50 protein-coding genes and 1 pseudogene (1 of these 51 only partly in view) are annotated in these 57,671 nt (G+C 41.0%); 20 read left to right on the top strand and 31 right to left on the bottom strand.

Annotated features, from left to right (window positions below; translation table 11 throughout):
• Nucleotides 1-40: 40 nt before the first annotated feature.
• Nucleotides 41-646 carry an IMPACT family protein gene (locus P2W73_RS18415; RefSeq protein WP_276503559.1) on the bottom strand — a complete coding sequence of 202 codons (606 nt, stop codon included), beginning with the start codon at nt 644-646 and terminating at the stop codon, nt 41-43.
• Complete coding sequence (gene ribD / locus P2W73_RS18420) at nt 643-1,722, bottom strand: bifunctional diaminohydroxyphosphoribosylaminopyrimidine deaminase/5-amino-6-(5-phosphoribosylamino)uracil reductase RibD (RefSeq protein WP_276503560.1); 1,080 nt, start codon at nt 1,720-1,722, stop codon at nt 643-645. Before ribD ends, P2W73_RS18415 begins: the two co-directional genes overlap by 4 nt.
• Nucleotides 1,723-1,806: 84 nt before the next feature.
• Between ribD and prmC the strand changes: the two genes are divergently transcribed.
• Nucleotides 1,807-2,661, top strand: a complete 855-nt coding sequence (gene prmC / locus P2W73_RS18425) for a peptide chain release factor N(5)-glutamine methyltransferase (RefSeq protein WP_276503561.1) — start codon at nt 1,807-1,809, stop codon at nt 2,659-2,661.
• On the opposite strand, the gene P2W73_RS18430 is transcribed toward prmC, so the two are convergent.
• The 7 genes from P2W73_RS18430 to P2W73_RS18460 all read right to left on the bottom strand — a co-directional run bounded on the left by P2W73_RS18430 (nt 2,654) and on the right by P2W73_RS18460 (nt 8,627).
• Entirely contained in the window at nt 2,654-3,064 is a 411-nt protein-coding gene (locus P2W73_RS18430; protein WP_276503562.1) for a hypothetical protein, read from the bottom strand. The genes prmC and P2W73_RS18430 overlap by 8 nt on opposite strands.
• A gap of 83 nt (nt 3,065-3,147) precedes the next feature.
• Nucleotides 3,148-3,546, bottom strand: coding sequence for an ExbD/TolR family protein (locus P2W73_RS18435; protein WP_276503563.1), 399 nt, complete (start codon nt 3,544-3,546; stop codon nt 3,148-3,150).
• A 14-nt stretch (nt 3,547-3,560) separates the two neighbouring features.
• Complete coding sequence (locus tag P2W73_RS18440; protein ID WP_276503564.1) at nt 3,561-4,256, bottom strand: MotA/TolQ/ExbB proton channel family protein; 696 nt, start codon at nt 4,254-4,256, stop codon at nt 3,561-3,563.
• A gap of 259 nt (nt 4,257-4,515) precedes the next feature.
• Complete coding sequence (locus tag P2W73_RS18445; RefSeq protein ID WP_276503565.1) at nt 4,516-5,457, bottom strand: SPFH domain-containing protein; 942 nt, start codon at nt 5,455-5,457, stop codon at nt 4,516-4,518.
• A gap of 51 nt (nt 5,458-5,508) precedes the next feature.
• Nucleotides 5,509-6,651, bottom strand: a complete 1,143-nt coding sequence (locus P2W73_RS18450) for an OmpA family protein (protein ID WP_276503566.1) — start codon at nt 6,649-6,651, stop codon at nt 5,509-5,511.
• A 108-nt stretch (nt 6,652-6,759) separates the two neighbouring features.
• Entirely contained in the window at nt 6,760-8,007 is a 1,248-nt protein-coding gene (gene pepT / locus P2W73_RS18455; RefSeq protein WP_276503567.1) for a peptidase T, read from the bottom strand.
• 164 nt (nt 8,008-8,171) lie between these two features.
• Nucleotides 8,172-8,627 (bottom strand): FKBP-type peptidyl-prolyl cis-trans isomerase, encoded by a 456-nt coding sequence (locus P2W73_RS18460; protein ID WP_276503568.1) that lies wholly within the window; start codon nt 8,625-8,627, stop codon nt 8,172-8,174.
• Between the two features lie 158 nt (nt 8,628-8,785).
• Between P2W73_RS18460 and P2W73_RS18465 the strand changes: the two genes are divergently transcribed.
• From P2W73_RS18465 to P2W73_RS18475, 3 genes are all read left to right on the top strand, one after another.
• On the top strand, nt 8,786-10,087 hold the full coding sequence (locus P2W73_RS18465) for an exo-beta-N-acetylmuramidase NamZ family protein (protein WP_276503570.1): 1,302 nt from the start codon (nt 8,786-8,788) through the stop codon (nt 10,085-10,087).
• A 203-nt stretch (nt 10,088-10,290) separates the two neighbouring features.
• Nucleotides 10,291-10,872 (top strand): protoglobin domain-containing protein, encoded by a 582-nt coding sequence (locus tag P2W73_RS18470; RefSeq protein WP_276503571.1) that lies wholly within the window; start codon nt 10,291-10,293, stop codon nt 10,870-10,872.
• 298 nt (nt 10,873-11,170) lie between these two features.
• The gene (locus P2W73_RS18475) at nt 11,171-11,785 is read left to right on the top strand and encodes a MarR family winged helix-turn-helix transcriptional regulator (protein WP_276503572.1); all 615 of its coding nucleotides are present in this window, start codon (nt 11,171-11,173) and stop codon (nt 11,783-11,785) included.
• 27 nt (nt 11,786-11,812) lie between these two features.
• Here P2W73_RS18475 and P2W73_RS18480 read toward each other — a convergent pair whose 3' ends face one another.
• Both P2W73_RS18480 and P2W73_RS18485 read right to left on the bottom strand, forming a co-directional pair.
• A complete protein-coding gene (locus tag P2W73_RS18480) occupies nt 11,813-12,427 on the bottom strand; it encodes a response regulator (protein ID WP_276503573.1) in 615 nt (204 codons plus the stop codon).
• Nucleotides 12,427-14,379 carry a sensor histidine kinase gene (locus P2W73_RS18485; RefSeq protein ID WP_276503574.1) on the bottom strand — a complete coding sequence of 651 codons (1,953 nt, stop codon included), beginning with the start codon at nt 14,377-14,379 and terminating at the stop codon, nt 12,427-12,429. Before P2W73_RS18485 ends, P2W73_RS18480 begins: the two co-directional genes overlap by 1 nt.
• Before the next feature lie 176 nt (nt 14,380-14,555).
• Between P2W73_RS18485 and P2W73_RS18490 the strand changes: the two genes are divergently transcribed.
• From P2W73_RS18490 to P2W73_RS18545, 12 genes are all read left to right on the top strand, one after another.
• Nucleotides 14,556-15,527, top strand: a complete 972-nt coding sequence (locus tag P2W73_RS18490; protein WP_276503575.1) for a hypothetical protein — start codon at nt 14,556-14,558, stop codon at nt 15,525-15,527.
• Nucleotides 15,528-15,607: 80 nt separating this feature from the next.
• Nucleotides 15,608-16,276: a hypothetical protein gene (locus P2W73_RS18495; protein ID WP_276503576.1), complete on the top strand. Its 669-nt coding sequence runs from the start codon at nt 15,608-15,610 to the stop codon at nt 16,274-16,276.
• Nucleotides 16,277-16,285: 9 nt separating this feature from the next.
• Nucleotides 16,286-16,777 (top strand): hypothetical protein, encoded by a 492-nt coding sequence (locus P2W73_RS18500; RefSeq protein WP_276503577.1) that lies wholly within the window; start codon nt 16,286-16,288, stop codon nt 16,775-16,777.
• A complete protein-coding gene (locus P2W73_RS18505) occupies nt 16,774-18,933 on the top strand; it encodes a tetratricopeptide repeat protein (RefSeq protein ID WP_276503578.1) in 2,160 nt (719 codons plus the stop codon). The genes P2W73_RS18500 and P2W73_RS18505 overlap by 4 nt, the downstream gene beginning before the upstream one ends.
• A 69-nt stretch (nt 18,934-19,002) precedes the next feature.
• Nucleotides 19,003-19,986 carry a hypothetical protein gene (locus tag P2W73_RS18510; RefSeq protein WP_276503579.1) on the top strand — a complete coding sequence of 328 codons (984 nt, stop codon included), beginning with the start codon at nt 19,003-19,005 and terminating at the stop codon, nt 19,984-19,986.
• 27 nt (nt 19,987-20,013) lie between these two features.
• Nucleotides 20,014-21,882, top strand: coding sequence for a hypothetical protein (locus tag P2W73_RS18515; protein WP_276503580.1), 1,869 nt, complete (start codon nt 20,014-20,016; stop codon nt 21,880-21,882).
• Between the two features lie 88 nt (nt 21,883-21,970).
• Nucleotides 21,971-23,356: a hypothetical protein gene (locus tag P2W73_RS18520; RefSeq protein ID WP_276503581.1), complete on the top strand. Its 1,386-nt coding sequence runs from the start codon at nt 21,971-21,973 to the stop codon at nt 23,354-23,356.
• Between the two features lie 69 nt (nt 23,357-23,425).
• Nucleotides 23,426-23,941: a type VI secretion system tube protein Hcp gene (locus tag P2W73_RS18525; protein WP_276503582.1), complete on the top strand. Its 516-nt coding sequence runs from the start codon at nt 23,426-23,428 to the stop codon at nt 23,939-23,941.
• Between the two features lie 91 nt (nt 23,942-24,032).
• Nucleotides 24,033-24,851: a M48 family metallopeptidase gene (locus tag P2W73_RS18530; protein WP_276503583.1), complete on the top strand. Its 819-nt coding sequence runs from the start codon at nt 24,033-24,035 to the stop codon at nt 24,849-24,851.
• 22 nt (nt 24,852-24,873) lie between these two features.
• The gene (locus P2W73_RS18535; RefSeq protein ID WP_276503584.1) at nt 24,874-25,365 is read left to right on the top strand and encodes a hypothetical protein; all 492 of its coding nucleotides are present in this window, start codon (nt 24,874-24,876) and stop codon (nt 25,363-25,365) included.
• Between the two features lie 69 nt (nt 25,366-25,434).
• The gene (locus tag P2W73_RS18540; protein ID WP_276503585.1) at nt 25,435-28,014 is read left to right on the top strand and encodes a circularly permuted type 2 ATP-grasp protein; all 2,580 of its coding nucleotides are present in this window, start codon (nt 25,435-25,437) and stop codon (nt 28,012-28,014) included.
• A gap of 16 nt (nt 28,015-28,030) precedes the next feature.
• Nucleotides 28,031-28,909 (top strand): transglutaminase family protein, encoded by an 879-nt coding sequence (locus tag P2W73_RS18545; RefSeq protein ID WP_276503586.1) that lies wholly within the window; start codon nt 28,031-28,033, stop codon nt 28,907-28,909.
• Nucleotides 28,910-29,059: 150 nt separating this feature from the next.
• Here P2W73_RS18545 and P2W73_RS18550 read toward each other — a convergent pair whose 3' ends face one another.
• The 4 genes and pseudogenes from P2W73_RS18550 to P2W73_RS26540 form a co-directional block, all read right to left on the bottom strand.
• Nucleotides 29,060-29,677: a hypothetical protein gene (locus P2W73_RS18550; RefSeq protein ID WP_276503587.1), complete on the bottom strand. Its 618-nt coding sequence runs from the start codon at nt 29,675-29,677 to the stop codon at nt 29,060-29,062.
• A 60-nt stretch (nt 29,678-29,737) separates the two neighbouring features.
• A complete protein-coding gene (locus P2W73_RS18555; protein ID WP_276503588.1) occupies nt 29,738-30,829 on the bottom strand; it encodes a zinc-binding metallopeptidase family protein in 1,092 nt (363 codons plus the stop codon).
• 218 nt (nt 30,830-31,047) lie between these two features.
• A complete protein-coding gene (locus P2W73_RS18560; protein ID WP_276503589.1) occupies nt 31,048-31,377 on the bottom strand; it encodes an RNase H family protein in 330 nt (109 codons plus the stop codon).
• 84 nt (nt 31,378-31,461) lie between these two features.
• Nucleotides 31,462-31,599: pseudogene (locus P2W73_RS26540) on the bottom strand (ribonuclease H1 domain-containing protein); the annotation flags it as partial.
• Nucleotides 31,600-31,692: 93 nt separating this feature from the next.
• Between P2W73_RS26540 and P2W73_RS18565 the strand changes: the two are divergent.
• From P2W73_RS18565 to P2W73_RS18575, 3 genes are all read left to right on the top strand, one after another.
• Nucleotides 31,693-32,496, top strand: a complete 804-nt coding sequence (locus P2W73_RS18565; protein ID WP_276503590.1) for a type II toxin-antitoxin system antitoxin SocA domain-containing protein — start codon at nt 31,693-31,695, stop codon at nt 32,494-32,496.
• Nucleotides 32,493-32,837, top strand: a complete 345-nt coding sequence (locus P2W73_RS18570; protein WP_276503591.1) for a hypothetical protein — start codon at nt 32,493-32,495, stop codon at nt 32,835-32,837. The genes P2W73_RS18565 and P2W73_RS18570 overlap by 4 nt, the downstream gene beginning before the upstream one ends.
• 208 nt (nt 32,838-33,045) lie before the next feature.
• Nucleotides 33,046-34,794: an SWIM zinc finger family protein gene (locus P2W73_RS18575; RefSeq protein WP_276503592.1), complete on the top strand. Its 1,749-nt coding sequence runs from the start codon at nt 33,046-33,048 to the stop codon at nt 34,792-34,794.
• Nucleotides 34,795-34,948: 154 nt separating this feature from the next.
• On the opposite strand, the gene P2W73_RS18580 is transcribed toward P2W73_RS18575, so the two are convergent.
• Nucleotides 34,949-38,404, bottom strand: a complete 3,456-nt coding sequence (locus P2W73_RS18580; RefSeq protein WP_276503593.1) for a transglutaminase family protein — start codon at nt 38,402-38,404, stop codon at nt 34,949-34,951.
• Between the two features lie 275 nt (nt 38,405-38,679).
• Between P2W73_RS18580 and fmt the strand changes: the two genes are divergently transcribed.
• Nucleotides 38,680-39,726 (top strand): methionyl-tRNA formyltransferase, encoded by a 1,047-nt coding sequence (gene fmt, locus P2W73_RS18585; protein WP_276503594.1) that lies wholly within the window; start codon nt 38,680-38,682, stop codon nt 39,724-39,726.
• Between the two features lie 27 nt (nt 39,727-39,753).
• On the opposite strand, the gene P2W73_RS18590 is transcribed toward fmt, so the two are convergent.
• The 15 genes from P2W73_RS18590 to P2W73_RS18660 all read right to left on the bottom strand — a co-directional run.
• Nucleotides 39,754-40,803 (bottom strand): LysM peptidoglycan-binding domain-containing protein, encoded by a 1,050-nt coding sequence (locus P2W73_RS18590; RefSeq protein ID WP_276503595.1) that lies wholly within the window; start codon nt 40,801-40,803, stop codon nt 39,754-39,756.
• A gap of 72 nt (nt 40,804-40,875) precedes the next feature.
• A complete protein-coding gene (locus P2W73_RS18595; RefSeq protein WP_276503596.1) occupies nt 40,876-42,246 on the bottom strand; it encodes an RsmF rRNA methyltransferase first C-terminal domain-containing protein in 1,371 nt (456 codons plus the stop codon).
• Between the two features lie 473 nt (nt 42,247-42,719).
• Entirely contained in the window at nt 42,720-44,189 is a 1,470-nt protein-coding gene (locus tag P2W73_RS18600; protein WP_276503597.1) for an NAD(P)(+) transhydrogenase (Re/Si-specific) subunit beta, read from the bottom strand.
• A 147-nt stretch (nt 44,190-44,336) separates the two neighbouring features.
• A complete protein-coding gene (locus P2W73_RS18605) occupies nt 44,337-44,639 on the bottom strand; it encodes an NAD(P) transhydrogenase subunit alpha part 2 (RefSeq protein ID WP_276503598.1) in 303 nt (100 codons plus the stop codon).
• A 344-nt stretch (nt 44,640-44,983) separates the two neighbouring features.
• Nucleotides 44,984-46,102 carry a Re/Si-specific NAD(P)(+) transhydrogenase subunit alpha gene (locus P2W73_RS18610; protein WP_276503599.1) on the bottom strand — a complete coding sequence of 373 codons (1,119 nt, stop codon included), beginning with the start codon at nt 46,100-46,102 and terminating at the stop codon, nt 44,984-44,986.
• A 438-nt stretch (nt 46,103-46,540) separates the two neighbouring features.
• Nucleotides 46,541-47,263 (bottom strand): O-methyltransferase, encoded by a 723-nt coding sequence (locus P2W73_RS18615; RefSeq protein ID WP_276503600.1) that lies wholly within the window; start codon nt 47,261-47,263, stop codon nt 46,541-46,543.
• 129 nt (nt 47,264-47,392) lie between these two features.
• Entirely contained in the window at nt 47,393-47,881 is a 489-nt protein-coding gene (locus P2W73_RS18620; protein ID WP_276503601.1) for a dihydrofolate reductase, read from the bottom strand.
• A 69-nt stretch (nt 47,882-47,950) separates the two neighbouring features.
• Nucleotides 47,951-48,406 (bottom strand): PIN domain-containing protein, encoded by a 456-nt coding sequence (locus tag P2W73_RS18625; protein WP_276503602.1) that lies wholly within the window; start codon nt 48,404-48,406, stop codon nt 47,951-47,953.
• Nucleotides 48,399-48,626 (bottom strand): UPF0175 family protein, encoded by a 228-nt coding sequence (locus tag P2W73_RS18630; protein WP_276503603.1) that lies wholly within the window; start codon nt 48,624-48,626, stop codon nt 48,399-48,401. Before P2W73_RS18630 ends, P2W73_RS18625 begins: the two co-directional genes overlap by 8 nt.
• An 81-nt stretch (nt 48,627-48,707) precedes the next feature.
• Nucleotides 48,708-49,529 carry a thymidylate synthase gene (locus P2W73_RS18635; protein WP_276503604.1) on the bottom strand — a complete coding sequence of 274 codons (822 nt, stop codon included), beginning with the start codon at nt 49,527-49,529 and terminating at the stop codon, nt 48,708-48,710.
• A gap of 147 nt (nt 49,530-49,676) precedes the next feature.
• Nucleotides 49,677-50,888 (bottom strand): coiled-coil domain-containing protein, encoded by a 1,212-nt coding sequence (locus P2W73_RS18640; protein ID WP_276503605.1) that lies wholly within the window; start codon nt 50,886-50,888, stop codon nt 49,677-49,679.
• Between the two features lie 269 nt (nt 50,889-51,157).
• Nucleotides 51,158-52,348 (bottom strand): family 16 glycosylhydrolase, encoded by a 1,191-nt coding sequence (locus P2W73_RS18645; protein WP_276503606.1) that lies wholly within the window; start codon nt 52,346-52,348, stop codon nt 51,158-51,160.
• Nucleotides 52,349-52,433: 85 nt separating this feature from the next.
• A complete protein-coding gene (locus P2W73_RS18650) occupies nt 52,434-53,327 on the bottom strand; it encodes a PKD domain-containing protein (RefSeq protein WP_276503607.1) in 894 nt (297 codons plus the stop codon).
• Between the two features lie 40 nt (nt 53,328-53,367).
• Nucleotides 53,368-54,882, bottom strand: a complete 1,515-nt coding sequence (locus P2W73_RS18655; protein WP_276503608.1) for a RagB/SusD family nutrient uptake outer membrane protein — start codon at nt 54,880-54,882, stop codon at nt 53,368-53,370.
• 18 nt (nt 54,883-54,900) lie between these two features.
• Nucleotides 54,901-57,671, bottom strand: the 3' portion of a protein-coding gene (locus P2W73_RS18660) for a TonB-dependent receptor (RefSeq protein WP_276503609.1). 634 nt of this gene lie beyond the right edge of the window; the window shows 2,771 of its 3,405 coding nt (coding positions 635-3,405); its start codon lies beyond the right edge, outside the window; the stop codon is at nt 54,901-54,903.

Here is a 57,671-nt window from a genome sequence, read left to right on the forward strand (position 1 = left end):
GCGTTAATTGGTAAGAGGAAACCGTTAAAAAACTCAGCGGCTAATTTAATTTTTCTACTTCAACATTGCGAAGATCATTGAGCTTATATAACACCTCATCCAACCTGTTTTTAGGAATACCGATTTGCAAAGAACAAAATAAATTCATCTCCTGTCTGGTGACATGGCAATCAAATTGCTTAGCGATCATCATCACCTCATTCATCTGTGTATAGTCAAATTGCAGGCGGTATTGAATCAACACCGGTTTCTGCACCAATGGCGTTACCTGCAAAGCCAGCGCCGCTGCACTCTTATAGGCGTTGATCAATCCGGGCACACCCAGTAATGTTCCGCCGAAATACCGGGCGACAATGATCAAAACATTAGTCATTTGTTTGCTGTCTATCTGGCCAAGTATAGGCCTGCCGGCAGAGCCTGAAGGTTCTCCATCATCGCTGACCCGATGAGTAGCGCCATCCAATCCTATCCGATAAGCGAAACAGTGATGAGTAGCTTTGGGATGTCCTTTTTTTACAAGAGTTAACTTTTCCTTGAAGTCATTGATATCGGCAACCGGGAACGCAAAGCTAATAAACTTACTACCCCGGTCCTTAAATTCAGCTGTTGAAGGTTGTTCAATCGTGTTGTAATAATCAGGAATCAATTTTGTATTCGTTTAAATATGTTGATAGTGTCTCCCTGCAGGTTGAAGGTTTTTTCCAGTATAGCATTTGATAAACAGGGAGCCTGCAACCCTTTTTCATCATGTTCAACCGTCTGCGTTGCACTTTGAATAATCCTGGCTTCATCCCACAATTCCTCCTGTATAAAGGATTGTAATAATCTTGCACCACCTTCCACCAAAACACTTTGGATTTTCAATTGGTACAATGCTTGCATCATTTGACTGACTACACTCCCGTCGCCGTTTAACCGGCAATAGAGAAGACTGCCTGTTTCCTCCTGTTTGATTGAATTAAAGATTATCGTCCGTGGGTTGCCATTAAATATATTAAGAGAAGAAGGCAATCGCAGGTTGATATCCAGTACAAGCCTCAAAGGTGATGGGCCGGTAAAAAGCCGATTCGTCAAAGTCGGGTTATCCAGTAAAGCCGTATTAGTGCCGACCATAATAGCATTTTCCTGGCTTCGCCATTTGTGAACAAGCCGGTTACTGCAGTCATTGCTTATGAGCAATCTTTTATCTGTGCCGGAAGAAATTTTGCCAGCAGCCGTCTGCGCCCATTTTAATATAATGTAGGGTTGCTGTTGCTGGTGAAAAGTAAAAAATCGCTTGTTAAGCTCCGTTGACTGTTTTTCCAGGATTCCCGTTTCAACCTGGATGCCTGCTGCAATTAGCTTTTCTATTCCCTTACCATCCACTTCTTTAAAAGGATCCCTGCAGCCTATTATTACCCTCGGAATATGATGCTTTATAATAAGGTCGGCGCAAGGCGGCGTCTTGCCAAAATGGGCGCAGGGTTCAAGTGAGACATATAGTGTTGATTTCGGGAAAAGATCCTCATAACCATTTTCAATAGCCTGGCGAATACAATTCACTTCCGCATGAGCTTCACCATATCGCTGGTGCCAGCCCTCACCAATGACCTTATCCTCATATACAAGCACCGCCCCTACCATAGGGTTGGGAGCCACATAGCCGGTTCCCAGTTTCGCCAGTTGCAGGCATCGGGTCATATATATATCGTGAGCTGTCAATACATCTAAATTAGCCTGCAAATATAGCCGTTTCCCCGTCCTGCTTATCACTGCTCATTCACCGCTTAATTGTAAGTTTGCCGCTCCCGCAGAACGGGACAAGTTATGACTATCCAGGAAGCAAGCCGTGATCTAAAAGCAAAACTCCAATCCATCTATGAAAATGGAGAGGCTGAAACTATCAGCGAATGGATAATTGAATCATTGACCGGGATCAAATGCAGCGACCGCATTTTTCAGAAAGACAAAATGCTCAATGCTGAGCAGGAACAACAATTGAAGCAATGGGCCGAACGGCTTTTACAATATGAACCGGTCCAGTATGTGATGAATGAATCGTGGTTTTGCGGTTTGAAATTGTATGTTGATAAAAATGTGCTGATCCCGAGGCCCGAAACCGAAGAGTTAGTGGAATGGATTATTTCGGACTGCAAATTTCCTGTCAACGCCCTGTCCATTCTCGATATAGGAACTGGCAGCGGTTGCATACCTATCGCCTTAAAAAAAAGACTACCAAAAGCGCAGGTTTGGAGTTGCGATATCAGTGAAGGGGCCTTAGAAGTGGCTAAAAAAAACGCTTCAACGCTCGGCATCGATGTAAACTTTCTTCGGCTCGACTTTTTGAATGAAGAAAAAAGGAACACACTTTACAAATTTGATATCATCGTCAGCAATCCGCCTTATATCCCTGTCAAAGACAAACTAACTATGCATCGCAATGTGCTCGACTTTGAGCCGGGCACGGCACTTTTTGTTCCCGACAACGACGCCCTGGTCTTTTACAAGGCCCTGGCTGATTTTGGAAAAACGCATTTAAACAAAAAAGGTTTTATCTATGCCGAAATTCATGAAAGTATTGGAAAGCTGACGAAGGAACTGTTCGAAAGCAACGGTTACACTCCCACAATTAAAAAAGACATGCAGGGCAAAGAAAGAATGATCAGGTGTTCTGTTAATTGATGCGAACGTATTCAGTTTTGAATACAGCACCATTAGATGTGGCTGAAATGACCAGTTTATCGCTGTTGACTGTTTCTACCCGGCGAAGTTCATTGCGGCTGATATTACCATAATTGTCTGCCTCAAACTGTAATAACAGCTCTCCTGATGAATTATCAAATGAATAGGTGCCGGCACCACCGGGAACATCTGTATAAAAACTAAATTCAGCATTTGGATTAAATGTCACAATCTCGTTGAAGCGGGTCACCGTTTCCCAACCAAAACCTCCGGCAGCCGGATCACTGAAAATGGCGGTATTCTTCCATTTTCCAACTATAGCGGGGCTTGCTGATTCTTTTTTACAGGAAGTTGTGGCAAGTGTAAGTAAGATCAAACAAGTATACAGGATTTTGCTTTTCACACCTTCGGATTTTGGAAAGGCAAAATACTAAATTGATCTATAAAACAGATTAGGACTTTCCCCCGTAAGAATACGTAAAGCTTTTATCTCACATTAGCTACCACCTTAGCCCCGGCTTTTTTAGCTGATTGCATCAGGCGGAACACTTCACCGTAATAAGAGATAGTATCTGCATTGATAACAACAGAAGGCGTATCCACCTGCAATCTTACCCGGTCCACTTCCCTTTTGATAAAGCTGTCAAGCAATGCCGGCGGTACTTCTTTATGCCCTATATAAAATTTTTGATCCTTGTCAATTGAAACAACAATATTCTGTTTGGCTTTCGTATCCTTTGTTCCGCGGGGATTATTCACTTTCACGACGTTCGGATTTGCCATCGTAGAAATGATCAAAAAGAACATCAGTAATATGAAGATGATGTCATTCAGCGAGTCTGTAAATACCTCCGATTCCTGCGTTAAACTCTTTCTAAGATTCATTTTTGCGTGTTTAATTACTTGGTAGGTTCCTGTAACACATCCAAAAAGTCTGCAGCCGAAGCTTCCATCTTATTAGCGGTTCTGCTGATCTGCGCATGCAGGTAATTATAACAAAGGAAGGCAATCAACCCGATCACCAACCCTGTGATAGAAGTGATCAATTTTGTATAGATACCCTGTGAAATAACAGCCAAATTGATGTCACCTCCAGCCTGGTTGATCTGCGAAAACAACTGCATCAATCCCATCAGCGTACCTACGAAACCAAAAATGGGAGCCGCTCTCGATACCACGGTCAACATACCCATATTTTTCTCCAGCTTATACATTTCCAGCTGACCCACATTATCCATGCTGCTTTCAATAGCGTCAATTGGTTTACCAATCCGCTGAATGCCTTTTTCAATAATACGTGCAACAGCGTTGTTGGTATTTTTTGCAAAACTTCTTGCTGCTGTCATATTCCCGCTAACAATATGATCACGGATAATATTCATGAAATTGTTGTCGATCTTTGAAGCATTGCGGATGGCGATATAGCGCTCAGCAAAAACATACACAGTCAATAACAGCATCACCCCCAGCGGAATCATGATCCAGCCACCCATATAAATCAGGTCAAAAAAACTGATTGTTTTACCTGCCGCAGTTGTAGCAGTTTGCTGAACGGCCTGGGTTAGGGTATCGACGATCTGTAAAAGGTCAAACATAGATATTCTCTTTTAAGTGGGTAAAAGTAACTAAGGATGAATAAATACAATTTCAAATATTATCAACAACCCTGAATAACATCATTGCTTTCTGTCATTCAACACGAATGAACGAAAAAAAAGATGCTACGTTGTACCCAAGCCTAAAGTTTTGGAGTTCTTTAACAAGAGAGAAGTTTAAAATGTTCCAAAAGTTTAAAAGGTTTAAGAAGTTGATACCAACCTCTTAAACCTTTTAAACCTGTTAAACTTCTTAAACTCACCGGGCTGTTCCTGCCTGTTTCACCATCAATGCCTGTATTTGCTTCATGGTGGCTTCCATTCCCTCGGCACTTCCATCAAGAAATATCACATTTCCTTTTCCATATTCTGCAAAATTTTTAATCGCTTCGGTCCACATACTGAAAAGAATGACATTGGTGTCAAGATTGGCTTGCTTCATTTGTTCGGCTGCTTCAGACATGCCTTTTGCTACTTCCTGGCGGAACAACGCTACGCCCTGTCCCCGCAACTGAGCCGCGGTTCTTTCTGCTTCGGCGGAAATTTTTATAGAATTTCCCTCAGCTTCAGCCGCTTTTGTTTTTGTGATTAACAGAGCCTGGCCTTCATTTTCGGCAGCCGCTTTTAAATTGTTTGAAGCAACTACTTTACTCATAGAATCAAGGATCACTTTATCAAATGTAATATCATTGATCTGCAGATCCAGCAGATGATAACCCCAGTCCTCCAGCGTGTGATCGATCTCCACTTTTACATACTCGACAATTTCGCGACGAAGTCCTAATACTTCCGCTTGTTTTTTGGTAGCCACAAACGAACGAATATTTCCTTCAATCGTCCTGATCAAAGCCTGCATCAGATCTCTATCACTGATAAATTTAAAGGCTACCTTTTTTATCGTTTCTTCATTAGCATTTTGAACCGCAAATAACATCATCACTTTAAAATACACATTCGCCTGATCCTGTGTGACTGCCTGGAATTCCAACTCCACCGAACGATTTTGAATAGATAGTTTCTTATAGATCTGTTCTACGATGGGGATCTTAAACCGGAGTCCCGGCCCGGCGATCCTCCTGTATTTTCCAAACATCGTTACTACGGCAATAGTACCCTGGTTTACCGTATACAATCCACTGAAAAAAATAATTACTAAAAGAATGACCCACCAATATGTGGCAAGAAAGTTTGCGATATCCATTTATTAAAATTTTAATATTCGTAAAGATAGCGTAAAGAGAAGTACTAAAATTTACTCCCGGAGATAGAGAAATATCTCTACCCTTCTGTTGCGTTGGCGTCCGGCCGGAGTAGTATTGTCAGCTACCGGCCTTGATTCTCCCCATGCACGGGCAAAAACCCGGTTGGGCTTTACAAAAGTTCGTGAAGCAAAATAATTGAGTACTGTCTGAACCCTTGCGGAAGAAAGCCGGTTATTTAATTCCTCCGTGCCCCTGTTATCAGTATGACCCTCCACGACGACTGAATCTACTTTTTTCCCAACAGCGTTTAAACAAAAATTATCCAGCAGTTCATAGCTTTCTCTTTCCAGTTCAGCTTTACCTGTTGCAAACAAAACCTCCTGCAGGATCAGTGTATCAACTGTTAGAATTTTATTGGGCTCAAGCACAACAGGCATAGGACTTCTTGCTTTCCCGCTTCGTATTTTTCTTCGCAAAAAATCATGTCGCTCATCCTGGTCATAAATAGCTTCCATAGAAGAAAGCCAGTCGTCACATAATTTTTCATTTTGGTTTAATGGTAGTAGTGAAACAAGGTCGACAAATGCAAAAAACCGGTTCTCCATCGGAATACCCGTTTGACCGGTAATATCCCGCCTGGAAAAATTACCAATTGTAATGAACGCTTCATCGCCATTGGCAGTATAATCATAAAGCACATGCTGCCAACTGCTATCAGCTTTAAAACGTTTGACAGCTTCAATAAGATAGAATGAAGGCTTCACCTGTTGCAGCGGCCTTCTGTCCAGTAAAAAATCAGAAGAAGTAAAATAAACGCCAATACTGTCAAGAATGGCGTGGGACGATTTGATATAGAATTCCAGCCTGTATTTATTGCCTTTTCTTAAACCACATAACATTTGACTGCGGATAAATGTACGTTTATAAGGTTTCTTTGCATTACCCGCTTCGATAGACATACAATGAGAACCTTCGTAGGCGCGGTCTATATCTTTGAAGTAATTATTAAAAACGTCATCATTGACTAGCCATGCTTCCGGCGCACAGTTTACATGATACTCAGAGCAAATATTTTCTTCTTCAAAGCCTCCGTTCAATAAAAGATTTTGTGAAAACGAAAAAAAGGAACAAAAAATAGCCAGCGCACAAAAGAAGCAATACCGGGACAGTAAAGAAACAAAATCAAGTTTCATTGTATCGTTTGTATCACAGGGTGGCATCATCAATACTTGCCATGGCTAATGCGACCCGTAATGCAAAGTTCTTCAATTTTCACATGCGCAGATTTAACTAATGTAAGATTAACTTTTTTCTTCCCAAATCTGCACCAGGTGTACCATTGTTTCCACTGCCTTGTTCATATCCTGTACACTAATGAACTCTAGTTTTGAATGAATAGCCTGCTCACCTGCGAATAGATTAGGACAGGGCAATCCCATAAACGACAAGCGGCTTCCGTCCGTGCCACCGCGGATGCTTTCCATTTTTACCTGCAAACCAGCTCTTGCTATTGCTTCCCTGGCGTAGTCAACCACATGGGTGTTTACATCCAGCACTTCCTTCATGTTGCGGTATTGTTCTGTTACGATATATTCAAAGCTCGCTTTGGGATGAACCCTTACAGCTTCCTCTACGAGAGTTCGTAGAAAATCTTCCTTCTTTTTTAAGCCAGGTGTTTCAAAATCACGGATTATAAATTCGATGCTGCATTTTTCCGCAATTCCTTCTACCCGCACGGGATGAATAAATCCTCTTTTTCCCTCCGTACTCTCGGGTGAGAGCCGGTCCTTGGGTAACGCATCCAAAATCCTACCGGCAATCTTCATGGCGTTGACCATTTTACCTTTGGCGTAACCAGGATGGGCAATTACTCCATGAATGATAACCTGCACACCATCTGCACTGAAAGTTTCATCTTCAAGGCTACCGGCTTCACCACCATCCAGTGTATAACCAAAGTCAGCTCCCAACTTTTTTAAGTCAACATGAGTGACACCTTTGCCAACTTCCTCATCAGGTGTAAATAAAATTTTTATTTCACCGTGCTTGACATTATCGTTCTTCATGAGATAATTGGCCATGTCCATGATTTCTGCGACACCAGCCTTATCATCGCTTCCTAATAACGTGTTTCCCGATGCAGTGATGATATCATTGCCAATCTGGGTTTGCAGGTAAGGATATTCCGACAAACGGAGTACCTGTGATTGATCATCGGGCAATACAATATCTTCTCCCCTATAGTTTTTATGTACAAGGGGCTTGACATTAGTGCCGCTGCAATCCGGTGCCGTATCAACATGGGCACAAAAACAAATAACGGGAACCTTCTTAGCTGTATTGGATGGAATGGTTGCGTAGACATAACCCCACTCATCCAAATGAGCATCCGCAATGCCTATCTGCTTCAATTCGTCCACTAAGATTTTGCTTAGATTCCTTTGCCTTTCTGTGCTTGGAAAAGAACTTGATTGCGGATCACTTTGTGTATCCACCTGCACATATCTCAAAAACCTTTCTGCCGCGGTAAATTGGTAGCTTTCAAACATACTCTTTCTTTAGGGGCATCGAAATTACATGAAAAAAGGGCAATAGTCAATTGGCAATCGGCAATTAGCAATAAATAACAGGCAAACAAATAGCTTTAAAAACAGAATAGTCCATAGTAAATACTATGAACTATTAAATTGCTTATTGCAAATTGCCAATTAAATTACGGCATAATGATCAGCGGACTGCCCCCAACGATCTCTACTAATTCAAGATCGAAGATCAGGTCTTGTCCTGCGAGGGGATGATTTGCATCCAACAGCACCACTTCTTCTTTTATCTCTGTCACGATCACCTGGTGTTGATTGCCCTGGCCATCGCTCATAGCCAGTGCCATTCCTTCTTCTATCTCCATATCTTTTGGGAAGCGTTCTTTCGGCATTTCTATAATCATACCGGGATCTTTTGGTCCATAGGCTTCCAAAAAAGGTATATTGATCGTCTTTTTTTCGCCAACTATCATACCTGTTACACCATCATCAAATCCTTTTATCACCATACCACTTCCCACTTCAAATTCCAAAGGCGCACGACCTTCCGATTTATCAAAGGTCTCACCACTTGTCAACCGACCATGATAGTGTACTTTCACCTTATCACCACTTTTAACTTTTTGCATTGTTTGCTATTTAATTTAAAATTAATTGTCTCATTATCCCTGATAAAGAGGGCTGCAAGATAGCCATTTTGCCACATGCAACCGTTTAAATATTTCAGGCGTTCTGTATAGGCAATCTTGAGTATATTGACGCCCATTGAACGAATCAAACCTGGTGTATGAAAAATGTTTTTCCTGTCCTGTTGTTTGCATTAGTCATTTCATCCTGCCATGCCCAAAAACCTGGACAAACCGGATCGGATAATAAATTAACTCCGGCCACCAATGCTCAACGTATCATTCCGGGAGCTGAACGTATCAATGTATACCTGCCGCTCATAAAAGGAAGAAAGGTTGGCATCTTCGCCAATCAAACATCTACCGTTGGCAACACTCATCTCGTAGATACATTAAAGAAACTGGGTATTGATATCAAAGTAATTTTTGGCCCGGAGCATGGATTTCGGGGCACGGCTGATGCGGGGGAAAAAGTTGGCAACTATGTTGACCAAAAAACAGGCATCCCGGTAGTATCCTTATACGGATCAAAAAGAAGACCCGCTGTTGAAGATGTAAAAGATGTGGATATACTGATCTTCGATATACAGGATGTGGGGGTTCGCTTTTACACTTATATATCTTCACTCGAAGAGTTCATGGAAGCAGCTTTTGAAATGGGTAAACCGTTGATGATACTGGACCGGCCCAACCCCAATGGACATTATGTTGACGGCCCGGTACTGGATAAAAAATATAAATCTTTTATAGGCATGCAGTCCGTTCCTGTTGTGTATGGTATGACCATAGCAGAATATGCCATGATGATTGCCGGAGAAAAATGGTTGAGTGAAAAAGCCAATAGCCGCTATGATTATTATAAAAACTATGCACAAAATTCAGTAGATACGCCGTTTCATTTTCAAATTATAAAAAACGCCAACTACAATCACAAAAGCAAATATGTATTACCTGTAAAACCATCTCCCAATCTGCCAAATATCCAATCTGTTTATCTCTACCCTTCCACCTGTTTTTTTGAAGGCACGGTGTTGAGTGAAGGCAGAGGCACTAATAAGCAATTCCAGGTTTTTGGTCATCCATCGCTACCGAAAAATTTGTATTCATTTACACCCAATCCTAACGAGGGAGCTAAAAGTTCGAAGCTCTATGGACAGGTTTGTTATGGCTGGGATCTCAGTGGCTCACCCGAACAGGTTTTGGCTAAGGTGGATAATAAAGTTCAATTAAAATGGCTGATGGAAGCCTATCGATTATTTCCTAAAAAAGATAGCTTTTTCATTTTGCCCGGGTCCGGCAATATGGAAGAATCATTCTTCAATAAACTAGCGGGAAATAACGAGCTGTGGCAGCAATTAAGAGATGGCAAAACGGAAGACGAAATCAGGAAAAGCTGGGAGCCTGCACTTACTCAATTTAAAACTATCCGCAAAAAGTATCTTCTTTATCCTGACTTTGAATGATTTTCACAGCTCCGACAAATATCTATACAACGACATAGCGACGTAAAATATTCCGATTGATTAACCTTGTGTCTTAGCTTCCCGGGGTGAAAATATTGATTCCAGATTTTCCTGGATTTCCAAACGATGTTTATAAATTTTTTTTTAATAGTAAGGAATCCTAACTATATTTATTCTATTGTCTCACCTTAAATAGTTATAGTATGGAAACCACTGCTATCAAAGGCTACACGTATGGAGCCGTAACATCATCACCTGTTACATTGCAGGACCTGGACCTGCTGAAGCAAACTGTTTTATTTACGGAAGAAGATGAAAAATACCTGCGCATGGCAGGTAATGTTTTAAAAGACCAGACAGATGCCGTGCTGGATCTCTGGTATGGGTTTGTAGGTGGCCATCCTCACCTGCTCCAGTATTTCAGTAAAAATGGACAACCCAACACTGATTACCTGGACGCGGTCCGTCACCGTTTTGGCCAGTGGATCATGGATCTCTGCAACCGCAAATACGACCAGGGGTGGCTGGATTACCAGCACGAAATAGGGTTACGACATCATTCACTTAAAAAAAATAAAACCGATAATGTAGATACCGCTCCTATTATTCATTTCAGATACCTGGTAGCGTTTATATTTCCCATCACAGCTACTATTAAATCATTTCTCGCCAACAAGGGTCATGGCCCAGACGAAGTAGAAAAGATGCATGCAGCATGGTTTAAAGCAGTAGTGCTGACTGTGACATTGTGGTGTCATCCTTATATACGCCAGGGCGAATTTTAAAATACCGACCAAACCTCAGCAGAAAAATGATCAATGACCCACTCAACCTTATTGCCTTATTTGACTAACGCCTTATGGCATGAACAACTTTTAGCTTCCAATTTTTGTACAATAAGGTAATAAGGCTGAATTGATTTAATTAATTTCCGCAAAGGTTTGTCTAAAACAAACCGAGTAGCGTTTAGGTCATTCCAGGGTTTATAAATTTTGAAGCGATATAAAATAGAATTAGCAATACCTGACGGAACGTCTAATTACTTCGTCTTTCTTATTTTTATTTTATCAGATTGATCATTAAATGAAACAAAAAAATGTTTTTGACAGAAGAATACAAACCAGTGAAGTAGAAAGTAAAATTATTGTAGCATTGGAACGCATCGCCGAAGCCTTCCGGGTATTGCTATGGAATGAAACGAAACAATATGGACTCAGCCCTATCCAGGTACAGTTACTTATTTTTATAATGACCCACCCTTCCCAACAATGCAAAGTAGGTTACCTGGCACAGGAATTCAATATGACCAAAGCTACCATCAGTGATGCCATCAAAGTATTAGAGAAAAAAGGTTTGCTGGAGAGAAAAACCGAATCAAATGACAATCGCAGCTATATTTTCCAGTTGAACAGCAAGGGAAAAAAAATCACCGAAAAAATTTCTTTATTCGCCAATCCCCTCCGCCACCCATTACAGGAATTTACCAATGAAGAAAAAGAAAACCTTCTATCCGGTCTTTTGCACCTGATTTATAACCTGCACCAGGAAAAAATAATTGCGTTGCAGCGGATGTGCTTTACCTGTCGCCATTATAGCGCTGGCAAAAGGAAAGACCAACACTACTGTAAACTATTGCAAATGCCGCTTCAAAAAAGTGAGTTGAGGATTGATTGCCCTGAACATGAATATGCAGGCTGATAAAAAGGTTGGCAACTCTTTGGCCAGTCAAATCAATTGCATCTGTGTAGCAATCCTAACCAATGAGGCGGTATTCTTTGCTTCCAGTTTTGCTAATAGATTTTTTCGGTGCGTATCTACAGTAGTGACGCTGATAAATAATTTTTGAGCGATCTCAATATTCGTCATTCCTTCGGCAATGAGCCCTAATACTTCTTTTTCCCGACGGGTTAAAACAATGGTCGCTGCATCTTCTTTTCGCAAAGTATGGGAAGCTTCTTCACTTAAATAAGTTTTACCTTTTATAACAGTACCAATGGCCTCCGTTATTTCTTCCTGTGTAGCATTTTTTAAAACATAACCGGAAGCGCCATTGTCCATCATTTTCTGAATAAAACTTTGCTGATTAAAAGTGCTAAGCCCGATGATAAAAACTGAAGGATATTTCTCTTTCACTTCTTTGCACAGATCAATACCGCTTTTATCCGGCAGATTAATATCCATCAGAATAACATCGGGCTGTTGCTGTTTTAGAAAAGCCATGCAGGAAGCGGCATTCATGGCATGACCAGTCCATTCGATACCTTTTTCATTCTGTAACAATGAACGGATGCCTTCTATCACCATATAGTGATCATCAACTATAAATACACTGGCAGCCATTATGCTTTTAATTCAATTAATACAGAAGTTCCTTTGCCCGGTTCCGATTGCACATCCAATTTTCCTTTCAGATATTCGATACGGCTTTGAATGTTGCTCCATCCAATTCCTCTACCACCCTTTAAAATTACCGGGTCAAATCCTTTTCCATCGTCTTCAACGGTTATAGAAATGTTTCCATCGGTTTTAGTCACCTGTACTATAGCTGTTTTTGCAGATGCATGCTTCATTGTATTATTGATCAGCTCCTGCACTATCCGGTAAATGGTGATCGCCGTTGTTTGTTCAATAACCGCATTTTCCATTCCAATCGACTGGTAAGTTACCCTTAATGCACCTGATTGATTGATATCATTACAAAAATCCTTTAATGCTGTATCCAGTCCAAATTTAACCAGCGCTTCCGGCATCATATTGTGTGCCACACGCCGCATTTCCTTGATGGAACTGTCCAGCATATCCATGCTGCGTTCAAAAGCCTGATGATTATCAGGCGTCATGATAAGGTTTCCTTTCATAGTCTGAAATGAATATTTAATGCCCGACAACATACCTCCCAGTCCATCATGAAGGTCTTTTGCCAGGCGGGTTCGTTCCTGCTCCTCTCCTTTTAATACAGCTTCTGTTGCTGATAATTGTTTTTCTTTTTCCAATTCATTAATGCGTTGTTGCTGGATCTTTTGCTTTTGTTTGTAGTTGCGATAAGAGAGTAAAGAAATGAGGAGCAAAATAACGGCGGAGCCAATGAACACATAATTCAATATTCTTCGCTCCTGCAATTGTGACTTTTGCAATACTATTTGTTTATCCTTTTTGGCTGACTCATATTTCTGTTCCAGTTCTTTCCCATATTTCCTCGACTCCATACTGAGCACAGAATCATTAACTTCTTTATATTTCTGAAAATATTCATAAGCTTTTTTATACCGGCCGGTAACCGCATACACATCCGACAGGTATTTGTAACCTTCATCAAGCATTCCATAATAGTTAACCGCTTTGGCTTCTTCTATGCCCGCCAATAAATATTTTTCAGCTTCACTGTATTTTTTCTGGATAATAGCGATTGCTCCCATTTGCAATTGTGCCTCCGCCTTGCCATAACTATAATTGTAACTTTTTGAGACATCATAACTCTTCCTGAAAAAATAAAATGCTGAATCCGGCTGATTTAATTTTTTGAAAACCTGTGCAGCAACCAGGTAGTAGGAAAGCAGAATGTCAATATTATCTGCATTCTCCGCTTCATTAAAATATATTGTAGAGCTGTCAAGGAATTTTTTGGCTGAGGGATTCTCTTCTTTCACACTGTATGCATTGGCTAAAATAAAATAAGCCATAAAAAGATTTTGCCTCACACCCTGTTCTTTTGCTGCCGATACTGCTTTATGAGCATATTCAATTTGTTTAAGATTTTCTCCCATGTCGCCAAAAAGTGTAGATAGATTGGCATACTTATTAATCAGGCCATTTGACTCCTTAAGTTCTTCCATCAGGGAAATACTTTTTAAATAATATTCTACAGCCTGTTTAAATTCGTTTTGAGCCTTTAATATGCCGGCCTTGTCATTAAAGGCATTCGCTTCCCACAATTTTGATTTTGGATGATCTGATTTTTCATAATTCGCAATAGCATGATCCAGGCTAACGGTTGCCTGCTCGTAGTTGGCTGCAGTACTGAATAAGACAGATTGATTTTGATAGGCACGGCCCAACTGGTAGTACAATTTCTTTTCACTTGCAAATTTTATGGCGTCGCGGTATGCCTGGTATGCTTTGGCGGTGTCAACCGCTTCATAGTCTATGGCTAAACGCATCATGCTCATGGCCCTGTTGCTGTCAGGCATCTGTTGCTTTAATTCATTCCTGATACTATCAACCAGGTGTTGCTGGGCCTGCAAAAAGCCTGCGGGCAATAAAAACAAAATATAAACTTGTATTATCCTTCTCATAAAGTAATGTACCTTTTTGCCCGCCATATTACAAATAAACTATTAAGCATTGTAGTTATGCCTCCTCTTTTTCCATGATTTTTTGACTTTCCGAAAATATCCCGTTTTTACAGGATTGATAGTTTTTGATGGTTGTCGTTTGTTTGTGTAGATTCTAAATCATCAAAACCGTTTACATGAAACAGCTAATTCTTTTTCTTCTTTTCCTGGCAGGTTACGTTTTACAAGTATCAGCACAGGATAAAACCGATCTCAATCAGGTAACAAAAGAGCAGATCAGTAAACTAAATGAAATAGTAAAACCTGTTAAAGAAACGATTGACAAACTTTTGGATGAAGACCAAACAGGCACTTACGAACAGTACAAGAAAGAAGTTGACCTGTTGAGAAAAGTAAAAAATACAGAAGGGAGAGCTGGCCTTACCCAAAAAATACTGTCAGGATACCAGGAGTTTTTTGATAAGATATGGGAGAAGGCCGATGTAGATGAAAAAGATTATCAAATCAAGATCAGGTCTATATTTTCTCCAGGTATGGCGGAGCTTATACATTTTGATCCTTACCTGGGATTTACTATAATTACCAGTACAAATCCAGAGCCCAGCCCGCCGCCGCCTGCACCCGACCCCCGTGCGGATATTTGCATTAATGATGTATGTGCCAAAGCATCCGGCGAAGTAAGTGGCAACTCTTATTTAGTCAGTGGTGGTGGCGGCAGCTATGGAAATTGTTTTGTAAGAGCAAACGCCTGGGGCGCAGTTGCATCCTTTAGCGAAATCAGCAGCGGTTTAAAAAACAATATCGCTATTCCCGGTGCAATACCGCTGGATAATCGCCGGCTGGCAGTCACATTTGATTATGATGTAAAACTGCAAGCCACAGCATTTGCAGTGCTTGGTGCAAGTATGGCGAGTGCATCGGTTAGTGAATATTCGTCTCGGGAATATATGATGGTTTTTTCACCCATCCTTTTCGCCAATTCCAAGCAACTTCAAAAAACCGTTCATAGTAGTTATATCGTAGAAAAAAATCAGGTCAGTTCCAGTAAGATTTCAGCCGGATCAACGGTTTTTAATGCAGTTATCAGCGGAAGCTGGGGCAATGCAGAAGCAAGCAATATCCGGTGGACTGTTTGTGAAACGAAATAATTCCTGTTTTTACAGGATGGACAAGCATTGTTTGGATGGTCATCTTTACATCATCATTAATACTCTTTTAACACATCACCATGAAAAAATTATTACTTCTTTCGACATTGATAGTCTTTACAATTACGGCAGCACAAGCACAAATAAGAACTAAGGTTGAGAAGAACAGGCTACAAGCTCCGTCAAAGATTGTTGAGCCTGTGTCAACTGAACCCAAGGCAGTTCCGCCACCACCACCTCCCGCAACAACTAATAAAACCTCCGGTACCGCCAATACAAGTACGCCGGTATATATCCTATCGTCAGCAAGAGTAAGTATCAGAACAGGAAGTGATAATAAGGAATTTCCATCTGCTGTTTGGGTAGCATTGGCGGCCAAAAGCGCACCAGCAGAATGGAGAACCTATGTTCAGCAAAACCTGGGCAATGAAATGAGAATAAACTCAGAAACAGAGTTTGGCCTGGGGCTGGAGGCACAACCGATCTCATTGGAAACATTCCAGAAATCGGGATTGGTGTTAAGGATACAATATAGCCCTAATATAATCTTTGATGCATGGAAAATAGAATCCGTTAGTTTGACCCTGGAATTCAAGGACCAAAATGGAAACCAGCATCCATCACTTGGTAGAAAAACAATCGTATTCAGTAATGCATATGGTTTTCTGAATAATGATTTCCGGTATATGAAATGTTTTGCAGATGAATCTTTTTCGCCTCTTACTGCTGTTATCTCAAAAGAATATTAAAATAGTAAAGTGAAAAAGCTTTTTTTAATACCGCTTGCCATGTTTGCGACAATAAATGTTTTTGCGCAAACCGACAGCTTTGATGTATTCACTTATCAGCCGCCTGAATTTTTTGCCAAAAGCGTATTATCATCAGAAGTACATTTTAATATGACGAATAAAGATGGCAGCTTTTGTACGATTATCCTGTACAAAAGCCGGCCCGCCAAAAAAGATGTAATGCAAGATGTAACCACCCAGTGGAATGAACAGGTGGTAAAGCGATTAAGTAAAGCAGATAAAAAACCAAGCAGGGTTTACACACAGCAAATGTGGGATGGCTGGGCTTCTACGATTGCCATTGGTAATTTTTATCAAAACAAAAAGAAATGCGTGGTGATGCTGTCTTCCTTCAGAAAGAACCAAACATCGGTCTGCGCAGTATTTATGTTCAGCGATAAAATATTTAAAGGACCGGTAGAAAGTTTCTCCAAAAACCTTCACTTAATAAATCAACAATGAAAAAACAACTACTGTTTACTTTCTTCTTACTCATATTGGCATGTATAACTTTTGCACAGCCCAAACAAAAGCCGGCTGCAAGGCAGGATAAAACCCCTACTCAAAAAGAAATGGCGGACATGATGAAAGAAATGCAGGCTGCAATGGACGAAATGAGCCCGGAAGATAAAAAGATGATGGATAGTATGGGTATTAAAAAGCCTGACACAAAAAGCATTCAAAAAAGTATGTCGGGCATCACCGATGCACAACTCCAAAAAGCTTTTGAAGATGAGAACAGGATCGTTCCTATGCGGGATGCAGCAAGAATTGCAGCCATACCCAAAGGAGTAAATGCCAGCCGCATGGGAGCCTATATCGCTTCTATACAAAGCAAAGCGGAAGCCCTGGTAAAACCGGAATTAAAAAAAATGGGCGACAAAATTTACAGCTACATCAAATCAATTAGCAAGAATAGCACAGAAGCAGGTAATATGGCCACAGGTTTATGGATAGCCGGCAAACCCGAATTAGCATTCTACACTTTGGGTAAAATTTGTATTAACGATGCGGTTAATACTGATAACCTCAGCAATTATGCTTCCATGCTTTCCATGCTCGACGTTCAGAACCTGGCCATTCCTATTCTTAATAACCTCAATGTAAAATTTCCGAAAAACAGTACGCTGCTCAACAACCTGGGGCAGGCATGGTTCGGCCTGGGAGAAATAAATAAGGCTGAAAAATATTTAGACAGCGCAATTCGGATATACGCTTACCATCCGCAGGCTAATTATACAAAATCATTTATTGAAGAAAGTAAAGGCAATATCCCAAAAGCAATTGAAGCTGCTAAAAAAAGTATCCGCAAAGCATACAGTACGGAAAAAGAAAACAAGTTGAAAAAACTAGGGTATACCTTGAAACCTGATGACATTGACTGGGACCTTCCAATGCCGCAAGACGCATTGGGTTTAGGAAAATTCAATTGGCCTGAATATCCTTTGGATGTTGAACAAAATAAATTGTTGGAAAAAGAATGGAAAGATTTTAAAAATGAATGCCAGCAGAAAATTAATGAACTGAAAATAAAGCAAACAAGATTAGAGCAGGAATATTTAACCCAATCCACTTTACGTACACAGCATATTCTTCAGGCAGGTCCAAAAGGCCAATATGTACAAATGATGCCTGTTTACGCAGCTAAAGCCATAAAGAAATTGGGCCCTGGTGTAAATGATGTAAATGGAAATGTGTCGTTTGTATTTGCAAAAGAATTAGGAGCGGTGACAAAAGCATTGCTTGCTGTTGGCGGATATGAAAAGATACTCAATGAAAAGCAACTATTATTGGATAAAAAATATGAAGACCAGGTTGGTGAAGGCAAACCCAACCCCTTTGAAGCAATATGTAAAGATGAAAATGCTATCCGTACTGAATTTTTATTAGCGGCCAATGGAGAATTACAAAGCACCTACAGAAGCTATTTTAATTATGTACGCCGCAGAACCAGCGATCTATTGTATTATTACCAATACACAATGTGGCCCGAACAGTTTGAACTGGCCAAAGTGAATGCACAAATTGCCTGGCTCACACAAATAAAAGACCAGCGGGTATTTTTTAAAGATAAAAGCAGTTGGTGCACATCAGTACCGAAAACAAAAAAACCGGGCACATTACAAAAATTTGATGACGTGGCCTGCCAGTATAACTCTACCATGGATTTAAAAATAATTAAGTTTACGAACAACTGCAGCCGCATGACCAGTGAGTTTGATTTTATGTTTCTAAACTATGTTAGAAAAGATGATTTTGAACGGGCAGAAGGCGATACCTATATCAGCAGCACTTTCAAAATAAGTGCCGAAGCAGGGAAGGATTTGAAGGCAGGCCCATTAAAAGTGGAAGCAAAAGTTGGTGCCGGGGTTGAACTTGAATTTGGACGTGGAGGCCTGGAGGATGTGACACTCATTGGTGAAGCTAAGGTGGGGGCAGGTACGGGCATATTCGATGAGGACGAAAAGTCAGGCTCACCCGGAATTGGTATAGCGGGGAAAGATGCTTTCCCAACAACTGTGGAAGCTGGTGTCGAAGGCCGCATCAGCATCATTACCGGAAAGGGATCTGTGTCGGGAACCGGTGTATTGAAGGACATTAAAATGGCAGAATGGTAAAAGCTATTTTTCAATACAGTATAAGTGCCTTGGGCAAATTTTCAGGACGGAAAATCTAAACTATAAAAAATGAAATACTCTCTTATAATTGCAGCAATATTTATTTCCTTACAAACTTTTTCGCAGGATTGCACCAAAGAATTGCTGAAGCAAAAACCCGGCACATGGAAAGCAGGACCAAAAGGTTCTATTGCGAATGTGAGTGCTGCCGATTTAGCAAAAGAAAAAGCAGCAGTAGGTGCCATTCACAAAATGGTTTCTGCAAATTTTAAACCAACCGGATGCCAGATCTCTTACAGCACTGTGTATGGAAAGTATTTGAATGCGGGCCAAAACTGGGTTGCAGATCCCTATCATTATTCAATGTATGTTCTAAGATATATATGCGACCAACAGAGTACAGATAAATCAAAATATTACGTTGATGTTTCTACTCCAACAACAGTTACTATAACAGCCAATGTAATTTTTTCATTAAATAATCTGTATGCGGCGACTATTCCTGCGGATGATTCCAGGGGTTATTTAAAGCTGAAACAACGCCCGGAAAGAAAAGAGGGCTATTATTTTATGGGTGAAGAAGTGGTGGGTGATAGTCACCTGGAAAATAAAATAAAAGAATACCGATGGCTGATCACCTATAATGACACACTACCTTTTTTGTACGTAAGCCGTAAAGAATATTTATTGATACAGAAAAAAAGACTGGAACAAACTATAAAAGATGAAGGTGCACATGACTTTAATAATAAATGCATGAGCAACATTAATGAAGAACTAAAGAAACCGGAAGCCGAATTAATAAAGCCTGCTATTTGTCCATGGAACGATGAACAACGGTTTACAGGTTTTGTAGAAGAAGGCACCCGCGGTTCCTTTATTGCTGTAAAACCTAATCCTGCATACTATCGAAAAAAATTGCCGAAGTCATCTCCGCAGTTTTTTTCCGTTGTATATAAAATAGCACACGGCGATCCTGTCTTTGAAGAGAATATTGCAGCAATAAAAAAAGCTGTTGATTTTGCGGCACTGAAAAATATGTTGGGTAAATAAGATCCGGAATGAATTAATTATTATAAAATGAAAAAACTAATTCTTCTTATAAGTGTAGCCATTGCTACCTGTGCACAGGCACAGCCAATATACGTTGATCGGATTGGCTTCAAACTTGAAAGCATTGCCCATTTGGACATTAGCTGGATGAAAATAGCGACATATACAAAGGGACCAATGGCAAAACAGCTTGGTCACCGGAGTTATAGCGCCAAACAAATTGGCTATAGCCAGCAGTTCGTTACCTGGATGCAGCAATCCTATACGCCCAAAGGATGCCTTGGCGATGCTGGCTACTATCAAAATGCCATGCCCAAACACAGCAGTACCAACAGCAGCTATGGAAACATCATTAACACACATTTAGATGCACTGCCACACTTGTATGGCGCCTTCGCTAAAGTGTATATGTTTTTAAAAAAAGATGCCAATGGAAAATTTGTTCCCCAAAACAACTATGCCGATTACTGGCACATTGAAGCCAATCAACTGCAATATATCAGCGTACCTGTCTCTTTTATTTCTACACCGGAGCAGTATTATTTTACAATGCCGCATTATCACAAAGATGCAAAGAGAGATTTTGCAGACGATAAAGCAGCCAGCCAGTTATCAGGTTTCGACTCCCACAAAAACTTACAAGCCTATCCTCATTTTTATATTCCGCCAAAAATTATTGGCGACGATGCACAGTATGTGGTAGTGATGACAAAGGACAACAAATTGCCATTTGAAGAAATAACCATTGGCGAGTTTTTTTCACAGGCAGAAAAACAATTGCTCTTTTGGCAAAAAGCAGAAAACAGGTCAGCAGACTTAATGGCCAAAGCACAGAAAAACCTTGCCCGTTTAAAAGAAAAATATAAAAACAGGTGGAATGATGTAGCGGAATTAAGATCTCCTTATGGGCAAATTGGTTTTTATGACTTTGTAAATGCAAGTGAGGACCACAGCGATATGTTTGAGCAGGGTGAAGAAAGCACAACCTTTCCCATTTTGAAAATAAATAAAAAAACATTGGACTTATGCAAGACCGATCAACCGCAATGGCTGGTAATAAGGTGGGACAATGGAATGCCCAATCACGAATACTCCATTCACAGGCATGAATCCATTCTTAACAATTTCAATTTCGACTATGTGTATCAATATTTTTTTGGTACTAATAAAGTGATCGAACCCTACAAACCACTTCGTTTGCCCGGCTACAAAGAATCCATTACAATAGAAAAAGCATCCGACAAAACAATAAAAGCAGGAGCTGATAAAAACGTTATTTTCTTTGAAGATTTTTCTACGAGCTCCATTGGTAAGCCTGCCAACAACTGGGATGGCTCTTTGGTTAAAGGAAGAAAAGCAACTGTTACACAATTAGACGGCAACAATGATAAATGGCTTGAAATTCACGGGAATGAAAAAGTGCGTCCCAAAAATATTCAAATTCCATTGCCTCAAAATTTCACCCTGAGTTATGAGCTGGTGGCATCACAAAATTTTACATGGGGTGCCAAAGGTTTAACAATGCAACTATCAAAAGAAACATCACCCGGCAATGCAGAATCCTATCTAAAACTTAAGCTACGGCCTGGATTTGATGGCCGTGATGGAGAGGCAGAACTTGAAACAAAATTTCCTTTTCCCCCAGGTTATTCAAACGGCACCAAATGGTATAAGGCCAATGGGTTTTCCAATAATAAAAAAGCAAACCTCATTACTGTTACTATTAAAAAAATAGATGAAAAGCTCCAGGTGTTTATTGATAAAAATAAGATAGCGGAATACGAAAAAGCAATACCTGCAGCTCACTTGTTTAATGCCCTGTCGTTTGATTGTAGCGGTAATTCTGGAGAGAATGATAAATTTTATATCAGCAATGTTAAAATAACGAAGGATTGATTCGTAACAGAGAGGGAAAGAAAATCCCTCTTTTACAGGAGATAAAACTGTTGAAAACAGAAATATTTTTGATTCAGAAAAACTAGTTATGAAAAAAATAATTTCCCTTTGTGCCTTTTGTATATCCGCAGCAATATGCGTTGCGCAAAAAGAAACCTTCGGCATTACGACATTCACTCCACCCAAGGGATGGAAGAAAGAAGTCTCTGAAAGTGCCTTACAGTTTACAAAAGAAGACACGATAAAAGGGGTTTACTGCCTGATAACATTGTATAAGGCAGTGCCGGGCACAACAAACGCCAAAGAAAACTTTGATTTGGCATGGGCTACTGTAGTAAAAGAAATGGTAACCGTTTCTGTGGCACCCGAAATGCAGCCGGCTGCGACCGAAAACGGATGGGAAATGCAAAGCGGATATGCCCCATTTGAAAAGGAAGGGGAAAAAGGAATTGCCGTATTAGTGACAGCGTCTGATTATGACAAAATGGTAAACCTGTTAATACTGACCAATACGGATGCCTATGAAAAAGATATGACATCATTTATAGAATCAATTAGCTTAAAAAAACAAACTCAAACAACCAACAAACCATCACCTGCTTCTGAAAAAACTGTACAGGCAATATCTGCGGCAAAAAAAGATGGTTTCGCTTTTACTACAACCAATTTTGATGATGGCTGGACAAGTACTGTGCAGGAAGATTGGGTGGAAGTAGTAAAGAATAATAGCAAAGTTCTTATCCATTATCCAAAAGAAGGCACCATATTTCCTGCCGATCCGGAACCCCTTACTAATGCAGCATGGAATATTTTAGTAGCTCCACGATACAGCAATCTCAGAAATTATATGACCACTTATATAAGTACGTATAACAGGCCTTACCTGGGCATGGGCACTGCTACTGATAATGCTACTGGCAAAGATGTTTTTATTGTTCTGTACCGGCAGGGAGAAACCGGCTGGCTTGAATTTATTAGTCCTGATAAAAATAGTTTTATACAGCAATACAAATTTGATCCTGAAATCATCCGCTGGGATAGTGAAACTGATCTGCTAAAGCCTCTGGAAAAAATGGTTAACTATAACAAATTTGCTGTAGCTGCCTCCGATTTTACCGGCGCCTGGACAAGTGACTTCACCGGTGTGCAGCAACTTTATAATGTTTACACCGGCAACTATGCAGGAATGAATGTTCATCAATCAAGCCAGGAGTTTGTGTTTGGTGCAGGCAATTCGTATAACTGGAGGTTACTGGTGGTAAGTGGCATGGTAGGCAATACGAAATACCAGGAGGTAAAATCTTCCGGAAAATTTTCTGTTCCTAATAACTGGCAGATACATTTTTCAAAAATAGAAAGCGGAGCAAAAACTTATCATGCACATTGGTCATGTATCAAAGGCGCCAGGCTGTTGAAGCTGCTCGATGCAAAATCTCCCGGTAGCGGAATTTATGACGTGTATGGGAAAAAATAGTGGCCATTTGCAATGATGAAATGCCTTACCTAAAACACTTACTAATTATTCAAACTAAAATTAATTTTCATGCGTACACTAATTTTTATCCTACTGCTATTCCCTATAGCCACATTTTCTCAAAAACAGGATATATTTATTAAGCTTACTGATGCCAGGGCACAACAGATCAAAGGCGATGCTCTTGTCAAAGGCTTTGAAAGATGGTTGCAGGCAGCTACCATCAGTTCGTCTGGAAAAAATAATTCACAACTCAATTTTACCATGAATATCAGCGGAGCTTCTGCTGATTTAAAAAGAGCTTTAAGCAATGGCGAACTATTGCTTAACGGGCAGGTAACAGTTACCACCTCAGACGCTTCGTCTGGCCGGCCAGTCACCGCATATACCATCAAAATGGAAAATATCAGCGTATTAGCTTGTTCAGAAACGATGGGATGTAACAATCAAATGACTACAAGTGTTACACTAAAAGCCATCCGTATTGGCTGGACCTATTACCAAACCGACAAAACAGGATTAGCAGCCGTTTCACGTAAATACGGATGGGATGAAGATACGCAAGCGGAATGGTCAGCTTTCTGATTATTGTATCATAACACCAAAATCCCTTTTTCATGGGATTGTTATCCATTCAATCAGTATATACATTACAGCCAACTAAAAAACAGGTACCATGGAGGCAATAAAAAGAAATACCATGACTTCACTGTTGATGCTGCTGCTTATTGTTACTGCGTGCAAAACAGTTCCCGTTACCGGCCGAAAGCAACTCAACCTTGTTCCAAATTCTATGATACAGGCTATAGCCTTTACAGAATATGACTCGATGGTAAAAGCCAGCGCTACCCTATCGCAATATGATGAAAGAGCACAGCTGGTAACAAAAGTCGGAACGAGAATTCAACGGGCAGTAGAAACATACATGGAGCAGAATAACATAAGCAAGGATATAAAAAATTTCAAATGGGAATATAATACAATCAACGAAAACATTGTCAACGCCTGGTGTATGCCTGGCGGTAAAGTTGCAGTTTATACAGGTTTGTTGCCCGTTACACAAACCGAAAACGCCCTGGCCGTCGTGATGGGTCATGAAATCGCTCATGCCATCGCCAGGCACGGCAATGAACGAATGAGCGAAGGTTTATTGATTAATCTTGGTGGGTTGGTATTGGAAGAAGCATTGAAAGAAAAGAAGCAGGAAACACAATTGCTCTTTCTTGCTTTATACTCAATTGGCTCTAATCTTACACTCGCTTTACCTAACAGTCGCATGCAGGAAAGCGAAGCAGACAAACTGGGTTTGATATTTATGAGTATGGCGGGTTACGATCCTGAAGAAGCAATTCCTTTTTGGCAAAGAATGTCGCAGGTAAACCAGGGAACAAAACTGCCGGAGTTTTTGTCTACCCATCCATCCAATGAAACAAGGATTAAAAAATTATCGGCTTTGATACCTGAAATAAAAACAAAATATTATAAAGTGAATTAATTTAAATGTCAAACTATCCATTATGAGAAGATTTCATTTCTTTATTCCTGTATTCATTTCGTTGATTATTGTCTCCTGCCAATTCAGCAAAGGCGTAAAAAAAGATCTGAGCACGGGGCTGTCGGCGAGTTACAATGGGTTTGCATTGGACGACATTTACTTAGCCGATGAAAACAAAAGCCGCTTAAGCAGTAACAAAATTCAAATGGGAACAAAAGTGCTCATAGTGGCCACAGGTGTAGATTATTTTGAAGAAAAAGATGGTAAAGTATTTCCGGGCTGCACGATCATACTTACCGATAAAAACAAAAAAGAATTACTCAACCTTCCCGATGCCTTTGAAGATATGAAAGAAGGGACACCCGCAGCCGAAGCTAAAACATTGCAGGCAAGCCTTAATACCGGTGAGCCAATGCTAGTCGGGGAAACTTATCATTTGAGAGTCCGCTTCTTTGATAAAAATAAAAAAGAAAATGAGATTGTATCCAATGTGGATCTGGTAGTGAATGAATAACCTTCCCCAAAGCACCTGGCTTCCTGATTTATTTTGTATTTTTATCGCACCCAACTGGTACAACACCGTATGAGCGATCAATCAACTGTCCATTCACTGCTTCAACAATATATTCCGGCCCTTAGCTCTTACAACGAATTATTTTCCGATGATAATAATATAAGACCTGACTGGCAAACTTTTTTCTCTTCTCTTCATGAGCTTGGATATAAAGAATTACAAAACCGCAATATTGATATTCTCCGGCTGCTGAAAGAAAACGGCGTTGCTTATAATATTTATAATGATCCTTCGGGACAAAGCCGTCCCTGGGAACTGGATCCCATTCCACAATTAATAACAGCCAATGAATGGGAAACGATCAATGCCGGACTAATACAACGTGCGGAATTATTTAACCTGTTGCTGAAAGATATTTACGGTCCGCAAACGCTTATTAAAAATGGCATCATACCACAGGAACTTATTTACCTGCATCCCGGTTTTCTCCGTTCCTGTGTAAATATCAAATTACCGGGAACCCAGCACTTAGTTTTATATGCAGCGGATATGGCTCGTGGCATTGATGGACGCCTATGGATTATCAGCGATCGTACACAAGCCCCATCTGGTTCCGGCTATGCATTGGAAAACAGGTTTGCTATGTCGAGCGTTCTACCTGAATTATTTTCCAACTTACAGGTAAAAAGATTATCCCCTTATTTTGATTCACTGCAGCAAGCGCTGACAAATATTGCTCCCCGAAATAACGATAATCCGAGAGTTGTCGTTCTAACACCAGGTCCGGATAATGAAACTTATTTTGAACATTCGTATCTCGCCGCTTATCTCGGTCTTACATTGGTACAGGGTAATGACCTGATGGTAAAAGATAATTATGTATGGCTCAAAACCATTGATGGTTTGGAAAAAGTAGATGTAATATTAAGAAGGCTTGACGACGTTTATTGCGATCCGCTGGAATTAAAAAGCGATTCTCTTTTAGGTATTCCCGGCCTGGTTCAGGTAGTAAGAAAAGGAAATATAGCTATTGCCAACCCACTTGGCAGCAGCATTGTGGAGAGTGCGGGGCTTGTTCCTTTTTTGCCCGCCGTCGCCCAACATTTTTTTGGAACTGAATTGATCATGCCTTCCATCGCTACCTGGTGGTGTGGTCAGCCCAAAGAATTGAATTATGTAATCGACAATTTAAAGACGCTTGTAGTAAGAAAGATCTTCAGAAATGTGGCCGGTACCCGTTCCGCAATTGATGGAGCATCCCTGCCGGCAGCACAGGCAGATGAATTGATACTGGAAATAAAAGCGAATCCTCATCTGTATGTCGGGCAGGAGAAAATTAGTTTTTCATCAACACCTTCCTGGCTTGATGGAACGATCGTAGCCGGTCATTCGCTTTTCAGGAGTTTCCTGGTCAGTCATAACAACAGTTATGTTGCTATGCCCGGCGGTTTGACCCGTACAAAAAGCGGAGAAAATAGCTTTGTTATTTCCAATCAACTGGGTGGCATCAGTAAAGATACATGGGTGCTGTCAGCAGATGAGGAACAGGAGCAACCGGTAAGCCTGCAATTAAATACCGATGCGCTTCAGCATAAATTAATTAAAAGATCACTACCGAGCCATACAGCCGAGAATCTTTTTTGGGTAGGCCGCTATACCGAAAGGGTCATTTACAATGCCCGGTTGCAGCGTACAGTTATGCAACGGATGCTGCAAAGCAACAAACCGTTTAATGGTGACAATGAAAGCACGGAAACTGTTTTGTTACAAACACTAACCCAATGTACCTATACATTTCCCGGGTTCTTTGAAGACAGTGATCCGCAAAAAAGAAAAGAGATCTATGCAAAACCCTGGACAGAGCTGACAGATGTTTTATACAATGAAAAAAGAAATGGCAGCCTTAGCCATAATCTTTCTCTTTTAAAAACTGCTGTTTATAGTGTTCGTAATTTCTGGGCTTTAGATACCTGGCGGGTATTGCGGCAAATGGAAGAGGAATGGAACAAAGCAAAAGCAGATACTCATGCGGATCATCTTCGGATGATCAGTACGATTGACTCATTAAATACCTCGATGTTTGCGTTTTTAGGAATGAACAGGGAAAGTGTACGCAGGGAACAGGGATGGAATATCATGGACCTGGGCAGAAAACTCGAGCAAACACTTTATATCATTAGTTTATTAAGAAGTGTATTTCAAAAGAAACAGAAGGAACAGGTGGAACATGAATTGCTGGAATCTGTAATGATTGCCAGCCAGAGCTTAATCACTTACCGCTATACTTACAGGGATCATCTGCAACTGCCCCTTGCCCTTGAATTATTGATGCTGGATACCAATTATCCAAAATCATTAGCTTACTTAGTGAAAAAGATAAAACGTTATATTTCACTTTTACCCAAAGAAGGAAAAGAAATACAATTAAGCGATAAGCAACGCAATATCCAGGAGGCAGATTCCTTATTAAAACTGGCGGACACAGTAGCATTAACAAAGTACGATCCTGACAGCAAAGAATATGTTGCATTGACTCTATTTTTAGATAAATTATATTCGTTGATTGCCGATACTTCCATGCTTATTTCCAAAACTTATTTTAAACACAGTCAGACACAAAAGCAATTGTTTACAGCTAACCTTATCTGATCATTTATTATGCGCCATGCTATATTCTGTTGAACATACCACTAAATACCAGTATCACGAACAGGTGAGCCTTTGCCATAATATTGCCGCATTAGCGCCACGCAATACGGATAAACAAACCTGTAAAGCATTTAACATCATTATTTCCCCATTACCGGAAATACTGGAAGAACATATAGATTTTTTCGGTAACAAACTTTATTATTTCGTTATTGAACAGGAGCATGAAGAATTAACCGTCACCGTAAGATCACAGATTGAAATAATAACTTCCCCTGATATAAAGTCCTCCCGCTCCGATCAAAGCTGGGAAATGGTAAGAGATATGCTGCTCGTTTCTACAGGAGAATTTATGGAGGAAAAACAATTCACCCATCCTACTGAAATAACAGCCACTGCTCCTGAAATAAAAAACTATGCTGAACAATCTTTCACAACGGGTAAATCATTGTTTGAAGCGGTATATGATTTAATAAAACGCATTTATACGGACTTTAAGTTTACGCCTGGTTTTACTACTGTCTCTACTCCGCTGTCTGTTGTGATGAAAGAGAGGAAAGGTGTTTGCCAGGATTTTGCACACCTCGCTATTTCCTGTATCCATTCTATGGGCCTGCCTGCAAGATATGTAAGTGGTTATTTAGAAACGTTGGCGCCTGCTGGGAAAGAAAAGCTTACCGGTGTAGATGCATCACATGCATGGGTCTCCGTATTCATTCCCGGCATGGGCTGGGTGGATTTTGATCCTACCAATAATCAATTAGCTACAGAACAATATATCACTATCGGCTGGGGCCGGGATTATTTTGATATCATTCCGTTGAAAGGGGTGATCATGAGCAGCAGCTCACATGAGTTGACGGTATCGGTAGATGTGAAAAGAATAGAGGAATAATTTACCCGGCAGCATTACTACTATCAACTTTCGTTGCGTCGCACTCTTCGACGTTCTGTTCGCTTCTCAGCATATTATCAAGGGCAAAAGGATAAAAAAGTGAACCTACAATACAGCAGAAAAAATCAATTCTAGTGATACATTTTCGTGTCAATATGTAATTTCCCGGCCTTTTATAGCACCTGTGTTTGAAAATTGTTCAGAACATATTTTGTCTGTCAAAAACTCAAATTGAGTTTTAATAATTACATCTTTAAAAATCATATCTGTTTTTTCATTAACCGTATCAATATGAAGATTGCCGTATTGACAAATAGTGCCAATTATATTTTGCCCGGTATCTGTAAAATAAAAATAAGGTAAAGCGGCATTGCAACGTGATAACCAGGAAAGGTGTTTTATGAAAATGGGTAAAATTGCTTTATCAACCTGTAAAGCTCCATTGAACCTCTTTCCAACTTTATTATCTGTCAAAAATTGTAATGCGTCCTTGGCGGGTTTAAAGTCATTGTTTTGAGATAACCAGGCAACATTAGTGTCACCAAGAAATATTAAAGTATCGAAACCTAATGCATTTGCTATAACAGTTAGTTCACTTCCTAATAATTTAATATGTCCTTTTAGGAATTTTGAAGGAATCGTCAAGACATAACTATAATAGACTTCAGGATAAGAATAATCCAGATCTTCTTTGATTTCATCATACCATCTTAAAGGAAACTTAGGATATTTATCTAAACAGTCTTGACGTTTAATTTTATTGAGCATAGTTGAAAATCCATGAATTTACTTGCCATAAAACTACTTGATTACAACAGTTCATCCAAATCAGACAGGCTTCAATTCTCCTCTTATCGTTTCATGTATAAAATTCAATTTCTGCTTTACCGCTTCATTGATTACAAAAGGATATGAATCTTTCATTCCCATGCTCCGGTTAAGGCTGTTCATTACAAAAGAAAGAGGTATCCATCGCTCTATGATGTCGTCAAAAAATTTTGTTGTATAAGGATCAATATTCAACCTGGCACTCATTTCATTATCCGGATCGGCTGATCTTGGGTTCAGCGTCATGCCAAAAGAATAAGCGGTTTCCATTGTATCAACAATATGCATATAATGCGCCCAGGTTTCCGCCCAGTCTTCCCAGGGATGCGTGTTGGCATAAGCGCTGATAAATTTCTCTCTCCATGTATCCGGAGTCGTTTCGTTGTAATGTTGTTTCAATGCTTCGGCGTAGTCTGTTCTTTCATCACCAAAAAGTTTGCGGAATCCTTGTGACCTGTTTGTATCTTTTATTAATTGTTCCCAGTAATAATGCCCGATCTCGTGGCGAAAATGCCCCAATACAGTTCGATACACTTCATCCATCTGGTTGCGGGCCATTTCGCGGATAGCATCATCCGCTTCATCTATATTGAGTGTGATCAGTCCACGATCATGCCCGGTCAATAGGCGTTTGCTTTCTTTTTTATTTTCATCAGCTTTAAAATCAAAGGCGATGCCTTTGTCATCATCCTGGAATTTGCTGATCACGGGTAATTTGAACCGGAGCAATGAATAAATAAGCCGGTGTTTAGCCACCTCAATATGCGCCCATTTTTCCAGGTGATCAGGTTGTGAAAGATCAGGAATAGTGCGGTTGAGGTTACAGGCTATACAATACTCCCCTTCACTCTTATGCGACAGCAACCAGTTGCAAACACTGTATTGTTTATTACTACAATATTTGTAACGCGGTGTAGTGAGAGTAATTTTTTCTTTATTATCAAAAAAGGTATAACTGTTATCTTCTGCCGGCCGCAACGCTACCATATCCATTCTTTGGGGATCAAAACCCAACGAAGCATTACACTGTACACAAAAAGTATTTTCGAAATAAACCGGTTGGCCGCAATGATCGCATTTAAAAAGTTTCATTTGGAAGAGGCTTGATTGAAATTGTTTCTTCTTGTAATGTAGGGTAATAAATCAAGAAGCATGCCTGTTAAGAAATGGCATTGTGGAATAATGTGAACTACGAACACGAACATTTTTGAAAAAACATCTTATCTTTTCCGGTCGAAATCCGCCGGGTTTTCACCCCATGCTTTTGTCTCCCATTTTAGTAATTGATTTGGGTATTCATTTTCCTTTAATCATTTTAATGCACGGGCAATCATGTCAAAGAGGGGTTTGTTTTTTTCACTTTTCTCATGATTAGTTCTTTCCTCTTTATCTTTTACCCATCCAATTGCATTTCTGCTATCCGAATAAATAGGTATAGTCAATCCCTTTTGTTTGCAATAGCCCAAAGCATGAACAATTGCCAGGAACTCTACTATATTAATTGTGCCATCCTCAAAAGGCCCTTTCCTGAAGATTATATCTCCTGTTTTCATGTAGACTCCCTGATATTCAACTATACCTGTCGTAGTATTCCAGGCTCCGTCAACAGCAATACTGTCTTCAATCGGGTCGCCAATCAATTTAAGCTGATCTTCTGTTAGCTCCGGCTCAAAAAAATCTTTCCCTATAAATTCCTTACTACCGCTGTTGAAAGCCTGTTCAGCCAGCTGTCTTGTTTTAAAAGATTTATAGACGGCTCCATGATACCCGTGAATCTGTGCACTGCAATCCTACCAATTCTCAAATATTCCGGTTTGGCGGCCCTTCCACACTACGTAGTATTTGTGTTTTACTTTTGTCATAACCTAAAATTTTAGCAATGTTCAAAAATAAAACATTTTTTTGTTTTAAATAAGAACATTCTTTAGTTTTGGATAAAATTTTCAAAAACCGTCATGGCTACTACTCTTTCTCAAAAAGAAATTGGCAAACGCATCATGGAACTCCGGAAGGCAAAAGGACTATCGCAGGATGATCTGGCAAAGAATATCGGCATATCCAGGTCTTCCCTTGTCCAAGTAGAGCTTGGCAATCGATATGTAGATGTACTGGAGCTTTATAAGCTTTCACTTTTGCTGGAGTTTTCTTTAGATGAATTTTTGTCAAAAGATTTTGGTCAATCAAAAAAAGAAGAACTGGTGAATGAAAAGAAAGCAAAAGAAAAAAAAGAAGAAAGAATAGCCGTGCCGGAAATGAGTGTACCTAAATTTAAAAACATACTGCTCTACATTCTGGAAAAATGTGCAGGCAAGCCGAATGTAGGTGAAACAGTTTTGTACAAACTCCTGTATTTTGCTGATTTTAATTATTACGAAATGTACGAAGAGCATCTTTCAGGTTCCCGTTACAGAAAACTCCCTTACGGACCTGTACCTAAAAGATTTGAAAGCATCGTGAATTCAATGATCGAAAAGGAAGAGTTAAAGAAGATCAAGACAGAGTATTATAATAAAATACAGACCCGCTATATTCCTTTGATCAAACCTGACCTGACCAAACTAAAAGCGAGTGAAAAAGAAGTGATTGACAGGGTAATTGAACAAATGAGCGACTGGAGCGCAGCTACTATTAGTAATTATTCTCACAATGATATGCCATGGAAAGCTTCAAAGGAAGGTGACGAGATTAGTTATGAGCTGGCTTTTTACCGCCGCCCACCGTACGCAGTAAGAACTTATAACGAAGATGAAGAATCATGAAGTTTGAAGAATTGCCGGAATATCAAAAAGACCTGAAGCAACTGCTGAAGAAATATTGTACACTGAAACAGGATGTGGAATATTTGCAAAAAACATTAGAAGTAGAGCCGGATGCAGAGCCCCCTTTCAGTTACAGAATAGAAGGATTAGGAATTACAACTTGTGTAGTAAAAGTGAAAAAGATCGCATGCCGGGCTTTGAAGGGACGAGGGGTGAATTCCGGTCTTCGATTGATCTATGCCTGGTTTAAAACGGAAGAACGGATAGTAATGATAGAATTGTATCATAAGAACGACAAGGAGAATGAGGATAAAAACCGTATTCATAAACATTTTAAATAATTTCAATTATATCAGGAGATAAAAAACTTCTGCTTGTTATTTGACGGATATCACTATCATGTTGTTCTATACAAAATGAATAAGAACTTGCTGAGTTCAGCACCATTTGCGGCGTAACATCAGCAAACGTAAATATCGCACAAAGCCAGATCGCTATAATATCGTATTTTTTTTACCTTTCATCCGGGATTCATATCAAAACATAACAATGCTCACAATACTCAATTTCGAGAGTCATATAAACAGCGTCATCCTGCAACGGGGACAACAATATTACAGTAAGGGATATGTGGCATACATAGAAGAAACCGGAGATAATATCTGGTCGGCAGAAGTGGAAGGCTCCGAAACGTACGCCGTAGAGGTAACGTTGAAAAAAGATAATGAGATAATCAGCTATAACTGCGACTGCCCTTACGACAGCAGCACCTGCAAACATGTGATAGCCGTATTCTTCGCCTTACGGGACGAAATGAAGAAAACAGAAAACAAAACCAATAAAATCACGAAGAAGGATGTGTTTGACAACCTGCTGCAATCTGTTAGCACAAAAGAGTACCAGGATTTCATACGTTCTTATGCTGCTAAGAATAAAAACTTTAAAACAGACTTTGAATTGTTCTTTGCCGGTAAGGACAACAGGATTGATGTAGAAAAAAAATATACTGAACTGGTTCAAAAACTGATACGGAAATATTCTGACCGTGGTTATATTGATTACAGGGCTTCCTTCGGGCTGTCGAATGAAGCAAATAGTCTTTTGGAAACAGGTTTGGTTTATGTCGGCAAAAATAATTTCAGGAATGCCTTTGCTTTGGCAAAAGCGGTTTTAAGGCCCATGATGGATGTAGTTGAGAGTTGCGATGATTCGAACGGGAACATTGGCGGGAGCATCGAAAACGCCATCCATCTCCTGGAAACTATTACCATCTCCACTACAGCTGCCATTGATATAAAAGAACAATTGTATCGCTTTCTTCAAACGGAACTAAACGATAAGGTTTATTTCGATTACGGCGATTTTGGGTACAACTTGTTTTCTGTATTCCAGAGCCTTGCAGTGCAATTGAACAAACCTGAAAAATTCTTAGATTTTATTACTGCACAAATAGCCAAACTTACAGGCCAGTATGACGGATACAGGAAGGAATATTTCCAAAAAAGAAAGATCGAGTTTTTGCAACAAACCGGAAAAGTTGCTGAAGCCGAAAAACTGGTACAGCAAAACATGGATATAGTGGAAGTGCGATTGGACGAAGTGAACAAGGCTATTAAAAGAAAAGATTTTGTCACTGCGAAAAAGCTAATTGCAGGCGGCATCAAAGTAGCCGAAAGCAAAGACCATCCGGGAACGGTAGCCCAATGGCATAAGGAGTTGTTACGCATTGCACTGCTGGAAAAAGATATTCCTACCGTGCGGCATTATACTAAGCATTTTGCTTTTGACCGGTGGTTTTCGACTGAATATTACAATCAATGGAAAGCAACCTTTACTGCTGCGGAATGGCGGGAAGAAATTGAAAAACATATTGAGAAAACTATATACCAGGTTACAAAAGAATGGAACAGCAGCAAAAATAAATTCTGGAAGCCCGCCCATCCGCCTTTGCTGACAAGCCTTGCCCCGATATACATACAGGAAAAATATTGGGACCGGTTGCTTCCATTGGTGCAGCAGGCCAACAACCTGAACACAACACTGGAGTACCATTCACATCTCGTAAAAAGCTATCCAGATGAACTCCTGGCCATCTACCTTCCGGCTTTGGAAGAGTTTGGCCTGAAATCCAACAGTCGCAGTGAATATGCAGACCTCGTTAATAAGATGAAGAAAATCATTAAAGACATTCCTCATGGGAAAGAAAAGATATTGGATACTGCAAAACGGTTGAAAGAGAAATTCTCCTCAAGGCCCCGACGCCCCGCTATGATAGAAGAACTTAATAAAATACTGTAGTGATTTTGGTCTACCATCCTTCCAAATCAGTCAGACTAACCAAAGTTGTAGTGTTAAGCAGTGGACAGAACCCTGAACGGAGCGTCAAGGGACGATCATCCGTGTTAATGTCACTGGTATCAAAAATGTTTTTATTATTTCTATTAACTCAACTTCACTTCTTCAACCTCAGATCCAGCGTACACGGAAATTCATTATTTATTTCCGGTGGTGGCGCATCATAGATAAACGGTGCACGGTTATTTTCTACATAGTGTTCCGTCACAGAAAACCAGGAACGGACAAACTGCGGGCCCTGGCTATGCTCCGTTTTTCCAAAACGGCTGACACGTCTTGATTCGGCTTCAAAACTATTGACAGGGAATGTATCATAACTTCTGCCGCCGGGATGCGATACATAATAAGTGCATCCTCCGATGGAACGGCTGTTCCAGGTATCAACTATATCAAATGTAAGAGGCGTATCCACGCCGATAGTAGGATGCAATGCACTTGGTGGCTGCCATGCACGATAACGAATGCCGCATACATACTCGCCTTTGACAGGCGCAGCGGTTAACGGTACACGATAGCCATTGCATAATAAAATATAACGACTGTCATTGATGCCCTTCAGTTTTACCTGCACCCTTTCCAATGATGAATCAACAAACCTGGCAGTACCCGAACTGGACATTTCTTCACCCAATACATGCCAGGGCTCGATGCCCATGCGCAGTTCCATATCTATATCCTGGATACGCACCGATCCATAATGCGGGAAACGAAATTCAAAAAATGGTTTGAACCAGTTGATGTCAAAGGCATATCCGGCATTGTTGAGATATTCCACTACGTCGGCTATATCCGCTTCGGCATAATGCGGTAATAAAAATTTATCATACAAAGCTGTCCCCCATCTTACCAGTTTATGTTTGTATGGTTTTTTCCAGAAGGCGGCAATCAATGCACGGATCAGCAGCATCTGCAATAAACTCATCCGCTTATGCGGTGGCATATCAAAAGCCCTGAATTCTAAAATACCCAAACGCCCCGATGAAGAATCGGGAGAGTATAATTTATCAATACAAAATTCGGAACGGTGCGTATTACCGGTGATATCAGTCAACAGGTGACGGAATATCCTGTCCGTTACCCAAAAAGGAATAAACCCTTTTTCGGGTACCTGGCTGAAGGCGATCTCCATTTCATATAAATTATCTTCCAATCCTTCATCAATCCGTGGCGCCTGGCTGGTAGGGCCAACAAACGAACCAGAAAATAGATACGATAAACCGGGATGATGTTGCCAGAAGGCGATGAGGCTGCGCAACAGATCAGGTCTTCTTAATAAAGGACTATTAGCAGGTGATGAACCACCAATCGTAATATGGTTTCCGCCACCGGTACCGGTATGTCTTCCATCGAGCATGAATTTTTCCGTGCCCAGTCTTGACAAACGTGCCTGCTCATATAATGTATCTGTGTTATGACAAAGCTCTTTCCAATTCTTTGCAGGATGTATGTTCACTTCAATGACACCGGGATCAGGCGATACAACTAATCTTTCCATGCGGTTATCACGGGGCGGTTCATAGCCTTCAATGCGGACCTGCATATTTAATTTAGCAGCGGCTGCTTCTATAGAAGCTGTTATATCCAAATAATGTTCGAGATATTCCATGGGTGGAATAAAAATATACAGCAAACCATCTCTCAGTTCTACACTCAGCGCCGTCCTGATAGTGGCTACCTCAAATGTGATCTCTGCTTCGGGTTCTTCTTCCTCCGTGGTGAGCCTTGTCGAACCATCTATATTCCACTTGTCTTTTTTCTTTTTATCTGCTGTGACTTCTTCTAATACTTGTGGTTGTATTCTTTGCTTTGGCGTCCGGCTATGATCTGATATTAATCCGTAGCGTGATGCGATAGTTTCATGAAAACGATCCAGTGCAGGTAACTCTTCAAACAAACTTCTTTCTACACGTTGCGGCATTTTTGCTTTTGCAATTACAGGCAATGAATCCAATGGCAGCCGTAATCCAATAGGTGAATTGCCTGGTATTAAAAAAAGATAATCACGGTTGAATACCCATTTACAACTTAGCCATTTGTCATTCCAGTAATTCCATTGCAGCGGTAATACATAACCAACCGGATCACCCAAACCCTGGTTGAGCAGTTGCGCTAAGGTGCGACGCTCTAATGGATCTTTTAAATTTGATTTTAACGGATCAATGTTTACCGGGTTTTTTCCTTCCGTCCATAAAAAATAAAACACATCTTCATACGCAGCACTTACATTGTCAGGGCTGACGGCTAAACGTTTTGCCAGCTCTTCCGTAAGTTTTTTTGCATCATCATGTGTATAGGTTCGTTTTGTTTTTTCATGTGCAATGAGGTCAATATTTTTCCAAACAGGATAACCATCTTTTCTCCAGAACAAACCATATTGCCAGCGGGGTAATGGTTCACCGGGATACCATTTGCCTTGCCCGTAGTGGATCAATCCATCAGGGCCGAATTTTTCTCTTAACCTGTAAATAAGATCGTGAGAGAGGATCCGTTTCTCTTTTCCATCGGCCGCTGTGTTCCATTGGGCAGATTCCATATCATCAATAGAAACAAAAGTAGGTTCGCCCCCCATCGTCATTCTTACATCACCTGCTTCGAGATCTTTATCAACCTGGTAACCTATAGCATTTATTTCGTTCCACTGTTGTTCGGTGTAGGGCTTGGTTACACGGGGATCTTCATAAATACGTGTCACTGTATTTTCAAAAAAGAATTCTACTTCGCATTTATCAGTAGCGCCAACAACCGGTGCCGCACTTGCATAATCAGGCGTACATGCTAATGGTATATGACCTTCCCCTGCAAATAAACCCGACGTCGGATCTAATCCTATCCATCCGGCGCCGGGCACATACACTTCCGTCCATGCATGCAGATCGGTAAAATCCGCTTCAGGACCGGAAGGGCCATCCAATGATTTTTCATCTGCTGTTAACTGAACTAAATAGCCGGAAACAAAACGGGCAGCCAGTCCCAGATGGCGCAATACCTGCACGAAGAGCCAGGCTGAATCCCTGCAGGAGCCTAATGCTTTTTCTAATGTTTCTTCGCATGTCTGCACGCCCACTTCCATGCGGATGGAATAGTTGATGTCTTTATTTAATTTCTGGTTGAGGTACACCAAAAAATCATTGATGGTCTTTTTGCTTTTATCAATGCCTTCTAACCATTGCATGAGGCGGGGACCGCTTTCTTTTATTTCGAGATAAGGCACCAATTCTTTGGGTAACTGACCCTGGTATTGAAAAGGATAATTCTCCGCGTATTCTTCTACAAAAAAATCAAAAGGGTTAATGCTGACCAGGTTGGCGATCACCTCCACTTCTATTTTTAACTCTTTCGTCCTTTCCGGGAACACTACTCTTGCCTGGTAATTGCCAAATGGATCCTGCTGCCAATTGATAAAATGTTGCTTCGGTTCAATTTTAAGCGAATAGGATTCAATGGCCGTACGTGAATGAACGGCGGGACGTAAACGGAATAGATGCGGGGAAACAGCTACTAACCTGTCGTAGGAATAAACTGTCTTGTGCCGGATCGCTACCCTTATTGCCATATTGTTTATCTGTTTTCAAATGAACAAGGCGGAGCAATCGTTTCTTAAATTTAACGAGGAGTCAGGTGAAGATAAAATATATTCGGGAGACGGGAACACGGATGACACCGGATTAGCTGGATTAACACAGATTCTTAGTCTTAAGTCCGGTAAAATAAACCCGGGACAACGATTTGCTTCTATTCGTGCAATTTTGAAAGGATTTTCCTGCTTTCCAGAAACAAAATCCTTTTAATCCGTCTAATCCGTCATCCGTGTTCTCTACCTTCGCAGACATGTTAGAATATCAGCTGAAGAATAGAGAAACCGGGCCAGCAACTTTTAACCTCGCCCTGCATTCTCTGCGAATCGTATTTATGGGTACTCCTGAGTTTGCTGTTGCATCGTTAGATGCTTTGGTAAAAGCAGGCTATAATATTGTTGGCGTTATTACCGCACCCGATAAGCCTGCTGGCAGAGGTATGAAGGTGACTGAAAGTGCCGTCAAAAAATATGCAGTTGAGCATGGCTTGACAGTCTTACAACCGGAGAAATTAAAGAACCCCGAATTTTTAGAAGAATTAAAATCATTGAATGCCGATCTGCAAATTGTAGTTGCTTTCAGAATGCTTCCCGAAGCGGTCTGGAGTATGCCAAGAATGGGCTCTGTCAATCTTCATGGTTCTTTATTACCACAATACCGGGGAGCGGCGCCTATCAACTGGGCGGTGATCAATGGTGAAAAGGAAACCGGGGTCACCACGTTTAAACTAAAGCATGAAATAGATACCGGCGATATTTTGTTGCAGGAAAGCTTCCCAATTGGTGAAAATGAAACCGCCGGCGAAGTGCATGATAAGATGAAAGAGATCGGTGCACAGGTGCTGGTAAAAACGGTAAAAGGATTGGCGGAAGGGACATTGAAGGAAATATCACAATCGGCAATCGGCAATAAGCAATTAGCAAAGGAAGGCCCGGAAAGTTCGGACTCCCGTTCCCCACTCCCCACTCCCCACTCATCATTAAAGCATGCACCAAAAATTTTTACCGAGACCTGTAAAATAGATTTTTCAAAAACCGTTGAAGAAGTGCATAACCTGATCCGGGGCCTCTCTCCTTTTCCGGGTGCATTTACAGAACTAAATGGTAAAATGCTGAAAATATACAGGAGTGAAAAAGAAATTTCACCAATTACCATCACTCCGGGCTTTCACGAAACGGATGGAAAAACCCTTTTAAAGTTTGCCTGTGCTGACGGTTATGTTCATGCAAAAGAGTTGCAGCTCGAAGGAAAAAAGAAAATGCTCATTGAGGATTTCCTGAGAGGATATCATTTTCGCTGAGCGAAACTCAGGCAGGGTCAACAACCATCAATAGTTGACTTTTAAAATAAACTTATCTGTTTCCGTTACACCTAAGGTAGCTGCCGCTGCATTACTGATGCGTATATCATAGCCGTCATTCTGGCGAATGCCATTCATTCCACCCAATACTTTGGCAAAAATAACTTTATTGTTGCCGGGGTTTATCACCCTGACAATCGTACCTGTTGCCACTTTATCCATCAGCATGTAATATTTCGCATCCTGCCAGCCGCTCGTTGTCTTGAAGATGCCGGAGGTAACTGTTGAATTGATGGCAGCCGGGTATATTTTAACCTGTTGCTCGAATGAAGTTTTAAAATAACCAGGGTCTTTATTAGCAGTTGTTGTTTCAGACACAGATACAGGTTCGCTTTTTTCAAGTCTTCTTTCCTGTACAGGTGTATTTTTCACTACTTGCTGTTCTTTTACCGCAACGTCTTTCACAGCCTTCTTTTCTTCCTGCTCATTCTTAGCAACTGTTTTTTCCGGCGTTATTGCAGGTTTACTTTCGGAAGTCACTGACTTACCAGTATTTTCTTTTATTGTTTCAGCTTTTACAGTTTCTTTTTCAGCATTGACCGGTGCCAGTTCTTTAACCGGCCCCCTGGCCAACATCTCCGGGGAAATCAAATAGCCCACGATCAATTTTGAACCCGCAGCGATATTGTCACTTTTAAGGCCATTCCACTCACGCAATTTTTGCATCGGCACATTATTATTGGTATTGCTGACTTTTAACAAGCCCTCACTTTCACCCACTGTATAATAAACGGCCGTGCCTTTTTTTGTCTTTTGTGTAAAATTGGTGTCGGTTAGAGGAATGTGTATGATTTGACCAATCGCCAGGCCTGCATTCATGTCAATATTGTTATAAGCCGCAATATGCCTGGGATGAATATTATATAATCGGCCTATCGCAAATAAACCTTCTTTCGGTGCAACAGTATGATCGAGGTAATGATTTTTATTGCTGCCTTTGATAGTCAATTGGCCCGTCTGCGCATTCACGCAAACAACAGAACAAAATAAAACAAGCAAAAGGAATGGCTTCTTCATATGATTATTTAATTTTCATTCGACATTGGCGGTATTGTGCAAAGATGTGGTTTTTTAATTTACAGCTTTATTTCAATCCTTCAATATACGCAATTCTTTAGGGTAGTAATTATTGACCCGGTTGGGCAAGATATTGATCCATCCCAATGGATGCCCCAAATAGTTTACCAATTGCCAGCCTTTATCTTTTATCTGCAATTGTACTTCTTTTCTTTTCAAATAGTTAATCGCCTGCGTGTAATCAAGAGGCAGAGAGCCGATATGTTTACTGATGATTGGGCTCATTGCCAGCGCATGGTCAGGAACTAATTTATCTCTCAATATTTCTCCAATAATTGTACCTGAATAAACAACCTTCAGGTTATTTAACAACCAGGTAAAATCGATGCTTAACCTGGAAGGCCAGGCATATACAGTGTTTTGATTTCTTATAAAATTATTGTCGGTTATGTCCACCCATTTTTCAATAACCGCTATTTCGTTTTTGGTCAACTGTTCCGGTTTTTTCTTTATTTTAAATGAAGCATCTTCTTCTCCATCTTTCTTTTTAAAGCAGGCAAGAAAAAAACCTTCTCCCTTTACTTTATCGGGCCAGAAACGATAACCTTTATTTCCAGTAGCAGAAGTTGTCTCAACTATTACCCATTCACTTTTAATGGAAAGTTGACAGTTGACAGTTGGTAGTTGACGGGATATCCAATCGAGGATGTCTTCATCTTCTTCTTTAGAATAAGAACAGGTTGAATAAATCAAAATGCCATCTTTTTTTAATGCGGGCCATATATCTGCAAGAATTCGTTGTTGTCGCTGCGAACATAACTGCACATTATTCAAACTCCACTCGTTCATGGCTTCGGGCTCACGACGGAAAAGTCCGCTGCCACTGCAGGGAGCATCTACTACTATCACGTCAAAATAGTTCTCCAATCTTGCAAAATCTTTTGGATCATTATTGGTCACCATCACATTACTGCAGCCCCATTTGACGATGTTATCTTTTAAAATATTCGCTCTTGACCGGATCACCTCATTACTGACAAGCAAACTGTCTTTGGAGATCAGCGATTGAATATGGGTTGATTTGCCACCGGGAGCTGCTGAAAGATCCAGCACTTTTAGCGGCTGTGATAGTTCTACGGTTTGTTTTAAAGCTTGTTCGAGAAACATACTACTGGCTTCCTGCACATAATAGAGACCGGCATGAAAAAGAGGATCGAAGGTGAAGGACGGGCGGGTTCGGAGATAGTAGCCGTATTGCGACCATAAGACCTCACCCAAACCCTCTCCAAAGGAGAGGGCTTTTGGAGACTCTGATAGTTTGAAAGGGTTTATTCGTATTGAAGTGATTTGTTCGCCGGATGCATGTACTTTTTCAAAGGCTTCTTTATCGAAACCTTTAATATCAGCTAACGAATTCATCAAGGAGACCGGCAGGTGTTTCATTCTCTGTCACTTCATTTTTCCGTTTGAAATATTTCACAATAGTAACAATAAAAAATATGTGGGCTAACGAAAAGAGGAACCAAAAAGTCCAATAATTTATTTTGTTTATAAGTGGATATAGATCCGGGTGTTCAGAAGCTGGGTATTTGATTACCATAAAAGGCGTTAACACAAACATTAAAAGCGGAAGCAATACCACGGCAAGAAAAAGAATCCATACATGCCTATGAGCCCATCTTTTTTGCGGGTTGTCAAATCTCAATCTCCAGTAAATAAAAGCCTCAAGAAGTGGAAGAATAACTATAATTAAATTCAGAAAAGAAAATACTTCGTATGCTGCTGTATTGATGCCCCTTTTAAGCAAAAAATTATACAAAAACCATAGTTGAACAATCCTAAAGACAGCACATCCGATCAATACCCAGACCCCTGTCAAAAATGGCTTAAACTTCATCATTGCATCTGTCCATTGACTACAAGTTCTTTATTTCTCCTATCAGATCCTGTAACACTTTTTTTGCATCACCAAACAGCATAGACGTTTTTGGCCGAAAGAAAAGATCATTCTCAATACCGGCATAACCTGGCTTCATGCTTCGTTTATTAACGATCACATTTTTGGCTAGCTCAACATCCAGTATCGGCATGCCGTAAATCGGCGATGACGGGTCTGTTTTTGCTGCAGGGTTTACTACGTCATTCGCACCAAGGACCAACACCACATCTGTCGTCGGAAACTCTTCATTGGCTTGCTCCATTTCTTCGAGCCTGTCATAGCTCACATCTGCTTCGGCCAGCAGTACATTCATATGACCGGGCATACGACCTGCCACCGGGTGAATGGCATATTTCACTTGCACACCTTTTTCGTTCAACAACTTCTCCAATTCATGGCAGGCATGCTGCGCCTGGGCTACTGCAAGACCATAGCCCGGAACGATTATCACTTTGTTGGCATAGCTCATGATCACGGCCGTGTCGCTTAAATTAATTTCCTTGTAATGCCCCTGCTCTTTTGACCCTGCTGCACCAGCTGATGATGAGCCACCACCAAAAGAACCGATGAGCACATTCAACAACGAACGGTTCATGGCTTTGCACATCAATATCGTTAACAATGTACCAGCAGCACCAACGAGGATACCACCCGTCAGCATCACTTTATTATCATAGAGGAAACCACCACAAGCTGCGGCTACGCCGGTAAAAGAGTTTAATAACGAAATAACAACAGGCATATCAGCGCCGCCGATGGGGAAAACAAAGAATACTCCATAAAGCAATGACAAAGCAAAGATGGTATAGAAAACTATGGCTGCGTTAGCAGGAATCCAGCCAATTAAATAAACAGCCAACGAAAGAATCACGAGCAGCAGTACAATATTGAATATATGTTGTCCTTTGAATGAAAAGTCTTTTACTTTTCCATTCAGTTTGCCCCATGCAATCATACTTCCGGCGAAGGATACTGAGCCGATAATAAGTCCAAGAATGATAATTAATAAATGACCGGCTGAGACAGGAGCACTGCCTAAATTGGTTTTAATTAAGATATCAGCTATTTCAAAAGAAAAATGATTGACCTGGAAATTGTTTTTAGCAATATGATCAAACTCAACCACTGAAATCAACCCTGCACAAGCTCCGCCCATTCCATTAAACAAACTCACCATCTCCGGCATGGCGGTCATCTTCACTTTCTTTGCAGCCAATGTTCCTATTATAGAACCAATGGCAATACCGCCAAATATCCAGCCATAGTTGCCCAGTTTTTGTCCATCTTCCTCGTATAAAAAAATTGTTCCCAGTATCGCAATCATCATACCGGTAGCGGCCACCAGGTTGCCCTTTCTTGCTGCAGCCGGGTTAGACAACATCTTTAACCCGATGATGAATGTCACCGAACCGATAATGTAACAAAGTGTAAGTATGTTTAATTCCATAAAAGCGGCCCCCTCCACCCTCCCCCGGTGGGGGAGGGTATCCACTCACAGCCCTGAAAGCAGCAAGTGAACTATTTATTTTAAAATTTACAAAAGAACTAAAGACTATGCCATCTATAATGAATCTCCGTAAGTCCCTTTAGGGATTTAGGGTTTCTTCTTCTTAAACATCTCCAGCATCCGGTCAGTTACTACAAAGCCGCCTACTACATTCAATGTCCCAAGAATTACCGCCAGGAACCCTAATACCAGGGCCAGGTAATTGTCATGTTCAGCCTTGCCCATAACAATGATGGCACCAATGATTACCACTCCATGAATGGCATTGGCACCGCTCATCAGCGGCGTATGCAATACACTTGGCACACGGCCGATGACTTCAATACCCACAAAAATCATCAGGATGACGATGTAGATGATCTGTTGATTTGCTGTTATCCATGAAAGCATAAAGAGGCCTCCCCTAAATCCCCTCCCAAAGAGGGGACTTGCCACTCACAGCCCTACAGCAGCAAGTGGTTTGTTGTTATTAAATATTGTTGAGTAAAGAACTAAAACCCTCCAAACCTCCCTAAAGGGAGGCATGCCACTCACAGCCACATGAGCAGTGGGTAAACTATTGAAGAGTAAAGAGCCGAACGATGAAGTGTGCGACCCCGAGTTCCGTCGCTTTGCTCCTCGTCGGGGCAGGCGCAACAAAAGCTGATCGGGGAACTAAAGTTGACAACACACTTATCATCTATCTGCTAAAGAACTTTCAAAATTAAAAATGCTAAACCCACCTAAGTTCCCCTTTAGGGGACAGAGGTTTTCACTCTTTCATGCACTACTTCTCCCCCATGTGTAATACAACTTCCTTTTACAAGATCGTCTTCCCAGTTCAGGTTGATGGTCCCTTCTTTTGTTATGATCAGTTGTAAAAAATTAAGGATGTTCTTACCATATAATTTGCTGGCATCTGATGGCAGTGTCGCCTGCAAATTGGAATTCCCGATAATGTTGACACCATTGTAGACAACTGTCTCGTTATTTTTTGTAAAGGGTGTGTTACCACCGGTAGCTGCCGCAATATCAATGATCACCGACCCGTTGCGCATTGCATTTATCATCTCCTCTGTAATAAGTATAGGTGCTTTTTTACCGGGTATCTGTGCTGTAGTGATGACGATATCTGCCTTGGCAATACTCTCCGCGATTCGTTGTTGTTGTTTTTGTTTGTAATCTTCCGTTTGTTCAACGGCATAACCACCTGCTTTGCTGGCATCGGCAGCACCTTCCACTTCCACAAACTTTGCACCCAGGCTCATTACTTCTTCTTTTACGGCAGGTCTTGTATCAAACACTTCGACAACAGCGCCTAATCTTTTAGCCGTGGCAATTGCCTGCAAGCCGGCGACACCGGCGCCCAGTATTAAAACTTTTGCGGGAGCAATACTTCCTGCTGCCGTCATGAACATGGGGAAATATCTTCCATATGAATTAGCAGCCAGTAATACAGCTTTGTAACCAGCGATATTTGCCTGTGAACTGAGTACATCCATCGATTGTGCACGGGTAGTGCGTGGCAGCATGTCCAATGAAAAACTGGTAATACCTTTTGACGCCCATTGTTTCATGGCATCACCGGTAAACAATGGCTGATAAACACCGATTAAAATTTTGGAATTGGCAATTGACAAGGCAGGATCAGGCTGGTTTATCGCCAAAATGATATCCGCCGATGTGGCGATCTCATTTGCACTGGTAATTCCTGCCCCTGCTTTTTCATAATCCGCATTGCTGCAAAAGGCTTTCTCACCTGCTCCATTTTCCACTAATACAGTAATGCCTTTTTTTGTAAGTGTAGCTACCGATTCTGCCAGCAACGATACCCGGGTTTCGGGATGTGGCTCCTTTAATATTCCTATGACCATGCAGGAAATACTGTTTTTTCAAGAATGAGATGACCGATTTTGACCGAAGATATTAAAATTTTGATACCAAGCTAAGGTAATTCTACTCAGCATTGGTTGCGCCGCACTCTTGTACGTCCGGGAATTCTGCTCATCAAACCTCATCCCTCGTATCCCTTCTCCGGAAGAGAAGGGACGGCACTGCATTGCTGATTCCAAACTCCATAACTACCCCATCATCATTATAACTATACTCGCCACTTTCAAATACTCTTAATCAAATGCGGAGATTTCGAAAAGCGAAGCTTGTGCGCCGTTCCTCTCCTTTGGAGAGGCTAGGTGAGGTCTCTACTCAACATTTTAGAAGCTTACTATTACCATCATACTCTCAGCCTGCCTGTCGGTAGACAAGGGCTGTGTGTTGATGGTCCCGACTGTTTCGTCGGGATCGGGATGGGCCTAAAACCTAATAGTAAAATGCTGCTTTTCTTTAAATTCCTGTCTTAACAATACAATCCCAATAAAAAAAAGGTCAATTGTGCATCGCACAGCCGAATGTTGTTGAATGCTTTTCCATGCTTGCTCCATTTCACTGCTCCAATGAATATCATCAAAGATTATTATTGAATTATTATTTAACACCGGGAGCAATTGTTTGAAATAACGCTCTGTTGGTTCCCGGCGATGATTTCCATCGATGAATACAAAGTCAACCGAAGAAAGGCTATCAACAACTGCCGGTAATGTATTGTCAAAATTTCCTTTCTTTATCGTAATGTTTTCAAGATTTAACGTCTTAAAGTTTTGTTCAGCCTTTTCAGCAATAGATGAAGCTCCCTCCATAGTTACCAGGCTTGCATTTGGCTTTGCCAATGACAGGTAAGAAGTCGTGATACCTAATGACGTTCCCAATTCTATAATTGCCTGCGGCTGGTAGTAGCTGACTATGCGATATAACAACTGGCCATACTTCGGTGGTTTAGCCGCATTTTTGGCGATAGAAGAAACGCTGCGACGATTTGTTTTATCAATGGAGGAACCAGCACCAAAGTCTTCGACTTCCAAAATAGTAGGATCTTTCACCAATTGGTTTCTCAAGGCCTCTACCTGCTGGCAAGCGGGGTATTGGGTTTTATCATTCAATACATGGATGATAAAGTCAAATACAAACGGCGAGTGCATGCCATGGCCTTTGCCATTGTATGCTGTAAAATAATAATGAAGATATTTTTGAACTAGCTTCAGCCTTGAATACATGGTCAGCAAACTACGAGAATCCTTTGCACATTTTCAAATTTTCAAATTCGCCACTCATCTCTCCCACACCTGGAAAGAATAATTATATGCATGCTTTGCATCGGCTTCATAATTTCTTTGACTCACCAATCTCCAAACCTTAGGATCTATCACCGGGAAAAAAGTATCTGCCTCAAATTCCGCATCTACCCTTGTCATATGAATGCGGTTGGCTTTGTCAAAAATGGAACGATAGATTTCACCGCCACCAATTACCATCACTTCTTTCACGTCCATTTCCCTGACCAGGAACAATGCATCATTGAAATCTTTTACCGCAACTACGCCATCAGCCTTCCATCCATCTTGTTTGGTTAAAACGATATTTTTTCGGCCCGCCAGTGGTTTTCCCAGCGACTCAAATGTTTTTCTACCCATTACCACCGGCATTCCCCAGGTCACATTTTTAAAATACTTCATATCATTAGGTAAATGCCATAGCAACTGGTTGTTTTTACCAATAGCATTATTGTTGGCCACAGCGACTACAAGCGTTATAATCATAACTTAATTTGCGACAAAGAGGCGCTTTATTTTCTGGTACTGGGTTATTCCTTACTCTTCATTATTTGCCTATTCATTCGCCTCCTTTAATGCTTGTAATTCTAGTTCAGGGGACAAACGAAAATCTGTTTGTTTTATCTTTTCAAGAAATGGTTTAATTGATTGTATTATTCCATTCAATTTTGCTTTTACGATTATACCGATGGTACCGGTAAAAGCAATCCCAAGCTGTTCCGCAATTTTCCTTGCTTTGTAGTCGTCCAGAATTATTGTGCTATTCGGAATTTCAAGAGCCAATGCAATTGCGCTCGCCTCTCCTTTATCAATTTGCAATTCCAGGAGTTGTTGCTTGTGTTTATCTTTAACGGCTAGAATTTCCACCCACTCAGGGAGTGTATCACCATACTCAAATGCGATGTCCGGAGTCGTTACGATTTGTTTATAAACTTTATGTAATAGTTCGAGTTCACCGATTTTGCTCAAAATAATAAAACAACTCGTGTCAGAAATAATTGTTTTAGGCATTGGCTACATCTCTTGATAAGTCTGCTGCAGGAAAATTAAATATTGAGACATTATAACTTCCCAACAGTTCGGCAAATGCTCTTTTTGTCAATCCTGCAACTTCAGCGGCTTGTCCAAGCGAAAGTTTGCCTTGCTCGTAAAGACGTGTTGAAACAAGCAGAGCAAGATCTCTATTGTCCACATCCAGGTTATCCGGAACATTAAGCGTTAACGTTTTCATTGTTCAAATTTAACAAACTTTAAAAAGATATTCAATATCTACAGGTTGTTATACCGGTTACTCGCAAGTAGTCTCATTCATTTACACTGCTACCGGTGCCTTTATCGCGGGGTGTGACTGGTAATTTTCGAGAGTGAAATCTTCAAATTTGAAATCAAAGATATTTTTTACAGCCGCATTTAATTTCATAGTTGGTAAAGGAAATGGCTGTCGGCTCAATTGTAGTTGCACCTGTTCTACATGATTGCTATAAATATGTACATCGCCAAAGGTATGGACGAATTCTCCCGGTTCTAAATCACAAACCCGTGCAATCATCATGGTCAATAAAGCATAAGAAGCAATATTGAAAGGGACTCCGAGAAATACATCTGCGCTCCGTTGGTAAAGCTGACATGAAAGACGGCTTTTTTGTTCCCCCTTTAGGGGGTTGGGGGGCATCACGTAAAACTGGAACATGTTGTGGCAAGGCATCAAAGCCATTTCAGGCAGATCAGCTACATTCCAGGCACTGATAATCAGGCGCCGGCTGTCAGGATTCTTTTTTATTTGTGCAACCAGGTCGGTAACCTGGTCTATTACTTTACCATCTTTTCCTTCCCATGACCGCCATTGTTTGCCATAGACAGGCCCCAGGTCTCCATTTGCATCCGCCCATTCATCCCAAATCCTTACTCCATGTTCCTTCAAATAAGCAATATTGGTATCGCCCTTTAGAAACCACAAGAGTTCATAGATAATACTCTTCAGGTGCACCTTTTTGGTGGTGACCAGTGGAAAGCCTTTTTGTAAATCAAATCGCATTTGGTAGCCAAAACAGCTTTGTGTGCCAGTGCCGGTACGGTCAGTCTTATGAACCCCATTTTCCAAAATATGGCGAAGAAGATCGAGATATTGTTGCATGCTGCAAAGATAACCATAGAGCCTTAGCCCGAACGCCACCAATCCGAAACTGTGGGGAATGTGTGAATTGGCGCAGCCAGGTCATAAAGACAAAAAATGCCGGCTTTTATCAGCCGGCAACTTATGTGGTTTTTCTATTAAACCCGTTTAATGAACGGCGATCTCCTCTGCTTCCCTGTTTACATATTCGGGACGCAAGGCAATTACCGGAGATTGACTGTTTTCTTCTTCCACAATCAGGGAAATATCATTATAAAGACGTTGGAGGGTTTGACGTTGTGCTGTGTACCTTTGTTCGGTAGCCTGCAGCCTGGCCTGTTCATTGACCAGTTGTTCCTGCAAACCGGCAATAATTCCTTTTGACTCATTAACAAATTCATTTTGCCTTTCATATTTTTCTTTCGACTCGTGCAGGGTATTTTCAAGCCAGGTAATATGATCCAGCTTTGAAGCCAGCAATTCCTGCCTTTCTGCCAGTTGCTCTTCCTTGCCGGTTAGCATGACCTGTAATTTCTCAGTTTCTTCTTTCTTTTGCTGAAACTCCCTTGTCAAAGTTTCAAGTTTCTGCACATCTTCTTCATGCAAATTTTTCAAGTCATTTATCTCGGTATGAAGTTGCTTTTTTTGATACTCGTCAAGGTGGTTGGCTTTAATGCGCTGCTCTAATTGGTTCTGCAAAAACTCAATCTGTAATTTTTTCTCCTGCAATACTTCCCTGATGTATTCCTGCTCCGCTACTTTTTCTTTCAATTGGCTATTTTCTTCTTTCCACTTGCTTAATATGGATTGTTCTTCCTCAGCACCCGCTGACCGAAGCTTTAGCTGCTCAGATAAGGATTCGTTCTCTTCTTCCAAACTGGTATAAGCCTGGTTCATTTGTTGAAGCCTGGCCAGTAGCTCTTCCTTTTCCTGGCTATAGCGATCGGATATTCGCTGAATCTCTTCCTGCATTTGCTGTGGCATTTGTTCATAGGGATGTTCCATATCAATTGAATTTTTGTTTGAAAAATTTATGACTGCATAACTGGCAAGCCCAGCATATTTTACTTCCAGCTTTTCGAAATCATGACGCAGCGCAGTATACCGTGCGTGGTTGTAGGATAGCCGTTTTTTGTATTCACTTATTAAAGGAGAGTGGTCAAAACAAACAAATTCACCATCACCTTTCGTGTAACCAACTAATTCAGGTGATGCTGACAGAAGTTTCTCTTCTTCGTCAGCAGCAATTTCTTTTTTCCTTTTTTTATGATGAAGATAAATAGTAACTAACGCCGTTACTAAAAAGGCAGGAATGACGATCCAGCAAAGTATTTGAAAAAAGTGCACGAAATCAAAAGACGACCCAGTGGCTAACAACATTCTCAAAAAAAGTTTTGCGTAAAGTTTTTACATACCCTGGTTTAAAAGGATCAGACAATAATTGTTTGCGCAGGAATCGAGGTGGGAATTCCAAACAGTAACTATATCAACAATCCTTAAGTAAACATCCGGAAGAAAGGATAACTAAAAATGGTTGATTTATTCGCCAGGATTATTTCAAGAATAGTACCAAAAGAAGTTAAAATTTGTCAATAGCGGGGATTATTATACACATTTTTAAACTACGTAATAAGTCTTCTTACTAAAATTTATTGATAGACCCTGATGTAATCTACAATCAACCACTGGGGAAATGATGTGGTTGCATCCGGGCTGCCGGGCCAGTTGCCACCTACAGCAAGGTTGACAATAAAATAAAAATCTTCATTAAATGGATAAGTAGTTCCTGCCTGCAGATCTGATTTGTTTGCTGTTGAAAAAAGATTACCATCTAAAAACCATTTTAGCTGATCTTGTTTCCATTCGAGTGAATAAACATGAAATTCATCATGCAAAGTTCCTGACGATAAAGCTGTGTTACGATTGTATTGAATACTTCCGGGTCCCGGACCATAGTGTAATGTGCCATGTGTTCTGCCCGGATCGTGCCCGACCATTTCCATAATATCGATTTCACCACTGCGTGGCCATCCACCATATGTGTTGGCCTGCGGCAACATCCAGAAAGCCGGCCATATGCCCTTGCCAATTGGCAACTTTGCTCTTATATCTATACGGCCATACTTAAATGTTTTTTTTCCTGCAGTCAATATTTTTGATGAAGTATAACTTTTGCCAGCAAAGTTTTCTTTTCTTGCTTCGATGATTAATTTTCCATCCTGGAAAAAAATATTCTGCGGTCTGTCGGTATAGTATTCCAGTTCATTATTTCCCCAGCCACATATATTGGGACATCCGTCACCGTTTTGATGCGTCCATGCATTTGCATCCAGTGTACCCGTATTAAATTCATCGGCCCATGACAAGCTATAGCCTGCATAACTTGTTGGCGCATCATACCCGGCGTTGGAGAAATAAATTTTTATATCATCATTGACAATTACAACAGGTGCTGTATGTTGTTGGATGGTGGCATTAGTTGCGCCGGTCAGCATCATAGTAAGCGTCTCATCATCTTCTTTTATCTCATCGGCAATCACAGACAGGGTAATCTTTTTTTGTGTTTCATTGGGCTGAAAGGTAACCGCTTGATTTGTTACTGCAGTAAAGTCTTCGCCGGCTTTGGCTGATCCTTCCAGTGTTGAATAAGTAACGGTGACGGCTTGTGAAATGGCATTGGAAAGGGATAATGTAAATTCAAACGCTGAAGCACCACTATTGCCCTCAGGCAAACTAATGCCATTAATACTCACCACCGGCACTGGCTCGTCAGCTTTGCCACCACTTTTACTACAAGCTATTACTGTGATCAAAGAAAATAACGAAAGATACTTTTTCATCCCAATGCTTTTATTCATTAAACAAAGTGGAAGCATCCGACCTTGAAAGGTAAATGCGTTCCACTTGCGATTGCCTACATTAAAACTAATTTATTGCCGCATAGGTAAACCTCCAGGCACCCCATCCATAATCCAATTTTAAAACCAGGCGGCTTGCAGTGATAGAAACAATATCATAGGTAACGCTGGCTGCCGGAGTCGCCAATGCTGCATCAGGCGGAGTACCTGCTTTGTACAATCCTAAATGGGCGCCTTTACCGATTATTTTTAATTTGTTCCCAGTTACTTCAAAAGTGAAGTTGCCATCTTTCACCCAGTCCTGAAACTGCGACGGAATATCTCCGTTTGCATAGCAGTCTACTGCTGGCATTCCAGACGGATGCGGATTCCCGCCTTCTTCGTCTACATAAAAATCGCCCTTGCTATCATACGCTACAGTGCTGCCTGTTTTATTGAATGTGTACTCATCATTAAACAAACAGGACCTTGATGTAAGCTCTCCCACCCCATTTTGCCACCAGGTGGTGTTTGCATCCGGGCCAATCCACAAGGCACCAGCCTCAGAAGCCAGTTTCCACTTCCGGCTACTATTTCCCGTCAATAGTTTGAAAGGAGTTTGTGCAGCCGGATCGTCCTGTGCCACGGTTATCGTTTGAGAAGCTGTATCAGTGCCGCTATGACCAAATGCAAACAACTTTAGCGTATAAGTGCCTTTGTCAGCAAAGTAAGCCGTATCAACGCTTTTACCCGTTTTAAATCCTCTTCCATCCGCTTTATCCCAGTCATAACGAAATGTATGTTGAGAAGTGCTGGTCAAAAGATATTTATTGGTTTGCCCTGCAATGGGTGTTATGCTGAATGAAGCGGTTGGCTTTGGCTCCAGGTCCCTTACATCGTATTCGCAGGATGAAAGAAGAATACTGCTGCCAAGTATAAGTGTTGTAATTAAATGGCATGGCTGGTCAATTAACTTTCGCATATCAAAAAGTTTAATTGTTAGATGATGTTTTGTTCAATCGTTAGTAGTTGGGATTTTGAGGCAGTGCTGCTGTATTTACATCAAAATCAGGAATAGGTAACACACTGTGTTTTGATTGTTGATAACCTAATCCTTTTAACTCCTGGTCAGCCAATCCCCAACGTACCAGGTCAAGATAGCGATAGCCTTCAAAAGCCAGCTCGAGTTGTCTTTCTTTTACGATCGAATCAAATAAAGCCGTACCGGATGCACTCACATCAGCAAGACCCGCCCGTTGCCTGATAAGATTTAAATAGCCTCTTGCTTTAGCATCGTTATTCGATTTATTAAATGCTTCAGCTGCCATTAACAAAACATCGGCATAGCGAATCTGGCGCCAGTTGGTACCATAATTCAACTCGCTGATAGGTCCACCGGTTTGCGAACCATAAGAGCCGTATTTTCTTTGGAAGAAACCTTCGTAATCGTAAGCAGTCGGATTGCTCCAGTTGCCGCCGGCAGCTACCAATTCCGCCTGCGACATGATAGATTGTTTTCTCCTGTCTGCATCACCGGCTGCAACAAACGCATCCCATAATTTTTGTTTAGGTAAATTAAAACCCCAACCTGCAATAAGTGAATCAGAAGGAGCTTTGGTATAATAGTCGCCTCTCGGCCCCATCAGCTGAACATGGATATTGCTTTCAGGAGCAGCGCCCCAGGGAAAATTACCCCAGTCATAGCTGCGACCGTTTGTATAAGAGATTTCGAATAATGATTCGGCACCAAATTCATAGGCCCTGGAAAATGCAGCTCCTACAGACGGCGCCAGTGAATATTGATTGGAAGTGATCACCGCTTCAAATTGGGCACCTGCTTCAACCCATTTTTGCTGATACAAATAAGCTTTGCCTAACAATGCCTGGGCTGATCCTTTTGAAACCCTGAATACATCTGCCCCGGCATAAGCAGACTTTAATGGTAGATCTGCTATTGCTTCTGTCAGGTCTTTTTGAATTTGAGCATACACCTCTGCCTTTGGTTTACGACCAGTGCTGGTGTATTGTGCAGGTGGGATATCATCTAATACCAGCGGCACATCACCCCACAAAGAAACCAGTTCAAAATAATTATAGGCCCGTAAAAATTTTGCTTCTGCAATTAATCGTTTGCGCAGGTCCGTTTCAGGAAGCACTTTATTAATTACCTTATTAGCACGGTAGATGGTGAAATAAGACATTCTCCATGCCTCTCTTACTTTATCATTGGTAGCATCAAAATTATAATTGTCCAATGTTTGGTAGCCAGGCTGATCACCGGCATCACTGCCACCGGCATTGCTTTCGTCCGATAACAAAACTTTTATCATGTATAAACTACCCCAGCTGCTGTTATAATGAGCCTGCATCATATCATAGGTAGCAGTTACAGCCTGTGTGGCATCCTGGTCCGTTTTATAAAAATCCTGTTCGGCAAATGCACCCGGCACTTCCTGCTCTAAAAATTTTTTACAACTGCTTGTCATCAGCAAAGCAGAAAAACAAACTATTGATGTTTTTATTAATAAACTTTTCATTAGTAATTTCTTTAACGGTTAAAAATTAAATGACAGACCCACGATCGCTTTCCTTGGTATAGGATAACCTCCACGGTCAATGCCTATACTGTTCTGTCCATTGCTTCCACCTTCGGGGTCAACACCCGGGTATTTTGTAAACGTGAAGAAATCATCCAGCGAAACATAAATGCGGGCTTTCCGGATACCTGCTTTTTTCGCCAGGTTTTCGGGTAAAGAATACCCCAATTGTAATTGCCTGATCCGGGTATATGCACCGTTAAAGATCATCAGGTCGCTATTGTAGATATATGGATTCGCCGTGTTTGCTGCAAACCAGGTGTTGGTGCTACCGGGTCCTGTCCAACGATTGGCGTAAAAGAAATAAGGCTTGTTAGCAGTACTTCTGTCTGTTCGATTGAAGCCCATTAAAATATCATTACCTGTTTGCCCTTGCACAAATACGATCAGATCAAATCCTTTATAGGACACACTTGCACGACCACCATAAGTCAGGCTCGGATGCGGGCTGCCGATTTTTGTCATATCTGCCGGCGAAATTTGTTTATCACCATTCACATCTACAACGATAGGTTCGCCTGGTTTCGGAGAATAACCCGTAATGCCTGTTTTAGACAAATAAGAATTGATCTCATCCTGTGTTTGGAAAATACCGGAGGTCTGGTAGCCGTTGAAATACCATAAAGGCAAACCAACTTTCATCGCAGTGGCGCTCCATCCTGTACCGATACCGGCTCCAAAGATGACAGGCGAATTAGGATCTAAATAAGTCACTTCATTATTTAGTGTAGAGAGGTTTGCACTCACCTCGTAGGTTAAACCGTCTTTAGAAATGGGTTTATTGATATAGGACAGTTCGAATTCCCAACCTTTATTTACTACGTTACCGGCATTTTTTGTTCGAAGTGTATTACCCGCAATCAACGGAGCATTACCACCGGTAAGCATATCCTTCGTTGTTTTTTTATAATAGTCAACAGTCAGGTTTAAGCGATTATTAAAAAATGCCAGGTCAGCGCCAATGTCGAATTGCTCACCGGTTTCCCAGGTAAGTTCAGGATTGGCAAGACTTGTAGGAGCAGCACCAACGATTAACGTACCACTGCCATCAGGATACAACATACCCGAACCAATTGCATTCATCCATTCGCCGATTCCAACAGAAGAAACATTTCCGTTTTGTCCCCAGCTACCGCGGAGTTTGACATAGTTCAATTTATCCGAAAGACCTGCCGGGTAAAAATTCTCATTAGAAAGAACCCAACCCGCAGATACAGCAGGATACAATTTCCACTGATTTCCCGGAGCCAATTTGGAACTTCCATCCCTGCGGAGAGAGGCGTTAAATAAATACCTGTCGTTGAAACTATAGTTTAACCTTCCAAACAAAGAAGCAAGTGTATAATCAAATGCATTACTTCCTATACGATCGATATTATCGGGAACATAGTCAGCATACGAAAATCTGTCATCCTCTTTAAATAAACCTGAGTAGCTGCCGCCAATATGATATTCATGCGTTTTAATTGCCGATACGCCACCCAACAACGTAAAATTGTGGACACCAAAATTTCTTTTATAAGTAGCAAAGTTTTCAAACTGCCAGGTGTACCAGTTGTTGTTATAATCATACCCATTAGCAATAGTATTTTGGCTTTCATCCGAGAACCAGAATGTGGGGGTCCAGCCATGGCCTGTTTGAAAAGCTGCATCCACGCCAAATCGTGAAGTAAACGTAAAGCCTTTAAATGGTGCAATATCCATATACACATTTCCGACAATCTTGTTCTGTGTATTTTCTCCTTTAGCCATGTCCATACGTGCCAAAGGATTGCCATATTCACCTTTCAGGAAATTGGATATACCGTAAATATTTCCATTTTCGTCGCGACGTAATGGTTTGTTAGCCGCCAATGCGTTTTGCACATGCACCGGTAATGCCCCGGTATAAACCACGGGAGTAATAGGATCCATTACCAACGCACTGGAGAGAATAGAACCAAACTCATCATTGTCAGAAACAGCTCTTCTTTTATGATGAGAGTAAGATAAACGGTTACCAATAGTTAACCACGGTTTTATTTTATGTTCACCATTGAAGCGAACCGTATAACGATTGAATCTTGACTTGTCGCCACCAACTATACCTTCCTGTGTGAAAAGTGTTCCGCTAACGAGATAGGTTGATTTGTCAGATCCACCACTGAACTGCAATGAATGATGCTGTTGTGGAGCTGCTTGCACGGCATGATCAAGCCAATTGGTACCGGCGCCAATTCCTGCCAGGTCAGCTGTTGTAGGCGCATTGGCAACACCGGCTTCCTGCAGATATTGCTGGTACTGTTGGGCATTCATCATTTTGATGAAATCTTTTTTCAGCGACTGCTCCGAATACTGGCCACTGTAAGAAGCTTCGGATGTATTCCTTTTACCGGTTTTGGTGGTAATGATGATTACGCCGTTTGAACCTTCAGCACCGTAGATAGCCGCTGATGCCGCATCTTTTAAAATATCGATTGTTGCTATCTCTGATGGATCGATGTATTCGATACCGCCAGCTCTCACACCATCAATTATGTAAAGTGGATTTGAATTACGGTTTGAACTTGCACCGCGGATGCGGATATTTAGACCGGCGCCCGGTTGACCGGATGTAGGCAATACTACTACCCCGGCAGTACGTCCCTGCAGGGCCTGGTCGATCCTGGTAGAAGAAACCGTTTCGAGTTGTTCTGATTTTACAGAAGATATAGCACCGGTAACCAAGGCTTTTTTCTGAACGCCATAAC

The organism is Terrimonas pollutisoli, assembly GCF_029360765.1.
In the GTDB taxonomy this organism is placed as follows: Bacteria; Bacteroidota; Bacteroidia; order Chitinophagales; family Chitinophagaceae; genus Terrimonas_B; species Terrimonas_B pollutisoli.

Excerpts from the sequence above, each read along its gene's own strand:
- prmC (WP_276503561.1), top strand. The coding sequence starts at position 1,807 with ATGACTATCCAGGAAGCAAGCCGTGATCTAAAAGCAAAACTCCAATCC.
- P2W73_RS18435 (WP_276503563.1), bottom strand. The coding sequence starts at position 3,546 with ATGAATCTTAGAAAGAGTTTAACGCAGGAATCGGAGGTATTTACAGAC.
- P2W73_RS18440 (WP_276503564.1), bottom strand. The coding sequence starts at position 4,256 with ATGTTTGACCTTTTACAGATCGTCGATACCCTAACCCAGGCCGTTCAG.
- P2W73_RS18445 (WP_276503565.1), bottom strand. The coding sequence starts at position 5,457 with ATGGATATCGCAAACTTTCTTGCCACATATTGGTGGGTCATTCTTTTA.
- P2W73_RS18450 (WP_276503566.1), bottom strand. The coding sequence starts at position 6,651 with ATGAAACTTGATTTTGTTTCTTTACTGTCCCGGTATTGCTTCTTTTGT.
- pepT (WP_276503567.1), bottom strand. The coding sequence starts at position 8,007 with ATGTTTGAAAGCTACCAATTTACCGCGGCAGAAAGGTTTTTGAGATAT.
- P2W73_RS18460 (WP_276503568.1), bottom strand. The coding sequence starts at position 8,627 with ATGCAAAAAGTTAAAAGTGGTGATAAGGTGAAAGTACACTATCATGGT.
- P2W73_RS18465 (WP_276503570.1), top strand. The coding sequence starts at position 8,786 with ATGAAAAATGTTTTTCCTGTCCTGTTGTTTGCATTAGTCATTTCATCC.
- P2W73_RS18470 (WP_276503571.1), top strand. The coding sequence starts at position 10,291 with ATGGAAACCACTGCTATCAAAGGCTACACGTATGGAGCCGTAACATCA.
- P2W73_RS18475 (WP_276503572.1), top strand. The coding sequence starts at position 11,171 with ATGAAACAAAAAAATGTTTTTGACAGAAGAATACAAACCAGTGAAGTA.
- P2W73_RS18480 (WP_276503573.1), bottom strand. The coding sequence starts at position 12,427 with ATGGCTGCCAGTGTATTTATAGTTGATGATCACTATATGGTGATAGAA.
- P2W73_RS18485 (WP_276503574.1), bottom strand. The coding sequence starts at position 14,379 with ATGAGAAGGATAATACAAGTTTATATTTTGTTTTTATTGCCCGCAGGC.
- P2W73_RS18490 (WP_276503575.1), top strand. The coding sequence starts at position 14,556 with ATGAAACAGCTAATTCTTTTTCTTCTTTTCCTGGCAGGTTACGTTTTA.
- P2W73_RS18495 (WP_276503576.1), top strand. The coding sequence starts at position 15,608 with ATGAAAAAATTATTACTTCTTTCGACATTGATAGTCTTTACAATTACG.
- P2W73_RS18505 (WP_276503578.1), top strand. The coding sequence starts at position 16,774 with ATGAAAAAACAACTACTGTTTACTTTCTTCTTACTCATATTGGCATGT.
- P2W73_RS18510 (WP_276503579.1), top strand. The coding sequence starts at position 19,003 with ATGAAATACTCTCTTATAATTGCAGCAATATTTATTTCCTTACAAACT.
- P2W73_RS18515 (WP_276503580.1), top strand. The coding sequence starts at position 20,014 with ATGAAAAAACTAATTCTTCTTATAAGTGTAGCCATTGCTACCTGTGCA.
- P2W73_RS18520 (WP_276503581.1), top strand. The coding sequence starts at position 21,971 with ATGAAAAAAATAATTTCCCTTTGTGCCTTTTGTATATCCGCAGCAATA.
- P2W73_RS18525 (WP_276503582.1), top strand. The coding sequence starts at position 23,426 with ATGCGTACACTAATTTTTATCCTACTGCTATTCCCTATAGCCACATTT.
- P2W73_RS18530 (WP_276503583.1), top strand. The coding sequence starts at position 24,033 with ATGGAGGCAATAAAAAGAAATACCATGACTTCACTGTTGATGCTGCTG.
- P2W73_RS18535 (WP_276503584.1), top strand. The coding sequence starts at position 24,874 with ATGAGAAGATTTCATTTCTTTATTCCTGTATTCATTTCGTTGATTATT.
- P2W73_RS18540 (WP_276503585.1), top strand. The coding sequence starts at position 25,435 with ATGAGCGATCAATCAACTGTCCATTCACTGCTTCAACAATATATTCCG.
- P2W73_RS18545 (WP_276503586.1), top strand. The coding sequence starts at position 28,031 with ATGCTATATTCTGTTGAACATACCACTAAATACCAGTATCACGAACAG.
- P2W73_RS18550 (WP_276503587.1), bottom strand. The coding sequence starts at position 29,677 with ATGCTCAATAAAATTAAACGTCAAGACTGTTTAGATAAATATCCTAAG.
- P2W73_RS18555 (WP_276503588.1), bottom strand. The coding sequence starts at position 30,829 with ATGAAACTTTTTAAATGCGATCATTGCGGCCAACCGGTTTATTTCGAA.
- P2W73_RS18565 (WP_276503590.1), top strand. The coding sequence starts at position 31,693 with ATGGCTACTACTCTTTCTCAAAAAGAAATTGGCAAACGCATCATGGAA.
- P2W73_RS18570 (WP_276503591.1), top strand. The coding sequence starts at position 32,493 with ATGAAGTTTGAAGAATTGCCGGAATATCAAAAAGACCTGAAGCAACTG.
- P2W73_RS18575 (WP_276503592.1), top strand. The coding sequence starts at position 33,046 with ATGCTCACAATACTCAATTTCGAGAGTCATATAAACAGCGTCATCCTG.
- P2W73_RS18580 (WP_276503593.1), bottom strand. The coding sequence starts at position 38,404 with ATGGCAATAAGGGTAGCGATCCGGCACAAGACAGTTTATTCCTACGAC.
- fmt (WP_276503594.1), top strand. The coding sequence starts at position 38,680 with ATGTTAGAATATCAGCTGAAGAATAGAGAAACCGGGCCAGCAACTTTT.
- P2W73_RS18590 (WP_276503595.1), bottom strand. The coding sequence starts at position 40,803 with ATGAAGAAGCCATTCCTTTTGCTTGTTTTATTTTGTTCTGTTGTTTGC.
- P2W73_RS18595 (WP_276503596.1), bottom strand. The coding sequence starts at position 42,246 with ATGAAACACCTGCCGGTCTCCTTGATGAATTCGTTAGCTGATATTAAA.
- P2W73_RS18600 (WP_276503597.1), bottom strand. The coding sequence starts at position 44,189 with ATGGAATTAAACATACTTACACTTTGTTACATTATCGGTTCGGTGACA.
- P2W73_RS18605 (WP_276503598.1), bottom strand. The coding sequence starts at position 44,639 with ATGCTTTCATGGATAACAGCAAATCAACAGATCATCTACATCGTCATC.
- P2W73_RS18610 (WP_276503599.1), bottom strand. The coding sequence starts at position 46,102 with ATGGTCATAGGAATATTAAAGGAGCCACATCCCGAAACCCGGGTATCG.
- P2W73_RS18615 (WP_276503600.1), bottom strand. The coding sequence starts at position 47,263 with ATGCACTCGCCGTTTGTATTTGACTTTATCATCCATGTATTGAATGAT.
- P2W73_RS18620 (WP_276503601.1), bottom strand. The coding sequence starts at position 47,881 with ATGATTATAACGCTTGTAGTCGCTGTGGCCAACAATAATGCTATTGGT.
- P2W73_RS18625 (WP_276503602.1), bottom strand. The coding sequence starts at position 48,406 with ATGCCTAAAACAATTATTTCTGACACGAGTTGTTTTATTATTTTGAGC.
- P2W73_RS18630 (WP_276503603.1), bottom strand. The coding sequence starts at position 48,626 with ATGAAAACGTTAACGCTTAATGTTCCGGATAACCTGGATGTGGACAAT.
- P2W73_RS18635 (WP_276503604.1), bottom strand. The coding sequence starts at position 49,529 with ATGCAACAATATCTCGATCTTCTTCGCCATATTTTGGAAAATGGGGTT.
- P2W73_RS18640 (WP_276503605.1), bottom strand. The coding sequence starts at position 50,888 with ATGTTGTTAGCCACTGGGTCGTCTTTTGATTTCGTGCACTTTTTTCAA.
- P2W73_RS18645 (WP_276503606.1), bottom strand. The coding sequence starts at position 52,348 with ATGAAAAAGTATCTTTCGTTATTTTCTTTGATCACAGTAATAGCTTGT.
- P2W73_RS18650 (WP_276503607.1), bottom strand. The coding sequence starts at position 53,327 with ATGCGAAAGTTAATTGACCAGCCATGCCATTTAATTACAACACTTATA.
- P2W73_RS18655 (WP_276503608.1), bottom strand. The coding sequence starts at position 54,882 with ATGAAAAGTTTATTAATAAAAACATCAATAGTTTGTTTTTCTGCTTTG.